This is a genomic window from Parablautia muri, assembly GCF_009917485.1.
Taxonomy (GTDB): domain Bacteria; phylum Bacillota; class Clostridia; order Lachnospirales; family Lachnospiraceae; genus Suilimivivens; species Suilimivivens muri.
In genome coordinates this window covers 1-57,671 of sequence record NZ_QZDT01000007.1, presented here as the reverse complement: position 1 = coordinate 57,671, position 57,671 = coordinate 1, and the positions used below count along the sequence as shown (strand labels likewise).

The window sequence follows — 57,671 nt, the reverse complement described above, 5'->3', positions numbered from 1 at the left end:
TCGGCCTGTTGTGCACCGGTATTTTCCGTTTCCTTCTGCTGGCTTTGTCCTTCTCCTTCTGCTGCTTCCTCCCCGGAATTATCTTCCCCAGCTTCCGCCGGCGCACCTTCTTCTGAAGAAAGTTCTTCTGTAAGCGGTTCGCTTATGGATGCTCCTTCCTGTCCTTCTTCTCCTTTTCCACAAGCTGACACACATGTCATTACTAAAATTACTGCTGCCAAAAAAATTCTTTTTTTCATAATGAAATCCCCTCATTCTTTTTTATTCCAAAATTATAACGTAACAGTCCGCCCTAACCGGACTGTTACGCTTTTTTATAAAACAATTTTGTTCCAATAAGCTGGCTTGCGAAGCGTAAGAGCATTTGTCAGCCCCAGAATGTATAAGTCCCCGGAGCGACCTCCATTTTCATATCTCCAATTTCGACCTCTGCCGGCACCGCCGTTTCAATTTCATAGCGTATTCCATCCGGCGTGCAAATCCACTTAGAAGCGATCTTCCCATTTCTTGTATCAATAGAAGCCTCCAGCCAATTTAACCTCTTATCGGCCATAGGCTTAATCAACACCCTTTCAAACCCCGGATATTCTTCCAAAGGACGGATGCCTGCTGCCTTTTCATATACCCAATCCGCCACCGAACCGTAAGCATAGTGATTAAAGGAATTCATATCCGCGCTCCAAAAATCACCATTTTCCATAATACCGTCCCAGTGCTCCCAAATGGTAGTGGCCCCCTGCTTTACAGAAAACAGCCAGGATGGATATTCCTTTCGAAGAAATAGGGTATAAGCAAGGTCCGAATGGCCATATTCACTTAATACATGCAGGATATAAGGTGTCCCCACAAACCCGGTTTTAATCTGACTGCCGTCTCTTTTAATCATTTCCGCAAGATCATCCGCTGTCTTTTGCAAATCCTTTGCCAGCCTGAAATGAACTGCAAGAATATGCTCTGTCTGCGTCAGATATTCCGGATAGGTCTTTCTAAACGTTTCCACAATATTTTGATAAAGCTGCTCATATTCTCCGGCATCCTTCCCCAAAACCTTTGCCGCCTTCACAAGCAGCTGTGTAGAATAGGCATAAAAGGCTGTTGCAATGAATTCCTCACGGCTTGAACCCTTATAGCTTCCGGAAGGAGCATCTAACCCCAGCCAGTCTCCAAAATGTTCCCCTCCGGCCCATAGGTAAGGAACCGTTGTGGCGCCTGTGATATAGTCCACCCATTTTTTCATACAGTCAAACTGGTCTTCCAAAATTTGCTTCTTTCCATAGGTTTGGTAAATCTGCCAGGGACAGATGACAGCCGCGTCTCCCCAGGCGGCGCTGGGATTTCCCGCATCCAGCAAATCCGGAATTACCTGCCCGATTCCGCCATCTTTACGCTGATGAGCCGCCATATCGTGAAGCCATTTGGTGAAAAATTTTTCCACATCATAATTATAGGTGGCTGTCTTTACAAATACCTGGGCGTCCCCTGTCCACCCTAACCGTTCATCACGCTGAGGGCAGTCAGTGGGAATATCCAAAAAGTTCCCTTTTTGCCCCCAGAAAATATTAGAAAACAACTGATTTACATCCGGGTCAGAACAGCTAAGATGCCCTGTCTTTTTGATATTAGAGCAGACTACAACTGCTTTAAACTGCTCCGGCCGCGCCTTTTTGGGAAACTCCTCCAATTTCAAATACCGAAAGCCAAAAAAGGTCAGCTTCGGATGATAGGTCTGCCCGCCCTCCTTACAAATATATTGGATTTCCGCCTTGGCGTCTCTATAATTATCCCGGTAAAAATTACCATTCTTATCCAGCACCTCTCCATGCAGAATCCGAATGCGCTCCCCAGCCTTTGCATCCACGCAAAATTCTACATATCCGGTGATTTCCTGTCCAAAGTCAACTATCCTTTCCCCAGCAGGCGTTTCAAAAACTGACTTCGCTCCTATCCGCTCTATCTCCCGGATTTCTTCCCCTTCCTGCATCATCAAAATATCCGTCTGCCAGTCCAGCCTAAGCGCATGGCTCCACAAGGTGGTATCAAACGTTGCATCATAATGCTCTCCGTCATATATCTCTGAAAACCTGACGGCACTTTCACCATATTCCCATGTTTCATCTGAAGCCAATACTTCTTTGCTGCCATCTGCATAGGTCAGATGAAGCTCTCCCCACAAACCACAGGGCTGTTCCATTCTCTTTTTCTTGTATTCTGCTTCCACAAAGCCCGGCATAGGCGAGCGCATCCAGCCCCTGCCCACGATTACGGTCAGAATATTTTCCTCCCGCACCAGTTCCGTAACGTCATACCGCTGCACCTGAAGCCGCATCTCGTAAGCTGTCCACCCAGGTGCTAACACATAACCGCTGACACGCTTCCCATTCACCTCTGCCTCGTACACCCCAAGAGCAGTTAAATAAAGCTCCACTTTCTTCAAAGGCTTTTTTATCTTCCATTCCTTTTTAAATACCGGGCAAACATCCCCCAGATCCTTTGCCGGCCGTATCCAGTTTGCTTTAAATTCCATCTTTAAATCCTCCATTCTGCTAACCCGCCACCCCTGGCATCTTTTGGGATAATCATAACATATTTCCATTATTAAGAAAATGAGGAAAAAATAATAGGTGTTTACTCAATGCTTAAAATTCTCCGAATCATTTCGCCATAGGATTTACGGGTATCTGCCTGATACACTGCCACATGTTCCAAATCTCCACTCCGTTCTGTAAAGGCCGGAAACAAAAAGCCACACGCCGGCTTCCCAGGCTCATATTCTCCCTCCAGGGGACAAATCGCACAAATCAAATATGAAAAAACTTCCTCAGATTCCCCTAATCTTTCCTTATCCAACGCTTTCGATGGCACATCATAACTGTCATGAAAAACAAGAACTGCATAGGCCGAATCCCCCTTATAATGTTCCATCACAATATCATAAAAGGTATCCATCAGCGCATCATTTTTCAGTCCACACTCCCGCATGGCCATCAAGAGCTGCCATATACCGCCCGGTTTCTTGGCCTGCTGGCCAAACCTGTACTTTTTCAGGTTCACATTTGTATTAGAAAAAGGAACCGCCTTTGCCAGCTCCAGATTCTTTTTCTTCTCTGACGATGACAGCTTAAGAAAATTTGTGTTAAAGCTCCCGTCAAACTCACCCTCCTCATCCACATAGCACCCTGCAATCCGCGTAAAGGATGTCCGAGACAAGGTCATTCTCCTTGTCAACTCCAGCATATCTTCCCTGTTAATCATTGTACATCTCCCTATTCTTTCTATCATCTCAGCATCTGTTAGATTGGATACTCCGAAAACTTTTATAAACTGTCTTTTATGTTGATAAATATAATCATAATATCACTTTTCATCTTTAAGATAAATCCTGAAATGAAATTATCAGGCGATATAAACGAAAATAGTGAAGCAGTGGCTTGAGCTTTCGGGTGACAATTAGTGTTTTGGCTTGATGTAGGAATGGAATGATATAAGCTTTTCTTTTATTAAATCATTTTTATTTAAGGATACTTTGTGAATTATGATAGTCCATCTACTATCTTTACGTTGGTAGATAGTTTTCCCCTGTCTTGCCCCCAATTGTTATCTGAATAACTGCTATGAAATCAGTTCTTTTTCCCATGCAGTTACTAATGGCAGACTGCGATATATAGCATTCTTCTTCATATTACACAAATGCAAATTTTTAAAGGAGATTTAACCGAAATTATTTTTATCGTTTATTGGAACTTTGTATGTATCGTCAGCATAAAAATAAGGCAGCATAACGCTGCCCTACTTTCATTCTTTCTTTATTTATTCCACACTGTTTTGTAAACCAAGTGTTACCTCTACCGTCTTTGACTGATACCCCATAGGACTTCCCTGCATAATCGTAAGCGTTACGGTGCTGCCAGCCTCACAATAATCAAGATAATCCCTGAGCGCCGTCATAGAAGTTATCTCCTCGTCATCAATTGCCGTAATAATATCGCCTCTCACTAAACCAGCCTCGTCTGCTCCGGAACCTTCCGTAACAGATGAAACGTATACTCCTCTGGGCGCATCATAAAGCTGTGAATATTCAGACGCCACATCAAGACCTGTGATTCCAAGATATCCCTTATTTTCCTCGTCTACCTTTCGTTTTGTTTCCCTGGTCATCAAACGTTCTATGATAGGCTCCGCATCAGAAATTGGAATAGCATATCCCATACCTTCTACTGCTTCTCCACCAATCTTATTGGAGGTAATGCCAATCACCTCGCCCTTCATATTAAGAAGCGCACCGCCTGAATTACCGGGATTAATTGCCGCATTTGTCTGAATAAAGGTATTAATCTCCGTATCTTCCTGCACATTTGTCTGAACCGTGGAAGCTGCAATAGGCCGGTCAAGCGCACTGACCACACCCGTTGTAACCGACTGCCCATATCCCAATGCATTTCCTATGGCAATCACCGGCTCTCCCAAATTAAGCGCATCCGAATTTCCCATCCTCGCAATGGAAATCTGTTCCATGGTATCACTGCTTATATCGCTGAGCAGTACTGCAATCACTGCCAAATCCTTATCTTCATCCATTCCCTTAATCTGGGCCTGTGCCTGACTGCCGTCCACGAACTGTACCGTCAGCTCCTCCGGAGATTCCACTACATGGTAATTGCTGACTAAAAGCAATTCCGTTTCATTTTGCCCTACAATAATGCCTGAACCTGATCCACTTCCTTCCTGACGGTATTCCTGTCCCCAGAAACTCATTCTTTCAATGTATCGCTTGTTTACGGAAACTACCGAAGGCATTACCTCCTGCACTACCTGGGTCACATCAGTCACTGTACTCTGCACCATCTGTGTCTCGTTTATCTCATAGGAGCCTTCCCCTTTCGCCGTATTATCTTCCTGGGACTGGGTTTCTGTCTTTTTTTCTTCCAAGGCCGCATCTGCCTCTTTACTCTGCTCAATCCCTGCCTTATCCTTCAGGAAATCTGTTGCCGTATCCACTGCCTGGAATCCAACACCTGCAAAAATACCAAAGGACAGGCCGCATAAAATCCCTACTGCTACCTTTTTTCCCACACCAAAGCTGCCTTTTTTCTCCCTCCGCGGCCTGTTATCGCCGCCTGGTCTGTATTCCTCACGATGAAACCCATCTGCAGAACTAAAGCTTCCACCCGAAGAATAATGATAAGTATTATTGCTCTGCTGTCTGTAATTTCCATCATTTTCATTTTGATTTCCATCATTGTAGCTGTTTGGATAATTGTTCTCGTACATAACACTTTACTCCTTTCCCCATAACAGTCGCTGTCTATCTGAATTTGCTATCATGGCTCTGATTTGCTGTACTGTTATCATTTATGCACTTAAGTATATATAGTAATTGTGTTCAAATTGTGACAAAAATTTGATAAAAATGTTATAATTAAAATTTCTCTATTTCCAATATTCCTTATGCATCGAAAAAGCTTTCACCAGGTTTATGGGAAGGCGCTTATATCTTTTTCCCATAAAATATCCTATATATTTGCAGCCGCTTTGCCAAAACAATTTTATGATAAGCCATGGTTTCCCCGTCCTTAACAGATACGGACAGGCTGTTTTCACCATCCGGGCCCCCTCCGACTCTGTTGCAACTCCTGAAAAGATTTGCGGGTACTGTGCATGGGATACGCCAAGGTCAAAGTACCTATGGAACTGCTCTAAACCGCTGTAATTATGGGAATGCTCCACCCTGGCATTCGCCTCATAAGCAATCAGATAGCCTGCATCAATCAGCCCCCTTGCATAAATCATATCTTCATTAAATATGGTATGGTCGGTAAATCCCCCAAGCTCCTCAAAAATATCCCTTCTATAGGCCGCACAGACATTGGAAGCAAAAAAAGCTTTGATTCCCATGTCCTTTAAATTCTCCGCGGACTTTATACGGGAGGTCTGGGGATAATTAAAGGAACGGGCATAACGCTCTAACACACTGCAGGCGCTGTCAGGAAGCTGCCTTGCATATGCCATCCCCAGTCTGGGATTTTCAAAGTGGGACATAAGATGCTCTACCATCTGCGCATCCTTCGGCACAGCATCGTCTGTCATCATGACAAAATAAGGCGCCTTCGATAGCGATGCCCCATAATTCCTCGTGCCTCCATGATCAAATTCTTCTTTCTTTATATGATATACCGAAACCTTTTTATACCTGTTCTGAAAGTCTCTCCCCTGTATAAACTTGTCAAAGTATTGTTTTTCCGTGTTAATTAAAATTATCCTCTGAACTGTCAGCGTCTGCTGCATAAGACCGTCTAAAAGCGCCAACAGCTTTTCTGTCGGTTTATAAACCGGAACAATCACATCCACTTCAAACATCTCAACCCTCCATGCCTCTCCCATCCCGCAAATTAGGGCGCAAGCAAAGGCGCCTACCGGTACTCCTTGTCCCATCTGCCTATCAAACGCCATAGGCTCTGCAAGATATCTTATTCATTATGAAAAGGGCCAGCTTTACGTTGGCCCTTTTTGCAATATCCTATTTTATATATTGGTTGGTATCAGCGGCAATCTTCTCGCTGTAAGATAATACTTCTTCCGAAGGTGAGTAATCTTCATCCTCAAACAGGAAATCATGAAGCCACTGTACATTATCTGAAAGAGAAACCGGCACAACGCAGCTGCCTTTAGAGCCAACTGTTCCTGTAGCGCGCATGCTCTCCTCAGGGAAACCGCCCTGAGCCACTACCTGATACTTGCTGGCCTCGCTTAACATATCCAAAATTTCATCCAAATCCAGGGAAGTATAAACTTCACTGAAGACATCATTGGCAATCTGGTTGATCGTTGCAGGTGAAGCGGTTTTTACCTTTTCTGCAATGGCTAAAAGTACTGTTCTCTGTCTCTGGGTACGCTGGAAATCATCACCCACATACCGGATTCTGCAATAAGCCGTTGCCTGAAGTCCGTTTAAGGTCTGCCTTCCTGCCGTAGTGACCGGAATATAATCCGTACCGGCATTCGCCTTATAGGTCTTCCCATCAAGACTGGTACCCACCATACTAATCTGATAGTTATTCAAATGGCTGATTTCCGACTCCAGCACATCGATTTCTACACCGCCTAAGGCGTCAATGGTATCTGCCAGACCTTCAAAGCCAACCGTTATGAAGTCGGTAATATTCATATCCAGGTTCATGTTCAGCATATTGATTGCCTGCATAGGACCGCCCTTTGCATAGGCACTGTTGCATTTATTATAAGAATCGTTGCTCAGGTTTAAATATGTGTCACGGTAGACACTAACCAGCTTGCAATCCCCTGTATCCAGGTTAATAGACGCGATCATAATGGTGTCGCTTCGCGTATTTTTGGTGAGCGCGCCTTTCGTGGAGTCAACGCCAAACAGCGCAATATTCCGATATCCCTTCATACTGCTCGTTGCCACACTTTCTTCTACCTGAGGATTAATTACAATATCCTCTTTAGGCAGGTCTACCTTTCCCACCTTCTCTATTTTCAGAACACTGTAAAGCACAACCACCATAACAAGCAGGACAAAAATCTCCACAATGAACAAAAGAATTTTGCTCCGTTTGCTCTTACTCTTCTTCTTTTTCTTGGAAGGATGTGGCTTTTTCTTTTTATGCTTTACGGGTGCTGGCTCCTCATATCTTACCTTACGTCTTACAGGTTCATCTTCTTCGTAACTTACCGGTTTTTTGTTAACAGGTTTTTTATTTGTGGGCTTTTTGTTAACAGGCTTTTTGTTAACAGGTCTCCTAGGTTCTGTTGTCATATCATCACTCTCTCCCTTATTTTTGTTTCTTTGGAATCTTTGGGCTTTATCATCCGTGATTCGCTCATAAAATATTATTTTGACACAAAAGCATCAAATTAGCAAGGTCTTAATCCCTTTTTTAATCTATCCTTAAGATTTGTAAATTTTCACTTTTATATACAGAAATTTCGTAAAGAAGAAAATAAACAATACTGCTGTCTTTCGCAGGCCTGGTTATATTAATATGCATTTTTATTGATAAATCCTTTAAAGATCGTAAGAAACATAATCTTAAAGTCTAAAGACATTGTCCAATTCTCAATATAAAACAAATCGTGCTCTATCCGCTTTCTAATAGAGGTATCTCCCCTGTACCCGTTAATCTGCGCCCAGCCTGTCAGCCCCGGCCTCACCTGATGCTTAATCATATAACGGGGAATCTCCTCTTTAAACTTTTCTACAAACTGGGGGCGCTCCGGCCTGGGGCCCACCAGCGACATTTCCCCTGCTAAAATATTAAACAGCTGAGGCAGCTCATCCAAACTGGTATGGCGCAAAAACCGCCCAATTTTTGTAACGCGGGGATCATCCTTCACGGTCCACGCCTTTTGCTCCAACTGGGCTTTTTGTATTTCCATGGTCCTGAATTTATACATTTTAAAGGATTTATTGTGAAGCCCTACTCTCTCCTGCTTAAAAATAATAGGTCCCCTGCTTGTAAGCTTCACTGCAAGAGCCACAAGCAGCATAATTGGTGAAAATAAAATAATTCCCGTCAAGGAACCCGCAATATCCACCGCACGTTTGCACACCCAATTCAAAGTATTGGTAAGGGGCACATAGCGAATGTTGATAACCGGCAGTCCCATCAAATCCTCTGTGTAAGGCTGGCTGGGAACCAGAGAATTGTAATCCGGAATAAATTTGGTATGGACACCTGATTTTTCACACAAATCCACAATATTTTCCAACCGGTCATAATCCTTAAGGGCAAGCGTAATGGCAATCTCATCTAATTTATTTTCCGGGAGAATATACTTAATATTTTCTATTCTGCCTACCACCTTAACGCCCTTATACACCGTACCGCTTGGAACTCTGTCATCCAGTATTCCTCTTACCACATAACCCCACTGGGGGTTTGCGTTGATTCTGGTGATATATTCCTCTGCTGCCCTTGAGTAACCCACCAACAGCATGTATTTTAAATTGTAACCCTTTCTCCTGAAATAAAGGAGCATATTCCGTATAAGAGTCCTGCATACAATGGTAAAGACAACGTTAATCGCAAAAAAGGCTCCCATCATAAACCGTGAGAAATCAGGCTGCTTAATCACGTACAGAACTACGATAAAGAAGACAATACCTACCGTATTGGCTTTTAATATGGCCTCAATCTCGTATTTTCTCCTGGTCGCACGTTTGGGAGCGTACATATTAAAAAAATAATATAAAACAATATATTCAGGCACAACAAAATAGAGGAAACTAAAATAGGTCCTCATATCCAGTGCGCCTGCACCCGGTTCCGTATCGGCAAAAACGGTGCAGAACTTTATATACCATGCAAGTAAGTAGGAAACCGCCACAACAGCAGCATCTACCAACAAGTGCAATCTGTTGAAATACTTTTGATTGTCCTTTATCATATCCTGCTACCTTCTTGCAGATATTCTACAATATTATTACAAAAAGTACAACTTAAAATTGGAACGCTTTCCGCAACATATTAAGCCATAGCTGTCCCTGTATCCAAATATAATTTTTTAGATTTCTCATGCAAAATCTGACCTTCTTTTCCCTGCCTGCCTTTGAAAAGGACAGCCGCACGCCCCTTAACGTGCCTTTCAGATAAATTCCGCCCATACCTTTTAACGAAAAAAAGAGGCATTTTATCAAATATCCAATGATAAGAAACGGCAAATTAAGAAGCAGCTGTAAGAAAGGCATATTTTTATAAATCAGGTAAACACTGTTTCTGGCGGATAGACTGACCTTAAACGGGTTGTGCCGTGAACCGCTGACTGCGCTCCCGGCATGAAACACCTGGGCTGTTGGAACATATATATTATCATAACCATAAATATTCGCCCGATACCCTAAATCTATATCCTCCAAATAGGCAAAATGATTTTCGTCAAAATAACCGATGTTATCAAACAATTTGCGCCTATATAGCGCCGCGCCGCCACAGGCGGAAAAAATACGGCCGGGCTTATGAAAGGCATCCCTGCTCTTATCCTTTCCTCTTGCAAACGCCCACCCCAAAGCACAGTAAAAATCTCCGGTTCCGTCCAGTCTCTCAGGCGCATAAAGGCTAATCATTTTGGCCGCTGCGGAAAAAGCCCTTGCATCTTCCTCCAAAGCCTTCTCCAATTCCACAACCATCCGTTCATCTGCCACAGTATCATTGTTAAGAAGCAATACATACTCTGTATCCGCAGCCTTAATCCCTGCATTAACCGCCGCGCTAAACCCTTTATTCTCCGTAAATATAATGAGCCTGACCTTCGGATATTTTTTCTTCACCAGTGCAAGGCCCCCATCCTCAGAATGGTTATCCACCACGATAATTTCAGGAATCACCACTCCTTTATATAAGGAAGCAAGACAATCATCTATATACTTTATTCCATTATAATTTGGTATAACAACCGTTGTCTTTATCATAACCCTGCCTAACCCTACATACTTTCCGTCATAGCCGGATCCCACACAATCCGATACCCCTGTTCCCTGACCTTTTCACAAAACCGTCTGCTCAAATCTGCAAAGTCAATACTCTCATTCAGACACCCTCTCCAATCAAATCTCCCTGTCCCAGGATGCTGCAAATAAGGCAGTCCCATCATCTCCTCCAAAATAATCTCCGCCTCCCGAGATGCCTTCATGCAGCGGATATCCACCATCTCCGCCTCCTGCTGCAAAACCGCCCTGTGCATGTAACCGCTGAACTCCTTATGGATCCCCTGATACAAAGCCTTCCCATCAGCAGTATAAATCCCGCCAATGATTCTGTTTTTCTTATCTAGCAGTCTGCCTCCTACCACGGCCACATCCGGCCTGTTCGAAATCAAATCAGGCTGGTAATCTACTCGATAAAACCCCAGATGTCTTAAGTGAGATACCACGCCTTTCAGCCCCCTGCTTCTTAAGAAATCCTCCAAAGCCCTTTTACCTGCATCATAGGCATACTGCTTACTGGCCGGATTCTCCGCCGTAGACTGGCTATGGGTCCTCCAATGGTACAATACCTTGGGAATATGGGCTACCGGCAAATCCACCTTTTTCGTAGGCCGCCTGCCTTTCCCAAGCAGCACGGCGATTACCCGAAGCGCCAAGTCATAATCCTGGGCTCCATCGCAGACACTGCGGAATCCAAGCTCCTGCAGCAACTGGCGCTTTATCACCATAAAATGACAAATATAATTATTTGTCAAAAGTAAATCCAGGTTCAAATCCGGCTTTTTATTTACTTCCAAGTAGGTTATCTGCTTTTCATCACACTTGTCTTCATCCGAGTATAACATCTGTAATGTAATATCTTTTGCTTCATACGCTACAATACATTTTGCCATTTCATAAAGTGCATCCGGTGTAAGCACATCATCATGGTCTAAAAGTCCGGCATAATCCCCGGTGGCATACATAAGCGCCTGGTTGGTATTGGCTGAAATTCCTGCATTTTGTTTAAGACGTCTGTACAAAATCCTCTTATCCTCATAAGTCTCCACTACCCGTTCCACCTGATTCGATTCACTGGCATCCGCCAAAATCAGCTCAAAGTTTCCATAGGTTTGGGCCAGAACAGAATCCAGCATGGCTCTTAAATGTTCTTCCTTCGTCTCAAAAGCCGGCACCAGGAGGCTGAACTTAATGGAAAATTTCTCTCCCTCCTGTATCTGCCTTTTCAGCGCCAAATCACTTATGGGCTCATAGGTATAATCATCCGCCATTTCCATTTGTAAACGTTCCTTCATGGCATAATAGGTTTGGCGTATTCCATTTTTTTTCACATAATGAATGGCTTTTTTTAAATTACTGCCCTTTATGATTTTACCCATTCCGTACCCCTTTACACTTTTATTTTTTCCCGAAAAATCGCCCTGCAAAAAAACAGGGCGATTCCAACGTCAACATTTATTTCCTTATCTGCTAAAAATCCGGCAATTATTTACAGATGTTCCCTTACAGATAAGATTTAAGTGCCTCTGTCAATTTTTCCACTTTATCCTGAGCATCTGCAAGGCTGGTCCCCTTTACGCCCATGTAGAACTTAATCTTAGGCTCTGTACCGGAAGGACGTGCACAGCACCAGGAATCGTTGGTAAGATCGAAATACAGCACGTTGGACTGAGGCAGTCCGGTAGGTTTTTCTTCCCCTGTTGCCAAATCCTTTGTCACGCCCCTGTCATAATCTCTGAATTCTTTCACCGTAAGCTCGCCAAAATTTTTAGGAGGATCGTTTCTTAATTTATCCATCATCTCCGCAATCTGCTTGGATCCGTCAATTCCCTTTAAGGTAATCGCATACTGGGTCTCCTTAAAGTATCCATATTTTTCATAGAGCTTTAACATCTGATCCCATACGGTGATGCCGTTTTTCTTGCACCATGCAGCCATCTCGCAAAGACACATTACTGCCACCACCGCATCTTTATCTCTTGCATGGGTGCCTGCCAGACAGCCGTAGCTTTCTTCCAGGCCAAATACATAGTTATTTGAGCCGTTTTGCTCAAACAGTTTGATCTGCTCGCCAATATATTTAAAGCCTGTCAATACTTCAATGAATTTAACATCATAGTCCTTTGCAATCGCCGCTGCCATGTTAGTCGTAACGATGGTGGTCACCAGCGCGGGATTTTCAGGCATGGTTCTTGTAGCAGTCCGCTCTCTTAATATGTATTCTGCAATCAGCATACCGGACATATTTCCTGTAAAAGGTACATATTCTCCGGTCTTTGTATCCAATGCATAAATACCGAGTCTGTCCGCATCCGGGTCAGTGGCAAGAACGATATCCGCATTCTTCTCCTTAGCCAGGGCAAGAGCCAGTGTAAATGCCTTGGGATCTTCCGGATTCGGATAATCCAATGTGGTAAAATCCGGGTCCGGCAACTCCTGCTCCGGCACTACATAAACATTCTTAAAGCCAAGCTCGGAAAGGATTCTCCTGACAGGCACATTTCCTGTTCCATGGAAAGGAGAATATACGATCTTTATATCATCCGCCACTTCCTTGATGATTTCAGGGTGGATGATCTGTTTCTTAAGCTCTGCCATGTACGCATCGTCAATTTCTTTTCCGATTACCTGATAAAGACCTGCGGCAATGGCCTCATCCTTGTCCATGGTCTTTACCTCATGGTAATCTGTCACCTTCTTAACTTCTTCGATGATTTCTTTATCCCTTGGGGCCGCAACCTGTGCGCCGTCCTCCCAGTATGCCTTATATCCGTTATACTCCGGCGGATTGTGGCTTGCCGTGATTACAATACCGGAAATGCAGTGAAGTGTGCGCAGTGCAAAAGAAAGCTCCGGTGTGGGGCGAAGGGCATCGAATACATAAGCCTTAATGCCGTTCGCTGCAAGGCAAAGGGCCGCCTCATCTGCGAACTCAGGGGACATTCTCCTGGAATCATAAGCGATCGCAACGCCTTTATCCTTTCCGCCCTGGGCAATAATATAGTTTGCAAGGCCCTGGGTTGCCTTCCTGACAGTATAAATATTCATGCGGTTGGTGCCGGCGCCAATAACACCTCTAAGTCCGCCTGTTCCAAATTCCAGTTCCTTATAGAAACGGTCTTCTATTTCTTTCTCATTTCCTGCAATTTTCTTAAGCTCCTCTTTGGTTTTCTCATCAAAATAATCATCTTTCAACCAAAAGTCATATTGTTCTTTGTAACTCATTTCAAACCCTCCTAATTATTTTTTACGGACGAACCGTTTCATGGGAAAAGCTGCCGGCCACGTGGTCCCCCACAGTCCTTACTTGGCCATAATCATCCCCACTTTTATACACTGCTTTTATTCTACCATAGTATCGCTATATTTTCAAAGCAAAGTCGCTTCTGTCCAGGGAAAAATTGGGATTGTAGTAAGGATCTCCCTTTGCAAGTACCTCTTTCCATTTTTTTCTGAACCGTTCCGACTCCTGGTTGTAGCGCTGTGCCCGTTCTCCACTGTCATCCGCCCCCCTGGACATAGACTCAAAATGATACAGTTCCGCAAAAGGCGTAAACACATTTAAATATCCTTTTTCCCGAAGCTTTAAGCAAAAATCTATATCATTTAAGGAAACCACAAAGGATTCATCCAATCCCCCCGTTTCCTCAAAAAGCGTCTTTGCCACCAAAAGACAAGCGCCTGTTACTGCGGAAACATTCTGAGCATAACACAGTCTGCCCATGTAGCCTAAATTATCCCTGTGCTGTCCATAGTGGCTGTGGCCTGCCGTTCTGTGGGCGCCAAGTCCTAATACCACCCCTGCATGCTGAATGGTCTTGTCTCCATAATAAAGCTTAGCCCCCACCACGCCCACATCTTTCCGCTGGGCATACATCAACATCTCCTCTATCCAGTTTACCGTAATGACCTGAGTATCATTATTTAAAAGCAAAAGATAATCTCCCTCTGCCTGCTTTGCCCCAAAATTGTTTACCGCCGAGTAATTAAAGGTTCCTTCATAATTTACCACCTTTATCTTATCATTTTCCTTAAGTTCCTCGTAATATGCAAAGGTTTCTTTCTCCACACTGTTATTTTCTATTACAATGATCTCAAAATTTTCATAGGTAGACTTCTCTAATATAGAAGAAACACAGCGCTTTAAGTCCGGCACATGGTCCTTATTGGCAATGAGAATGGAAATTTTCGGGTTTCCTATAATCTGATACCTGATTTTAAAAATCGTTTCAAAAGCTCTGGTTGAAGTAATTTGAAAATGTTCAAACCCATGTCTTCTTAAATGGTCCGCCACTGCCCCCTTTGCCGACTCTATGGCGTAAGGCTTCGCCTCAATATTAGATGCCACGCTTTCCGGATGGCTCCTCCAATAATATAGAAGCTTTGGAACATGCACCACATGCTTTGCCCGGTCGGTCAGCCGCAGAATCATATCATGATCCTGGCTGCCGTCAAACCGGGAGCGGAACAGCTCCGTACCGTCTAAAAGCTCTCTGGCAAACACACTAAAATGACAGATGTAATTGTTGGCCCGGAGATTATCAATGGCATAGCCCGGCTTAAAGTGCATGGTCAGCATCTTGTTGATATCGCCGCTTTTAAAGGTGGTTTCATCGCAATATATGTAATCTGCGTCATCTTCATTGATCACCTTCACATATTCGTACAGAGCATTAGGATGTAATATATCGTCATGGTCAAACAAACCGATAAATTCCCCGGTTGCCATCTCAAGGCACTGATTGGTATTGCCGGAAATCCCCTGGTTTCGTTCCAGTTTCCGGTAGCGGATCAAAGGACCGCAGTTTTTCATCTCCCGGACTCTGTCCTCGTATTCCTTTACTACCTTTTCCACATAACCATGCTTCTCATCTGAGCCGTCCGCTAAGCATAATTCCCAGTTTTCATAGGTCTGATTCAAGACAGACTCTATCATTTCCCTTAAATACTCCTCAGGTGTATTATATAACGGAACCAGGATGCTGATCTTCACCATCCTTGGAAAAATATGCTCCCTGCGTTTTTTTGCTTCTTCTTCGGAGGGAAAGCTCTTTGTCCCATAATTTTCCTTTGCCTTCCGTTCAATCTCCTTATACTTTATTTTTGCAAGGATACCTCGAAGGCTGCCGCAATTTTTTAGTCTATTCTTCTGACGTATCACAAAGTGCATACACCTGCGCAGCGGCGCCGACATTTTCCACAAAGGATTTTCTTTAATTCTGTTAAGCTTAAAGGTAAGTTCATCACATCTTGCCTCTAAATCGGCCACCCTGCCTGCAAGATCAGCATTACGAAGATGCTCCCTCTCATACTCGCTGCGGTAATCGGTTTCCTCCTCTGCGGCAGGAGAAAATGTTTTGACATCTGTTTGTGTATATTTTGTTTCATCTTCCATTTTCTGTCACCTCCAGCACCCAGTTACTCCAATTGACCAATTTCTGTGTGGAGCATGCATCTTCCGCCAGCATTCCAAGCTGGTACACGCCTTCTGGCAGCTCCCCCCAGCGCATCCTGGCCACAAATCCCGTCAACTCCACATTCACCTGATCCTTTAAATTATCTTGAATGTCTTTTCGATATCTGCTCTCAATGGTCAGCCCCCATATTTTTTGGCTCTCCCGGTTTTTCAACAGCAATTTCTTTTTGTAACATGCGTTATCCGAACCAATAATAAAAGAATAGCCCTGGAAATAATAGCCCATATCCTCCTGTCTGCCTTTTATTCTTCCTTTTTTAGGCAGTCCCCCATACCGCCATTTATATATATCCATGGCACATTCCATCCCCACCACCAGGCACTTATCCTCCCTGGCCCTGCGGACTATCCTATCCGAAGAAACAGGCTCTGACCATGGCATATCAAGCGTTACCTGATAATGGTATGCCGGAAGATATTCTGTCTGCAGCATATCCGTCATAAGCCCCGGGTTATAATAGGGATCCCTCCCGTAAAGTTCCTCATGCCGGTCATAAAGAATATCCCGCTCCCGTAGAAGGCGCTGCTGTTTTTCCGGAGAATCTCCATCCTTTCCCCTGCTTAAGGATTCATGATGAAAAAATGCCACATCATTTCTTACTATATTATAATAGCCCATCTCATGGATGGTATAGCAAAGGTCCACATCGTTAAAGGCTACCGCCAATTCCTCACAAAATCCGCCGGCTTTGTCAAAAACATCCTGCGCGACCATCAAGCATGCGCCTGTGACCCCCAGCATATTGTGGACACCTCTGTTCATGCCAAAATAATGAATCTTTTCATCGTGCAAAAACTGCAGTTTATGGGCAGGCCCCACTCGTAAATTTGTGATACCTGCATGCTGGATGATGTCAGAATCAGGATAGAGCAGCTTTGCGCCCACTGCTCCCGCATAAGAAAGGCTTGCTTTTTCAACCATTAAGTCCATCCAGTCCGGCTGGATAATTTCCATATCATCATTCAAAAATAACAAAAGCTTTCCTCTCGCATTCGCCGCGCCCAAATTACACATACTCGAAAAATTAAAAGGCATGGGATGATATACATAAGTACATCCCTCAAAACAAAGCGTTCCTTTTTTCCTTACCTGCCCCTTTTTTACTGCCTGCATTTGATTCAGTCCGGAAACCTTATCCAAAATCTTCGCTTTGTTCTCCTCCCCACTCCCATTATCCACCAAAATGATTTCAAAAGAATGTTTTGAGCATGTTTTTTGCAACAGCGAATCCATACAGTGAAATAGCACTTCGGGATTGTCCTTAGACGGAATAATAATAGACAATGTAACAGCCTGTCTTTTATGATGCTCAGCAGTCACGGTCTCTAAGCTATTTTCTATTTCCACAGCATCTTCATATGTTTCCTCTTTGTCTTCATTCTCACAAGACAGGGGAAGCCTTAAATCCCGAATCTGTTCATATCCATTCTTTGTACTATGAAATAACACATGTCTGATATGATATACCACAGCATTTGATATGGTATGTCCTTTAGAAAAAGCATGATGCTCCTTTAACATCTCATAAAAAAGCAGGTATAACAGCTTCCCGGCTTCAAACGCCGCTCCTTCAAAACTATTTCCCTGCTCTCCATCCAATATTCCCTTTTCCTTGCAGTGTCCGTATGTTTCTTTCAGCGCATTTGCCCGCACTGCAACAAGCCCGCCAAAGTAAAAGCAAGATAAAAAACGGTCGGGAGACCAATCCGGTTTAAACCAGGGATTTTCTCTCACACCATCGTTTTGTATATCCTCATCTCCATAAATCAGAACAATCTTTTCATTTTCGCTCAATATTTTATCTATTAACGGGTAAGAAATTTCATTACATTCTCCACGATAAAATTTAATCAAAATAACTTCCGCAATGTTATTCTCTAAGTGATATTCAATATCATGATAAAGTGCAGACGCATAAATGGATATTATGGTCTTTTTACTCTGAACCGGATTCCCTTTATCAAAAACTTCAATCCATTGGCATTCCCCATACTCATCTGCATTTTTTCCGTCATTTTTGTTTTTTTCTCTTTCATTTTTGGGGATTTCTGAATCACTTGTCAGAATTTTTATATCTATATTCTCAATATGTTGGTCATCTTTTGCTTTTTCTTCCTGTTTTTTAATCCAGCTATCATAAGTCAGATTTTTAGAAGCCGCCTCCTTTTCATAAAGCCTATGCTGTTTATTCACCAATATTTGTTTCAAGCTTTGTTTCAGAGAAGCCACTTTCATTTTCCTCCTTCTATCTTTCTCAGCTCATCTTCCATTTCTTATTAAAAGAATTTTTTAATAGCGCCCATTACGTCCAAAGCCATATCCGCTGGTACAGGCGTTATCTCCATTTTAACGGAAAGTACATTTTCACCTGTCACAGGAAGATCGGACACTCTCACCGTTATATTAGGATCCTGCGTATCAAAGACATAACAGCCTGTCTTTACAGCTTTACCATTCGTCTCCATATATTTTTTATGAAGGGGAATGGCCGTGCCGTTTAAACAAAACTCCATCATTTTTACCATACAGGAACGATCCGCCGGATCTATCCTTAAAGCCTTCACACTTCCATCAAAGGGAATTTCAACTGCTATTCTATAATCATCCAAATAAATATCCGGTATATAATGAGAATCCTCCTCCTGGAATCCTTCTCCGCGATCGTAATAAAGCTGGATTCTCTGGTTTAATATTTCCTTCTTATGCAGCTCCATAAGCGTCATGGGGCTCACACAGCAATTGCCTATATCAACCCGAAGCTCTCCCATGGATTTCCGCTTCCCTGTCACCTGCTTTTGGAACCGCTTTTCCTTCATCCGATATTCCTCGGCAGCCTGTTCGGCGATTCCCAGCCTGCCCATAAGTAATTCCAGATTCAGCTTATTTCGTTTTTCTTCTGCCAGTACATAACAGTACAATGCCCGAAAAGCAATCTCCACCGCTGGTACTTTTTCTTCCACTGTCCATTCATAATCAATGACGGTCCACTTATCACCATCCACTAATATGTTGGCGAAAATCAAGTCGTAATCTGTTATCGCCTTATCTTCTCCATAAGCCGTCAGTTCATAATATCTATCAAAAAGTCGATAAAATTCATCCATATCATTTTTTTCAAGACATTGGTCTAAAAGTTCCTCTAAGGAAGTTCCTTTCTCATAAGGAAATTCCACATAGCCTTTTTTCTCCATCAATTTACATGGATTAATCCACAGCCCACTGCCCTGATAACGTTCTTTTAGTAATTCATAGAATCGCTCCATTCCCTTTATATGCTCCCAGGCACTTTCATTTAAGGGGATTTTCCGTACAATCCTGCCCTTTGGTGTATCCACAATCTCTGTTCGCAGGGCATACTCCACAGCCCGGTCATTTGAATATTTTACATAAGAAGTATCTAATTTTTCTCCAATCACCGCCAAATAAGAATTAGAAAAAATATCAAATAAACCATCTTCCATAATACCGTCAAAAACATATTTTTCATTGAAAAGCACCAATCTGTCACGGTCAAAATTACGCATGTTATCCGTCAATTCTCCCTGGCTTGGCAATCTTTTATCTGAAAAAATCATAGTGGGGAATTTATAGTCCGGATAGGGATAATAAAAAGAATACTCCATAGCGCCACAGCTTTTAAAAATTTTTTCAAGACCCTGTCTGGTAAAGGTGCGGGCGCTTCCTCCTTCAGGATATCCCTCAAGGCCGCTAAAATAGGTTCCCAGATGGTCCTCCTTGCATCCGGCCCAGTATTTTAGGCCAAGTTTATTTTCAATCGCAATGATAATACGACCGTTGTCTTTCACATGCTTTTTGATAATTCTAAAGAAGTCTTCATAAGGTGTATCGGTATGAATATAGGACTGTCCATACTCAAAAGCGCCAATCATACAAATGTAATCATAATCCTCTGGCAGGGAAGGTTCAATATCGCTGAAATTCCCTACATGAATTTCGATATTATCCTTATCATGATTTCGATAGGCATTAATATGGCTTCTTTTGGCAGACAAGTCCACACAGGTCACACTCCCTGCCTTTTCCGCCAGCTTCTCCGTGATTGCGCCACAGCCTGAACCAATTTCGAGCACCTTATCCTTGCGCCCAATGGGAAGCCAATCCACAATATTTCCACGCAAAGGGGATAAATGATACAAAATCGGCCAGTTTTTCTTTCTCTCTATAATGGCAGGATACTCCACCCGGGATGCATCCTTTACAATTGCAAGTATTTCATCTTCAATCTTTCCATCACTGTACAAATCTTTCCCTGGATAATACTTATAGTTTAAAATTACATCCCCTATTTTTTCAGGAAGCCTGTTTAGCACTTCATCTTCCCTTAAATATATAGGTTCTGGCCTAACCTTTGCTTCACCCATGAAATACTTCCTTTCTATCTACATAGACTAAATATGATTGTGGCTGTCAACTAACCACAACCTTTGAATTCGTATCATAATACCCCACAGTATCTTTATCTGAAATGACCGTCAAGTCCATCACATCATAAAGCCTGTGATACACCTTAAAATCCTCATTTTCATATCCTGTAACGCCCAGAGAAAGGAGATAATCTCCCCCCTGCAAATCCAGCCTTTGGGTAAAAGTAATATGCTTCACACTGCCGGCCTGCACTGATTCCAAAAAGGCCTTCTCCACCATGGTGTTCGTCCCTGTAATTTCCACACCCTTGATATTCTTTATGGTAAAAGCAAAAATCGGTTCACTGATATCCTCCACAAAGCGCACTTTCATATGTATGCTGCACTCTCCGCCTTTTAAAATAGCACTGCACTTCCGACCCGCTTCATCTCTAATAAAATAGTCTTCAATAACAGCTGCTTTTGTTCCATATTCCAACAGCTCCGGATTTTTTACCGTATCGGAAACCTCTGTGACAAGATTCTTCCCATTAACTCCTCCCGCCTCAGATACCCCTTCTCCCTTTTTCGCCGCTGCTGCCTGGATATCCTTATCATCTAATAGCCCTTCATGCTCCTCACCTGGGATAGGATATTGCCCTACCAGCACCTGCTTATAGGCATCTATCATCTCTTTTGGGCTACCTTCGCCTAACTTTACCCCCTGATTTAACAAAACCACCCTGTCACAATACTTACTGATACTGCTCAGATCATGGCTGACAAATACAATGGTTTTTCCCATATTCTTAAATTCTTCAAATTTATGGTAACATTTGGCCTGAAAAAATACGTCCCCTACGGACAAAGCCTCATCCACAATCAATATCTCCGGATCAATGTTAATCGCCACCGCAAAGGCAAGCCTTACAAACATACCGCTTGAATAGGTCTTTACAGGCTGATAAACGTAATCTCCAATATCTGCAAAGCTTAAAATCTCATCCATTCTGGCATCAATTTCTTTTTGGGAAAATCCTATCATGGTGCCATTTAAATAAACATTCTCAATTCCATTATATTCCATGTTAAAGCCTGCCCCTAACTCAAGCAGTGCTGAAATTCGTCCATTTACCTTTACGGAACCATTTGTAGGATTGAGAACACCTGTTATTATTTTGAGAATCGTAGACTTTCCGGAACCGTTCGTGCCGATAATCCCCACGGTTTCCCCCTGGTGAATCGTTAAATCCACTCCCTTTAAGGCATAATGCTCCTTATAGCGCTTTTTCCTTGCCAGGCCCAGCGCCTCCTTAAGCCTGTCCGAAGGCTTATCATAAAGCTTATATGCTTTTTCCAGTTTTTTTACCCGTATGGCAACTTTCTTTTTTTCCATCTGTCTTTTCTCCTGCCTGGTCACTTTCCTCATTCTTTTTACACAGCGCATACGGCCGATTACTTACAGCACATCTGCGAAATGAACTTTTAGGCGCTTAAAAATCAATGACCCCACACAAAATAATGTAACTGTAAAAATCCAGAAATAAGTGGAGGAATAAAAATGTTCAAAAAACCACTCGTCACCATATATTGCGTTTCGATAACCATTTACAATATAAACCAAAGGATTCAGCTTAAAAAGGGTGATAATTTTAGGATTACTGAGCATATCAATGTTCCACAAAATTGGAGTTGCCCACATCCCTACCTGCAGGCCAATGTTAATAATCTGTGCCAAATCCCTGAAAAATACCACAACCGCGCAGGTACAATAGCTCATGGCAAGCACCAGCACAAATAAACAAAAACTGTAATACACAATTTGTATCATATAAATAGTTGGATAATACCCATAAAACATGGCAACAAGCAAAAGAATCGCCACAAAAAACGCATGTATAAAAGTAGCCGCAATCAGCTTAATAATTGGAAGAATACTAATATTAAATACCACCTTCTTCACCAGATAGCTATATTCCAAAAGCGCACTGGTTCCGTTTGTGATAGCCTCGGAAAAGTAAAACCAGGGCACAAGTCCTGCCGTGAGATACAAAACATAGGGCACTTCAACACCGCTGGCCACCAACTGACTTCGTGTCTGAAACACCTTATCAAATACAATCCAGTACATAACAACCGTTACTACCGGCTGCACCAGCGCCCACAGAAAACCCAAATAAGATCCGGCATAACGTTTCTTAAAATCATTTTTAGAGAGCTTCCAGATAAGTTCCCTGCTTTGAAATAATTCTTTCGGAATAATAAACATCCTGTCATAATACAGGCCAAAAATAATGCACGCAAGCGCAAGCAGCGCACAGGCGCAATATTTTTTCAAACTTTCCGTATGCTGATCAGGCGCTAAAGGATTGTAGTGCATAAGCACCATGACCGCTACCATAAGGCAAATCCCATAAAAGATTCCAATCCCTACCGGCTTGGGCAGCTTCCTTAAACGAAAGAGCTTTTTTTCTTTCACGCTAACCTCCATGTTACCTATTGCTGTTTTACATCAGCCTAGATTATTTCATCTGTTTTTTATCCATTCTTTTTACTTTCCGTGTATTCTTCGATTCCGCCCCATTTTTTATCTTTGTCCGACATGATAAGCTCTGTTCCTGGCGCTATGGGCCATTTGATACCTATCTTTGGATCATCGAATCTGATACCGCCTTCATCATTGGGATGATAAAAGTCCGTACATTTATAAGCAAATTCTGCGTAATCTGAAAGCACGAGAAAACCATGGGCAAAATTCTTAGGGACAAAAAACTGCTTTTTATTTTCTGCGGACAGAATGACCCCATGCCACTTTCCATAGGTTGCAGATCCCGGCCTTAAATCCACCGCCACGTCAAACACTTCCCCTGTTATCACCCTTACCAGCTTGTCCTGCGGAAAATGAATTTGAAAGTGCAGCCCTCTTAGAACATTCTTAATGGAAGAAGACTGGTTATCCTGCACAAATACCTGATCGATACCGGCCTCCTTATAATCGTTGTAATGATAGGTTTCCACGAAATACCCACGTTCGTCCCCATAAACCGCAGGGGTAATCACCTTCAATCCCTCAATTTCACATGTCTCTACTGTTATCTTACCCATTTATAGCTCTGCTCCTTTCGAAATTTTCTTCGCCAAATTCTTTCCTTGCAGCTTTTGTCCACAATCATTTATCTTCTGTTTATCTTCTATAATCCGTCTGCTACTTCCTTCATATATTGTCCATAATTGGTTTTCATAAGAGGCTCTGCCAGCTTAAGAAGCTGCTCCCTGTTAATAAACCCTCTCTTATATGCAATTTCCTCAATGCAGGAAATATATAAGCCCTGACGTTTTTGAAAGGCTGCCACAAAGTCCGCCGCATCAAGAAGAGAATCGTGATTCCCTGTATCAAGCCAGGCAAATCCACGCCCTAATGTCTCCACATACAGCTCTCCCATTCTCAGGTATTCATTGTTAATACTGGTGATTTCAATTTCTCCCCTGGCAGAGGGCTTTACATTAGCAGCAATTTCCACCACCCGGTTGTCATAAAAATATAATCCCGGCACAGCATAGTTGCTCTTAGGGTTTTCCGGTTTTTCTTCAATAGAGACAGCCTTTCCCATCTTATCAAACTCAACTACGCCATACTCTCTGGGGTCACGCACATAATAGCCAAATATAGTTGCGCCTTTTTCTCTGGCTGCCACCTCCCTAAGCACTCTCGAAAAGCTCTGACCATAAAAAATATTATCGCCAAGCACAAGGGCAACGCTATCCTTACCTATAAAATCCGCCCCAATAATAAAAGCATCCGCAAGTCCTCTGGGCTGCTTTTGCACAGCATAAGAAAACTCCATGCCCAATTGGCTTCCATCCTCCAAAAGCTCCTCAAAAACGGGCAAATCCCTGGGCGTAGAAATAATGAGCACCTCCCTGATTCCTGCCAGCATCAAAGTAGACAAAGGATAATAAATCATCGGTTTGTCATAAACCGGCATAATCTGTTTACTCACCGCTTTTGTCAACGGATAAAGCCTTGTTCCTGAACCTCCTGCCAGAATAATTCCCTTCATAATCGGATACCTCCAAAATCATCTTTCTTACTCAAACGCATAATCTAATCAAGTATACCACAAAATGGGAGTGAATGTAAATCACTCCCATTAACCTTACCAAAATCAGATATAAATCCGGTTTCTTAACGATTCCTGTACATATCCTCGTAATACTTTTGGTAATCTCCGCTGGTTACATTTTTCATCCAGTCTTCATGCGCAAAGAACCACTCAATTGTACGTTTAATACCTTCTTTAAACATGGTTTCCGGCTCCCAGCCAATCTCCGCCTTAATCTTATCAGGCGCAATGGCATATCTTCTGTCATGGCCCTTCCTGTCTTCCACATAAGTGATTAAATCTTCATTGATAAACTCTTTTCTTGGATCCCCCTCCGGCAGCATCTCCTGTAAGGTATCCAGAATAATGTGGATAATCTCAATGTTTTGCTTTTCATTATGTCCGCCCACATTATAAGTTTCAAAAAGCCTTCCTTTTTCCTGTACCATGTCAATCGCCTTCGCATGATCCTCCACATAAAGCCAGTCACGGACATTTTTTCCATCTCCGTAAACAGGCAGCTTCTTCCCGTGAAGTGCATTGTTGATGATAAGGGGAATCAGCTTTTCCGGGAACTGGTAAGGCCCATAGTTGTTGGAGCAGTTGGTAATGTTAGCAGGGAATTTGTAGGTGTCCATATACGCCTTAACCAACATGTCCGAGCTTGCTTTGCTGGCAGAATAAGGGCTATGGGGCGCATAAGGCGTTGTCTCATAAAAATACCCTCCGTCCTCCGTAAGGGAGCCATACACTTCGTCTGTGGATACGTGTAAGAACTTTTTGCCCCCTTTGAATGTGCCGTCCTCATTTTCCCATGCAGCCTTCGCACAGTTGAGCATAACAGCAGTTCCCAAAACATTCGTCTGTACGAATATTTCCGGTGTTTTGATGCTTCGGTCTACATGAGACTCCGCTGCAAAATGAACGACTCTGTCAATGTCATTTTCTGCAAAAATTTTGGAGATTGCTTCCTTATCACAAATATCTGCTTTTACAAAGGTGTAATTCTCCCGCCCTTCCAGCTCCTTTAAATTTTCGAGATTTCCCGCATAAGTAAGGGCATCCACATTGATTATTCTTATTTCATTGCCATATTTCTTAAACATGTAATGAATATAGTTAGACCCAATGAAACCCGCTCCTCCTGTTACCAAATAAGTTCTCATATTCCTTCTCCATTTCTTAAACTTAATATCATATATTTCTAATTAATATCCCATATAACTTATGTTCATATCAACATTGCCCTTAATACCTGTCACACTTCCTTTGGAAGAATACTGCCACATATCATATCTTGTTCTATTATAGCTGGGCGTTGCAGCATACTGGGCAAGCCAGATTTTGTAGCCGGTAAGACTGGGCGCGTCTATATGGCTGTTTAACCACGTTTTATTTGCATAAATCCCTGCTTTATATCCGGAATTTTGAATCGTCTGGCAAAAGGCTTTGCAAACGGCCGTTCTTGTCGCTGTGCTGATGCCATCAGCCCGTCCGTTGCTGGCCTCCACATCCAAAAACACGGGATAACTAAGACCATAGCCTTTAATCAATCCGAGAACCATAGAAGCTTCCTCTACTGCTTCTACCTCATTTACAGCCTGGGTAAAGAAATAAACCCCTACCTTAAGTCCTGCCTTAGAGGCCCCTTGGATGTTGCTTCTGAACATAGGATCCTCTATCAAAGCGCCTGTGGAAGATCCCCGGTACCCACAGCGGATAATGACATAAGAAACACCGCTGTTTTTTACCGCATTCCAATCTATATTTCCATTCCATTTGGATACGTCTATTCCCATATGGCCCGAACCTGTATTTAAGGAGCCATCACTGTTAAAATTATATTTCGCTCCCTGGATTATCTGCTCTCCGGTCACCTTATTGCCGTTCTTATCAAAGAAGTAAGTGGCGCCATCTATTACCTGCCATCCAGTATATTTATATTCACCGCCGGTTTGGCTGACCAAACGGTAAAATTCCTTTGTGGTGTAATAGTCCGCATACTTGGCTTCCCTGAAGCTGCCATCAGGATTTTTAATATAAAGGGTTTCTCCCTTGGTAGTCTTCAATACGCTTGTAGTATCACTTTTTGCATCATTAGGCGTTGCTGACGGCGAAGCGGTAGGCGATACGGAAGGCGATGCCGTAGGGCTTTCAGCAGGCGTTGCAGTGGGCAGCTCTGTAGGCGTTGGGCTTGGCGTTGTCTGCGGTATTGGCGTAGGCACTGCCGTTGGCACGATAGTGGGAGCTACCGTTGGTTCTGTTGTCGGTTCCTTGGTGGGTTCCGGCTCCACAGTTTCTTCCGGTTCTTTGGTAGGTTCCGGCTCCACAGTTTCTTCCGGTTCCTTGGTGGGTTCCGGCTCCACAGTTTCTTCCGGTTCCTTCGTTTCTTCCGGCGTAGGTGTTTCACCGCCTACTTCGGTATTCCCGCTTAGCAGTCTGAATCCGATTGACGCTACCTTTCCAGGATCTGCAATCTCTTTTGCATCTACCTTCTCATAGCTTTCTTCCTTTCGCTCTGTTCCCTCTATCAACGTCTTAGTAGATTCTACCCATTCCACTGTGTCCGTATTCGTAGACTCTACCACCGTTTCATTCACCTTGGTATCTTCCGCTGCCGCATTTACCTGTGCTTCTGTCTTCACCTCGTCAGACACGTCCACCTTTTTATACTCAATCGTATCCTTCACTGTCACAGACATCTGCTCGGAGGAAATAGAATAGGTGCTGTCCGATTCCGGGCCTACAATTTTGACCTTATATTTCCCTGCTTCTATACCGGTCTGGTAGATGACACCATCCTTATCCTCATCCTCAATCGTGTAAGTTCCGCCCGAAGGTTTCGTAATTTCAATTTTAAAGTTCAGATTAGGAATCAGCTTTCCTGTTTTTTTATGAATAAACTTAATTTTAAGGTCTTTCTGGATAGAAGTCAAATTCATGACAACCTCTGTTTTTCCCTCAGGCTCTTCTTTTTCTTCCTGTTCAACTTCTTCCGGCTCCTCTAACTCCATAGTGGCTGCCAAATATTTTGCAGTTTGGGCATCTGCAACCGCAACCAGACCGCTCTGCCCAATCATGGAAATATCTTCCATTCCCACTCCAATTTCAGCGAAGGCTTCTATCTGTGACTGATTGCTTTTCGCATTCAAAAAGAGGGTTCCTGTAATTGCAACAACTACAAATACCGCTACACCGGTGAGTGCAACAATATGATCCACCATTGACATATGTCTCAGCCTGTATATAACCTTTGCTGCCACTCCCTCTGGGACTTCGTCTTCCTCATAGTCGTAGTCCACATCATCTCCGTAATCTTCCTCATAGTCTAATTCATCATAATCCTCATCCTGATAATATCCATCTTCCTCATCTATCTCATAGTCTTCCTCATCATAACCATGGGCCATCTCGTAGTCTTCATCTTCTTCATAACCTTCGGCCTCGTCTTCTGTTCCGTAGTCTTCCTCGTTATATTCATCTTCTACTTCGTAATCTTCGTCTCCGTAATCTTCCTCCTCTATCTCATAACCTTCGTCTTCGTAATCTTCTTCATCTTCTATCTCATAACTTTCGTCTTCGTAATCTTCTCCATCCTCTATCTCATAACTTTCGTCTCCGTAATCTTCCTCATCCTCTATCTCATAACCTTCGTCTTCGTAATCTTCTTCATCTTCTATCTCGTAATCTTCGTCTTCGTAATCTTCTTCATCTTCTATCTCGTAATCTTCGTCTTCGTAGGCTTCCTCGTCCTCATAATCATCTTCCTCGTAATTTTCATCGTAGTCCATCCACTCTAATTCCGAATCAGCTTTATTTCTCCTGCCTCTTTTTCTGCCTCCTAACCCATGTAAAAATTTACCCATTTATGTAAACCCTCCACTTTAATATTTCTGTAATATCTTTCTTCATTCTTTTTCATTATCAGTTTCAATTTCTCGCTATTATAACATTTATCAAAAACCAGCACAATCATTTTGTATTTTTATCTATAAAAAAAACTTAATATTTAGATTTCTGACAGTTAACATAATTTTTTATCGTTTTCTGTCAACAAAATCTCAAGACAGGCTACCTATAAGTTATTGACTTTATCTGTAATACCGGTAAACTAAAAATGAGCTAACAATTATGCTTGTTTAAGAAAAGGGGAATTTATATGATGTACATGCATTTCTGCAAACCTTGTCACCGTATTTTTATGTTGAACGGGCATAAGATGATATGCCCAAAGTGCAGCAATCCATTAACGGAACTCCAAATTTCTTATCTGGACTATGTTGAGATGGATATGGAGGAGCGGGAAGCTTTTAAACGCGCCTGTGATGATGAAAATCAGTTAGGTAAATTTAAAGCTACATACCGTATGTATAAATACAGTAAATGGTATAAAGAACTTCAGGCACAAAACGAAGCCAATCTTCCGGTTACCACACTGTTAGCTGCTATGGTTCAACAAACCGCCAGCAACTATACTGTGCCTCATACACATTAATACAGGTGCCCGTATACGGGCTTGTCGGACAAAAATGCGATCACTGGACCAGGAAAGCTCCTGGTCCTTTGATTTTTATATATTTGCAATCTTAAAATTCCTCATCTATAATACACAAAAATTCCTCCTAAAATAATTGCCATTCCAAGGAGCTTTCTTTTTGTTATCTTTTCCTTAAAAAACAGATAGCTCAACAGCATCACAATCACATATCCAAGGGACTCTATCACCGGAATATTGGAAAAATCCAATCCTCTGTAAGAGAATACCGTCAGGAACATGGAAAGAAACATCATCCCATATCCGCCAATCACATAAAAGTTCAAATATTCCCGTATGGGGGAGTCATAGGTCTTGGCCGCACTCTTTTTTAAAAGAATCTGTGCAAAGGAAGCTACGCACACTGAAAACAGCAAAACCAGTATATGCATGTTCATTGTGATTTTTCCTCCTCCCCATTCAGGATAAAAATGCCAATCATCACCAGAAAAATGCCTGCCCCTTTCCACACTGTAATCTGCTCATGGAAAAGGAAAATGCTCCATCCCAAAGCCCAAAGTAAAGTCACTGCTTTATTGGCGTAAGCTACAGACAGCTCAAACTTTTTAATCACCTGCTGCCACAAAAGCGCATACACCCCAAGTATCATAACATCCACTCCATAGAGCAATATAAATTCCAGGCTAAACAGCTCTTTTCCTGATGCAAATTTTAAAACAACGCTGGATATACTGTATATAAAAAATACTGCTTGCAGCATGAGAATTTCTTTCCATCTGAATTTCTTTTTCATAATTTATCCCCGATACCCCCTGTATAGGCCTTCTAACTGCACAAATTGCATTTTACCATATCTGCCCGATATCGTATATTAAATTTTTATGAATTTATGGATTTTTCCATAAAATGATAGTAGAATAACAAAGAATTACTTCGTGCCTGCGTCCCAAATTTGCGGACTGCCGGCAGGAATGGCGATTAGTGTGAAAAATAAACTTTTCACACAACAAATTTGTGCTTTCGCCCAAATTTGAGGGCACTGGCAAGAATGGAGATTAGTATGAAAATAAATAGACACATAAAAATATCCCAAAATAAACATCTTCATCCTGAACGAAGTTCTCTTGATTTAGATGAAATTGAGGGCTTAGACGAAATACAGGTTTCCAATGAAGATGAGATTGAAGATTTGGATGAATCCCAAGATTCGGATCTTGCTGATCGCCTGGATAAAATAGAGAATTTAAATGAAACGGAAAGCTTAAATTTGGATCATGATACGCCTTTAGATGGCTCTGATGATTCGGACGAGCCGAAGGATTTAACCTACATGGAAAGCGAGGAAGATATAGAATTTCTTGATGATTTTGATCTGCCTCAAAAGAAAGCTTCCCGGAAGAAATCTAATCTTCACATAAACATGCATATTCTTTTGGTTTCTGCCATAGTACTGATTGCCATAATATCTGTTTACCGGCTAAACAAATGGAATAAAGGCAGCGCTTTGGATGATGATACACCAGATGTTGACCCTTCCCAATTTGATGTGGAAACGCTGGACATGATCATCCCCATGGATTCTTCTTTATTGGAAGGCAGGCAGGACGATGGTGTCACCACTATTTTATGTTTGGGCAATAATCCTTTTACAGATGACCATGGAGACACCAGTCTTGCCTCACAGATTGCCCAAAAGACAAATGCTGTGGTTTACGACTGTGCATTTCCGGATTCCTCCGTTGCCTGTAAATATCCTGTATATAATCCGGAATATACAAGAGACCATTTTAACTTTTATTATGTGGTGGAATGTCTGCGGAATAACGAATTTACAGCTATCGCCTCTATTGCCAATGATGAGCCTGATCCCCGATATGCGGATACTGTGGAAATCATGAAAACAGTAGATATGGACAAGGTGGATATCATTGTCATTATGTATGACAGCACAGACTATAATATGGGCACTGTTGCTGATAATCCGAATAACCCCTATGATGTTACCGCCTACACCGGCGGCCTGCGCACCACCATCAGCAACATCAAGAATACCTGGCCCCACATCCGCATCCTTGTAATGTCCCATACCTACGCTCAATATATGGATGACAACGGAGAGCTGTATAACGGCACCTTAAAAGATATCGGCAATGGCACCCTGCACCATTATCTGCTGATGGAAGCAGAAGCCGCTATGGACTGCGGCGTATCCTTTATTGATAACTACTTTGGAACCATCAATGAAGATAACTACGAAGAATATATGTCCAACTATATGCATTACAATGATGCCGGCCGTGAAAAGCTGGCTGAGCGGGTTGCAGATATTATCAACAACCATATGGGCATTGTAAGCTCCGGCAGCGCCCGATAGCCATTATCATTTTTTAGGACAGCTTTCCTATTTCCCTCCAAAAGTCCTGCCGCATAAGAGCGAATCGCCCCCCTGAACCCTCACGTTCACCATATAGGTCCATCCGGTCAGCAGCGTAAAGGAAGTAACACTGACTGCCTCTTTGGCAAATTTCGCTGCCTGATCCGGATTTTACCATAAATGTTTTTTATTTTCTCCTAGGTTCAGCCTTCAATGGGGGTTCCTAAGCAAATACCGATAATCTTCGCCTGCCTGCATAATACCTTCTATGCAGTTATCTTTCATTGTCATTTTCACCTTCTTCTGTCATCTGCAGACTTTCAATTTTTGCCAGGTATTCAGCTGGCGTATAGGCACTCACACTACTCCGCCTGAAATCCCGAACATTTCTTGTAATAATACAATCTGCATGTATACGTTCCGCAATTGCACAATGTACGGCATCCTCAAAATCATCCCATTTCATCTCGGCAGCATTTGTAATATCAGATACGCACAAGTCCGTTAACCCAAATATCAATTTCAGTTTCTGAAGGATTTCTTCAATTTTGTTAGGATTCAGCTCTTTTCTCATTACATAGATAAGATTGGCAATTGTCAGGGATGTCACATATCCTTCAGCCGATTCCGTTTCACACCATTTCCAAATCAAAGATGAATCATAAAAATATGGTTCTCTTTTTGCAACACATCCAACAGGATATTTGCATCAATCAGCAATCTCATATTTTTCGTCCAGTCTCTCTTTCCGCTCCTTATCAAGGTCATAATTATTCTTAAGGATTCCGGTAAGGGAATCTGTCAGATAAGACACCGCTGCATCTTTTGGAATAAATCTTTCAATTTCTTTTCCGTTTTTCGTTACAATAACTTCACTGCCGTTTATAACCATATTTAAGTATTTCCAAAATTATTCTGCATTTCTGCAGCCGTTGCCGTGGCACCAATCATAAGCTGTCCCTCCTTTATTTTAGCTAATTTTATTGTACTATTAATCAGCTAATTTGTTAAGATACTTTATTACTTGCGCGAAAGCAGCTCCTCAAAGTCAAAGCTTTCCACAATTTCCTGCATATGCAGAAGATATTCCTCTATCCCGGTCCCCTTTTCTCCTTCCTTGGCCACCAGGCACTCACCAGACGCAAAGCACTCTGCCATATAACGGTTATATCTGGGATGGTAATGGCTGTAATCCGCATAGTTATTTAAATCACAGATAATTTCTTCTCTGTCCGGGAAAAAATAAAGTTTCACATTTTCGTATTCATTCAGACGGTTTGCAATGTATCTGTACACCTCAATGGTGGCCTCCAAATGATTTTCCAAAAGCACATCGTTCCAGAACAAAATACTGTAGGGCGGAAAAAATATTACAAATTCCGTTTCCGGATTACCTTCTATATATGGACAGATATTGGCCGCCAGGTTTTTTTCCACTGATGCGAGGTAGGCATCCGGTAGAGTTTCCTGCGCAACTTTCCCGGGCGGGGTATAATTGTGCAATACCCACTCCTGGCTGTAATATTCCTCCGTCCACCAGCTTGCATAAACGTTTGACAGATCCGTAGGCTCCGGGTCGGCCATAGGCCGCAGAATATAGTTCAAAATCACATCCTTATTGAGCAAATATTTGATATCATTTAAATTGTGATCGTCATACAAATATTCCGGGATAGGATATTTTGTCTCATCCACGCCGCCGGTATACGTGATCACATCCACGCCCAAAAAGACGCTCCTGACCTTCTTTGTTTCCTTATTTCCGTCACCTTGGGAAACAGCGCCGGAAGGTTTCCTGAAAATAATTTCCATAATGTTGGACTGGTCCTTTGGGAAAGCCCCGCTGTAACTGAGCTTAATTGTATTTAAGTCCATCAGCTCCTTAAACCAGGTTGCCTGGAAATTAACTGTCATGGAGGACCCTAAGATTACGCTGTCATACTCCATATGGGCGGCCATTCCCGGATTTTGCGCTAATTGATTGTCCACCAGATAGGGAAACCCTTTTAAAGGGCTGTGATAATAAAAAAAAGGGTCCACATACACCACCAGCGCACCTGCTAAAAGCAAGGCGCAAAGGGCCATTGACAAGGTAAGGAAAACAGCCTTTTTAAAGGGATTTTGTTCTTTTTTCTTCTTCTGGTTTAAAAGATTTTCTTGATTGCTTTTCATATCCTTACTTCCCACCGCTCTTTATCCTGTTTCCATCCTTCCACAAAATAAGCACAGGTAAATTTACCAGTTCCCCAATTCCCTAAAAGTTAACATACAAAAAGGAACTTACACCGGAAAAAGACAGGATGCTCCACACAAGCAGGACCGCCATGATCCCACTGTTTATCACACTGGGCTTTGCCCTTCCTGCCACGTTCAAAGCGCTTTTTCCACAAAACACCAGCAAAAGCCCTCCCGCCACAAGCAAAACCATCAGGATATAATGCGCATTCTGCCACCGATCCAGTCTAAGAACCTTAATCACATACCAAAATTCATCCAGATTAAAGCAGCCCGCCAAATCCCAGCTGAATCTGCTCAATTGAAAGCTACCAATCCTCTTAATAAGCGCCGCAGCCTCCTTCACAGAAGACGCCCGAAAGAAAATCCATGCCACATTCACATAAAGAAATGTCAATAACACACGAAAGCCCCGCCCCAGGGGTTCCCAAAATCCTCTGTCTTCCGTCTCCTTTTTAGCCCTTTTTTCTGTCCTGTTACCGGCCCGGATGATGTCGCTGTCCTGCCATATACGTGTAAACACGTAACATACTCCGTGCATCAGCCCCCACACAATAAACTGCCAGCCCACTCCGTGCCAGATTCCGCTTACCAGAAACACCAGAAGACAGTTTAAATAGGTCCTCGCCCTTCCCTTCCGGTTTCCTCCAAGGGGAATATAAAGGTATTTCGTAAAAAACCTGGTAAGGGTGATATGCCACCTTTTCCAAAATTCTATGATATTATCCGCCTTATAAGGGGAGTCAAAATTAACAGGCAGCTCAAAGCCAAGCATACCCGCTATTCCCATAGCCATATCACAATATCCACTGAAATCAAAATAAAGCTGAAGGGTATAGGAAAGCATCACAATTATCCCATCCCCTGTATTTAACGCCTGCAGATTGGTATAGCCAAAATCAACCGCTTTTCCAAAAGTATCCGCAAGCAAAACCTTTTTAGACAGCCCCAAAATGAACAAATAAAAGCTCCTGTAGATCCTCTCCCAGGATACTGTTTTGTCCCTTTTTTCAAACTGGGGAAACATTTCTTTTGGCAGGGCAATAGGTCCTTGCATGATTTTAGGAAAAAAGCTTACATAAAGCCCATAGGAAAGAGGATCCGCTTTCTGCAGGTTTCCTCCGTATGATTCCACCAAAAAAGCTATCTGCGTAAAAGTAAAAAAGCTGATGCCCAATGGTAAAAAGCCGCCTCCTAAATATTTAAAGCAAATCAGCGCGCCCAAATTTAAAATAAGCCCTGCTGCCAGCGCCGCCTTTTTTCTTTCCTGCTTTCCCATAAGCCGGAACAGTCCGTAATTTACCGCCATGCTGCCAAGTAAAACCGGCATATGCGAAAGGCTCGTCCAACCATAAAAAACCAGGGACGCTGCCAGCAAAAATCCATTTGCCCCCTTTACTTGATAGGGCTCCCTTAAGGCGCTTTGCCCTATTCTTTTGATTAAACCATATCCCGCTAAAACAAGAGGAAAAAACAAAAACAGAAATTCGTAAGAATTAAAAAGCATTATTCCTCATCCTCATAATAAACCTGCCACTCATTCACAACCTGCGCAGTGACCGGATCTTCATAAATCAGATACCCATCGATTTCATCCAAAAGCAGCAATCCGCACGCCTCGGGGTCTTCCTTTGTGCGCCGCTCCTTTGACAAAATAATATACTGGCAATATTCTTCCCGGGTTGCCTTTAGCAGCTCCTCCATATCCACCACCTCCGGCTTTTCCATCGCCTCATAGACCGCATTGTAATAATCCCATGCGTTCACTAGCATTTCTCTGCCGTAAGGCATATTAATAGAAGTATTATATTGTCTGACAAAATGAATCAGCTCTCCGGGCATAACCGCCGACACCCGGCTCTCCTCATCCTCCGGCCCAATCAAATCACATATATTTACCACCGTATCCGGTATATGATAAAGATTCTCCGCCCTTGAAATATAGGTTCCCTGATACACGTAGCTGCCACATGCTGCTATCAAAGAAGCTCCAGCCACCAGTCCAATCCTCCTGTGCCGCTCAAAAAGTCGGCACATACCATAAACAAAAATAATGCCCAACGGAATCGTCCATAAAATACGATAATAAGTCTCCCCGTCCAGCCCTATCGCCACAAATCCTTTTCTGCTTACCGGAAATAGAAATAAAGCCACCACAATCATCGGTGCATACACCAACAAAATTCGGATACTCTTATTTTTTTCCGTCACAAGCAGATAAACCCATGCAACAACAGACAGCAAAAGCAGCAGCTTAAGACCGGTATATAATTTTAAGATGACGAAGCTTTCCATAAAGATTCCAAACATAAATTTTCTCCTCACCTATCGCTCATAGAATCCGTAATTACGAACCAATCATTTACAAGAATATTCCGATAATAAAAATCTAAGGAACAAATATCCCATGGGTCAATGCCAGATAAAGCAGCACATAAACGCCACCCGGAATGCAGCTAAATCCTGCTTTTATCAAAATGCCAATCCGTCTTTCCCTGATGGCTAACAAAAGCCCGAAACCTGCCGTCATCAGACAACTGAGCAAAATTGCCAGCGAGCTGCTTGCCCCTCCTGCCAAATTCAGGCAGGCCAGCAAAACCCAGAATCCTTTTTTCCTACGCCTACCATGCTCCGGCCTCTCAATCCATTTCCCCTGGTTATTCATTCCTTTGGGCGCTATGAGGCCTTCTTCTTCCGTTTCTTTAGAAGCAAACAGGCATAAGAAAATCCACAGCACAGCCGGTATCACAAAATTACCTGCAAAAGATTTTCCCTGCCAGGTTCTTGTAAGGAAAAAAGTCTCCACAGTGTAGATAGAAATATTTCCAAAAAGCTGCCAAAGGGCAATCAGCACCATGAACATAGGAAGCAGCCTTTTTTTCCCCTCCAAAAGCACCTTTCCGATTTGAAAATACAGCACATAAGTCAGCGGTATCAACACAAGAGGCACCACACTATGGGCAATTATTGTGGCATGAATTTTGCACATTCTGCCAAGATAAGCTTCCCACACAGGAAAAAGTGCCAGCGCATGCCGCACATCTAATGGCGCACTCCTTCCCGTATAAGGATTAACACGGTATAACGTGTCTACCTGCTGGGCAATCAGCGCCTGGACTCCATAATAAGCATCATCTCCATCAAAAGATGCCCTTGTAAAAGACATATACATCTGAAATCCTGCCAGCGTCAAAAAAAGCGCCAGCATAATCTTTTCTTCCAATGAAGATTCCATTAACGGACTAAAACCGTCAAAATTAAGCCCATATCCTCTTTTCTTCCCACAAAGGGCAATCCCTGCTCCTGTCAAAGACAGAACGAATATTACCGGCGTAAACCACTTTACAAAAGTGGTAAGTCCATGATAAACCGTAAAGAGGACTACCGGAATACCCACTATTTCCAGCGCAGCAAAGAAAAGAATATATCCTGCCGCAAATACTGCCCCCACATTTCTGAAACGTTTCTGAAACAAAGGCGTAAAATTAAGCCCCATACAAAAGGGCAGCACAACCAGCCATAAAATTAAACCAAGTATTTTAACTGCTATCATTTATTACCTCTTTTCCTCTTTACGCCGGAACAGATAATAAGTAAACGCCTGTCCATCCTGGTACCAGGGTTCCTCCCCCACCAGCTCATAGTTCTCCCATATTACCTCCGGGTAGGAATCCCTTGCCAGACAGTAATCCACCCATCCCTCTTTAAGGTATCTTTCCTGTTCCTTTAATACCTCATCCATTCCCACGGTCTGCGTCTGAAACCACCTGCAGGTGGGCACAATATCACAGACCGTATATAGCCCTGCATCCAGGCATCCTATATTGAGCAGAGTAGGATCAGGCGTCTGCTCCACAATCTCTTTAAATTTATATAAAAAAATGTCCTCTTTCTTTTCCTGCATATGAGGAATGTTCATAGAGTTTAACCAGATAATTCCCAGTCCCAGCGCTGTGACAAGCCCCCCTGCTATATGCACCATCACCGGATTGTCTGTTATCTTTTTCCTCTTATCGCCGCCTTTTTCTTTTTCAATATGGAAAACTTTTTCCATAATCCGCTCTGCTCCCTGCCCAAGAAGTCCAAACCCAAGGACCGTAAACACAGACAGCGGCAGCGCATAATATGGCAACTCTGAGCCTCCCACATAAATCCCCAAAAACAAAAAGAAACACAGTGCAAGTAAGTTAAAACGTTCCAGCCACTTCTTCCTTCTGCCGCACATTTCCCAAAGCACACCTGGGATCAGAAAAACAAAATAAATCATATTTTTCCTGACCACCCAATACAGCAGCTTACTTAAAGTATATATTCTCTCATACAAGCCAGGGCCTTCCCCGTTTAAGTTGCTGTACATAAACACATTAATATAAACATAGCCCCAATACCATTCATACAGCCCATGATTTATGCCAAAATAAATCACCCAGGGAATGAAAGGAACCGCCATACCTGAAAGAAAAATAACGCATCCCTTTACCGCCCCCCAAAAATCCCTCATTGCCAGAAAAGAAAAGGCCATGCACATCATCCATGCAAAGAAAAATCCAAGTGAAGTAAACTTAATGTTTGCAACTATCCCTGCCAGCAGGCCATTTATAAAAATGACCTTCCACTCCACCTTTTTGTTCGGATACCCGTTTTTAAAATAATGCAGCGAATCATACAACCCCCAAATCAAAAAGGGCAGGCAAACCTCCTCTGCGCTTCCTCCCCAATAAAAGCTAAAGGAGCTTACTGTTACGGCAAGAACCAGCGGACTAAGCAAAAGCGCTGTGTTTCTTTTTACATAGAGCTGCAAAATCCGGCAGATTCCAAATAAATCAAAAATTGCTAATATCACTTCCAGCAAGAACACACCAATAAAGGTCGTGTGCGATATAAGATATGCAAGCCCATATAAGAAATAAAGATACATACCCTTCTGGTCAAACACATCCCTGTAGGGCATCTTTCCATGAAAAAGCGCTTTTCCCACGGAAAAATAGCTGTTGGCATCATTCCAGTCATTGCATGGATAAAGGAAAGAGGAACGGGTAGCCAGCATCATCAGCAAAAATGCAGCTATCACCAGGAAAAGCGCATCTGCCATCCGTTTATTCCCTGTTAAAGCCATCCTTCTCCTCTCATCCGCCATACAAATCCTCCCTCCTGCCAGTTAAATTGATCAAACCGGTAAAGAGCCTGTCAAAATTTTACATTCCGTATTATACCGTATTTTTGTACAGTTCTCAAGTTACGATTCACGACCTAAGGGCTGTTCATCATAACATTCAAAATATCACAATGTTCCTGCAATTTTTTTCGTACATTGACGCTAAAATACCCGGCTGTTATAATTTTAATATAGGATATAACCTTCCCATTGATTATCAAATTTAGTCAAAACAGTCGCTAAAGAAAGGGGAAATTATCATGCTTGAACAGATAAAAATCCTGAGAGAACTTACCCTGCCTGCTATACTTCTGCGCATATTTCTTTCTATGATTTTCAGCGGAATTTTAGGATATGAGAGGGAAAAGAAGCACCGCCCGGCCGGCTTTAGAACTTATATCATTGTTTGTCTGGGTTCCACCCTGGCCATGATGACCGGGCTTTATATTTCCGCTCTCACAGGCTCCTCAGATCCGGCCCGGATTCCGGCACAAGCCATCAGTGGCATTGGGTTTTTAGGCGCCGGAACCATACTTGTCACAAGACAGAACCGGGTCAGGGGCCTTACAACTGCTGCCGGTCTTTGGGCCGTTGCCTGTCTTGGCCTTTCTCTGGGAGCCGGGTTTTACACCGGCGCTCTGATCTTCTTTACGGCTATCTGGGCTTCTATCTGGATTCTCCGCTCCGTTGACAACCGGCTGATTGACCGTTCAAAAACAGTTCATTTATTTGTTGAATTTTCCAAAACAGAATATTTAAGCAAATTTCTTTCTCTGGCCAGGGAGCGAAACTGTATCGTAAATAACCTGGAAATTTCCCGTGCGGAAAATGATAATAAAGATACCTCTATTTCCGTAACCATGACCATGCATTTTCATGAGGCAGTGAATTATGCACAGATCATTGAATCTTACGGTTCTCTTGAAGGCGTTGTATTTATAAAAAAATACGATTAACCCAAATGATATTTTCCGTTACATGCCAGAAATAGTTCCCCAAACCTGATATGCCAGGCCTTTATTTATTTAAGGCTTCTTCCTGAAGCTTATCAAAGGCCTCCATACATTCGTCCACCGTTGCACCGTTTAAAAGTTCACGCACAATCAGGCAGGTGTTTCCCCATTGCTCTACCTTCATGCCGGCGTTAGATCCCAGCACGTATATATTTTCATTTATCTTATCATTCAGAGGCTTCAGCGCATCAATACACTCTACCTCTATGTTTTGGGAAGGGGAGATAACTTTGTTGGTCTCAGTATATAGTTTAAGCGCCTCATCAGAAAGAATCGTGTCCAGAACAGCGATTGTATCCTCTAGGTGTTCAGCATCTTTGCCAATTGCGTATCCTGTCATAGATACAACCGGCATTTGTCCAAGCTTACTGGGAAATCCAATGACCTGAAGGTTAAAATCAGTTTTACCGTAAGCAATGTCTGAATTTGCAGCGCCCCAATAGGCCATCACAATAGGCGTCTTCTGGTCCAGGAAGTCTGCGCCCTCTCCCTCTATTGCTTCGTAGGTATAGGCGGTTTCGGCATCTATATATCCTTTGTCAATCAGCTCCTTCAAATATTCAAATCCGGGACGCATGTAATCGCTGTATTTGGCCTCGCCTTCATTGAGCGCCTCAATCAGGGCCTCCGTATCGCCTCCGTTGTACAGCTCCGCATATGCCTGTGCAAAGACAAAATTTTCCAGCCACCAGCGGTTTGCACCAATAGGGGTTTCAATGCCGTTTTCCTTGAATACCCTGCAGCATTCCATAAATTCCTCAGGCGTATTTGGAAGTGCAAGCTCATATTGGTCGAACATATCTTTGTTTAAAAACAGGCCGTGGGCGACTACCTCCTGAGGGATCGCCACCAGTTTACCGTCCACTGTATTGGCAGTTTTTACCGCTTCCCGCAGATTTTTTGCGCTCTCGAGCACAGATAGATCTAAGAGTTCTCCTTCAGCGCCTAATATTTGAATTGTATCAGGGTTTAGCAGGTATAAATCATCCATATTATTGCGTACCCGGTCAAGCGTTACCTCATCATATGTCCTTTCCTGATAATTCTCTGCAGTGTATGTCCTGTAGCGGACCGTCAGCTCAAGCTTCTCCTCCGCCATTTCAACCGTTAAATCAAAAGCAGTTCTTGCAATATTACTCACATTGGGCTTTGATTTTTCCATAGGCCCGAACAAATTGATAATCCTCTCATCCGCATCTTCGGCGGAAACAAGATTTTCATGGGTATTCGTCTTACCGCAGGCTGTCAATGGCAGTATCATGATTCCAATCAAGCAGGTCGCCCACAGCTTATGGAGGCTTCCCTTTCTATTCATTTTCATTCTCATTCTCCTTTCACATCTATGAAACTTGCACCAGCAGACTACGTTTCCATCTGACCGAAGGGAAATCTGCCCCTGGCCGAAAGCGATTTGGGATAGGCAGATTTCGTAAGCAGCAAGGCCGAAGGCTGAGCTGTTACATTAAGATATATCGCGGATTGTTTTCTTTAATGTATCCATATGAATCGGTTTTGCCACATGGGCGTTCATTCCGGCGTTTAAAGCATCTCTTACATCTTCTGCAAAAGCGTTTGCCGTCATGGCAATGATTGGTATACCATTTGCATCAGGACGCTTGAGCAGGCGTATTTTTTTGGATGCTTCATAGCCGTTCATAACCGGCATCTGAACATCCATCAAAATAGCGTCAAATTCTCCTACAGCAGACCGTTCAAACCGTTCTAATACCAATTGCCCGTTTTCTGCTATTTCGCAGGATGCGCCTTCCATATCTAAAAGCTCCGAGAGAATTTCCGCATTGATGTCATTGTCTTCCGCTACAAGGAAATGCAGCCCCTTAAGCCCAGCATCTCCTTCGCCCTCTAATTCCGTTTTGTCATTATCCCTGGCGGCCGGCTGCATACCAAGAAGCGCCTCCTTGAATGCAGATACAAAAAATGGTTTCCCAAGGTATCCAACATTTTCCATAGAAGAAGACTTTGTATGCACATCATCGCCATCATCGGACGTAAGGAACAGAATCGGAACAGTTTCCGGTATGAACTCCCGGAATTTCTCAGCCATCGCGGCTCCATCCATATCCGCCATTGTATATTCCAATAGGACCACCTGGTAACCTTCTCCGCTGTCAAAGGCATGCTGCACCATGCCCAAAGCCTCCTGCCCGCTTAAGGCGGTATCCACAGTTATGCCGGTATCCTTCATAAGCATCTTGATACTCTTGCAGATATCGGCATCCTCGTCCACTGCCAGAATCCGGTTGATTCCACTGTCCGTCCAGAACTGTCTGTCCGACTGCTCGCTGGGTATGCGAAGTTCTAAATCAACTCTAAAAAGACTGCCCTTATCAACCTCGCTGAAAACTTCAATTGTCCCGCCCATAAGCTCTACAAGATTCTTTGTAATTGCCATACCCAGCCCGGCGCCCTGAACCTTGTTCGTAGTGCTGTTCTCCGCCCTGGTAAAGGCATCGAAAATGGTCTCTAAAAATTCCGGCGTCATGCCGTATCCATCGTCCTCTACCTCTATCCGGATATGCTCATATTGGGCGGAACGCTGCTTCTGCCCGATAATGCGGAACCAGATATTCCCTTTTCCCGGCGTATATTTTACCGAATTCGAGAGAAGGTTAATCAATATCTGATTAATTCTAGTCTCATCCCCTATCAGATATTCATGCTGAACGTCTGTCACTGTGACAAAAAAATTCTGAGCCTTTTCTTTTGCCATTGGGCGGATAATCGCGTCTACAGAGGATACCAGGTCGTTCAAAGTGAACTCTCCGGTGGTAAGAACCATTTTTCCGCTCTCAATTTTAGAGACCTCCAGAACATCATTAATCAGACTAAGCAAATGCTGGCCGGACGATGTAATCTTTCTCGTGTACTCCCTTACCTTCACCGGATTATCTGCGTCCTTGGAAAGCAAGGTGGTAAATCCCAAAATGGCATTCATAGGCGTGCGGATATCGTGGGACATATTGGAGAGGAACATGGTTTTGGAATTACTTGCAATCTGTGCCGCATTCAGCGCTTCTGCTAACTGCTTGTTATGAATCTCCCTCTCCGCTTCCTGTTCCTTTCGTATTGCCTCCTGTTCTTTCTGGTTAAAAAAGTAAAGCGTGCAGCACAGGAAGAAGGCAATCAGCATAACCAGCACTACGATAAGAATATTCTGGTTTACGGAGCGTCCTTCCTGTTGAATGGCTTCAATCGGCACATATCCGATCAGGTAAAATGCCCCATCGTTTACCGCCCACATATAAATCAGGGCGTTTTTATTTCTGATATCATGGTAAAACATGATATTTTCTCCTGCACGGATGGTTTTCGCAACCTTTTCCTGAAGTTTTTCCTCCATAATATTGTTGGCGCGATAAAAATCCGTCAGGTTCAGATGCCCCGCATCCCGCTCGCCCATCCCCGTAGGCTTTAATACCAGTCTCTCGCTCTTGCTGTCCATAATATACAGCATCGCTTTTCCGTCATAAAGAGCGTTCGGAAGTATCGCTTCAAAAGAGTCAATGGCGTACTCAATATAGAGCGCGGCTATCTCTTTTTCATTTTTTATAACAGGACATTTCATGGTATATGCCCATGTTCCCATATCGTTTAAATAGGATTGGGTCAGCGATAGGGTGCCGGCTTTTTTCCCCAGGGAAAAATCCAGCGTGTTTTCCGAAAATACCTCTCCCGTACTGGAAATACCCTCTGTTTCGCCCTCCATGATCAAAGATACTTTCGTTATCGTCTGGTTTTTATTGTAAGAGCGGATGAATTCATAAGGGTCCTGGACAACAGCAATTTCCTGGGCAATCAGATCCTGAAATTCCGCTTCTTTCACTAAAACAGCCTCTATCGTTCCCTTCACCAGGGCAAGGCTGTCGCTAAGATTATTAATTGCCGAGTCGGACATCTCTTGGGAAGTCTTTCTCGCCACAGAGAATACCACCACTCCTAAAATACAAAAAACTAATATAATCGAAATCAGCAAAGAGCCTTTTTGGCTGATTTTGGGCTTATTTTTCATAGTGAACTCCGTTCCCGAAGTCTTGGTTGAAGATTTCGCCATTTTTATTTTTATGTTCTTACTATATTGTATCAAACTTTGCTTTTCCGGGCTACCTATTTTCTTAAGGTGTTTTAAAATTCCTGCAGCGATACAGCAAAACCCTTACGCTGCACCGCCAAACTTGCTAACTATCATTTTCCGCCAATTGCAAAAGCAGACAGAAATCTCAAAAATTCCTGCCTGCAACTATCTTTTCCGTCCGTGACAGCACCATGTCAATGCCGCATTCTGTCCCCATTGTTTCTATCTATACATATACTATACTTATACCAAATCGTACTTCACAACATCCATCCGAACTTCCCCATCTGCACAGAAAGAAATCCCATCCGCCTCTCTCTCCGTATACATGGTTGCCGTCATAACCTGTTCGCCGTCATTTACAAATATTTCTACGCTATACTGGTCTAAAATCAATCTCAGCTTCAAGCGTCCGTTTTCATGGTTCACCTTACTTCTGCGCTGGTGGATAACGGCCCTTCTGGATCCGGAAAATTTCCTGTCAATTTTAAGAACGCTCTCCTTGGGCCTGAAGCTTACGGATGTCTGATACTGGGCATTTTGCGCAAAACGAACGGAAAATTTATGGTAAACATTTTTCTCATCCTCCGGCCATATGCTAAGCTCAATATCCGCCTTGCGCCCTTTCATTCCTTCCAAATTAACGGTATCGGAAACCAAAACCGATTGATATTCCACCTTTCCGCTCCTCATATCATAAAGCTCCCGGATCGGTTTCTGATAAAGCCGGCCATTTTTGATAAATATTTCTCTGGGCAGGCTCATCTGACCAAACCATAAGTTTTCCTGTACATGGCCACCACAGGTATCCCAGTTCTGCATCCAGCCAATCATGACCCTTCGCCCATCCGGGGTTAAAATCGTCTGGGGCGCATAAAAATCAATGCCATAATCTATGGACTGGTTATGCTGCTCTGTAAAAGTGTCGGTTTCCTCGTCAAAATCCCCTATCAGGCACAGCGTTCCATTTCCGTTATGATATTCGAATCCCTGGGGAAGCATGTCCTGAGGACTGGTAAGCAGCACAGCTTTCCCATCCAGCATGAAGAAATCCGGGCATTCCCACATTTTTCCGAACCGGTTGTTGTTAGAAGCCAAAATTTTTTGAAAGCTCCAATGAAATCCGTCTTCACTGGTATAAAGTAAAATCTGTCCGCTGCCATCCGCCGGGCGGCTGCCAATCACACAGCAATACGTTCCGTCCTCTTTCTTCCACATCTTAGGGTCCCGGAAATCAAAACGGCTGCTGCCCGGTGGAAGATCCTTTTCATCCAAAACCGGATTGTTCTCGTATTTTTCATAGTCAAGTCCATCGCCCACTGCAAGGCACTGGGTCTGCACCTCGCTAAAGCCTCCGTTTTTCTGCCTTTCTTTGACAACTCCCGTATACATCAGCAACTGCCTGCCATCCGGCAGTTCAACGGCGCTTCCCGAAAAACAGCCGTCCCTGTCATAAAACTCATCCGGTGCAAGAGCCGCCGGCAGATACCTCCAGTGGAGCAAATCCTTACTCACCGCATGTCCCCAATGCATGGGTCCCCAGTGAGAATCATATGGATGATACTGATAAAACATATGGTATTCCCCTTTGTAATAAGAAAATCCATTGGGGTCGTTCAGCCATCCTGTGCGTGTGGATAAATGAAAATCCGGCCGGTCTTCCTTTTTAATAAATTTTTCCGAAGCCTCCTCATAAGTACGCGCTTCGCGCAACGTTTGACTTGTCATAATAATCCTCCATTCTTACGGCAGTTTGCAAATTGAGTATGTACTTCCTGTATCCCTTCAGCACAATCTTTAGCCCTTTTCTGCACCTGCACAGCCATTATCCTTAAATCCAGACTATGCCTAAATGATACCAGACATTTTTATATACACAGTCTACAAGAAAAGCAATCAGATTGCAAGTTAAACCATTGCCTGTTACAATCTTTGTAAAAATTTATCCGAAGTCCAAACTGTTACTTATTTTTCAGTTTTTCTGCCAATTTTGACAAAAATTAAAAATTCTCAAAAGAAAAATTGTATCTTTTTCCATTTTTTTTGTTAAAAAACTATCATTTATCAGCATTATGATGTATAATTTCTTCATAAGGCATTAAATTAGGAGGATAATGTTATGGCAAAAGAAATGATTGCAATGCTTCTTGCCGGCGGACAAGGCTCCCGTCTTTATGCTTTGACAGAAAAGCTTGCAAAACCAGCAGTACCATTTGGCGGTAAATACCGTATCATCGATTTTCCGCTGTCAAATTGTGTCAATTCAGGAATTGATACTGTAGGTATTTTGACCCAGTATCAGCCTCTGGTACTGAATGAGTACATAGGAAACGGCCAGCCCTGGGACTTAGACCGTCTCTACGGCGGCGTACATGTCCTGCCTCCCTACCAGAAGGCAAACGGTTCGGACTGGTATAAAGGCACGGCAAACGCAATTTATCAGAACATCTCGTTTATTGAACGCTACGACCCGAAATATGTTATCATTCTTTCCGGTGACCAAATCTGCAAACAGGACTACAGTGATTTCCTTAAATTCCATAAGGAAAAGGATGCTGAGTTCAGCGTAGCCGTTATGGAAGTTCCCTGGGAGGAGGCTCCCCGCTTCGGCCTGATGGTGGCGGATGAAAACGACAAGATCACCGAATTCCAGGAAAAGCCCAAGAATCCTAAATCCAATCTGGCTTCCATGGGTATTTATATCTTCAATTGGGATATCTTAAAACAGTACCTGGAAGAAGATGAAGCAGACCCTAAGTCTGAAAATGACTTTGGTAATAATATCATCCCCAATCTTTTAAGAGACAGACGCAGGATGTACGCTTACCACTTCAACGGATACTGGAAGGATGTGGGAACCATTTCTTCCCTGTGGGAAGCTAATATGGAGGTTCTTGACCCTGAGCACAGCGGAATCAACCTGTTTGATGAAGACTGGAAAATATACAGCCGTAACAGCGGTATGACCGGTCATAAGATTAACACAGGGGCTGTTGTGGAAAACTCCATGATCACGGACGGATGCCGCATCAAGGGCAGCGTTAAGCACTCCATCCTGTTCGCAGGCGTCAAAGTGGAAGAAGATGCCGTTATTGAGGACGCTGTTATCATGGGCGGTTCGGTTATTAAGCATGGCGCTGTTGTAAAGCACTGTATTATAGCTGAAAATGTAACCATCGGCGAGAATGCCGTTGTCGGAGCAATGCCTTCCGGTGAGGAAAACGGTGTTGCAACCATTGGCGCGGGTATCACAATCGGCGCAAACGCTGTTATAGGCCCCGATGCCATGATCAATAAAAATGTAGAAGGTGGTGAAGATCAATGATAAATTCAAATACGAGTGCACTTGGTGTCATTTTTCCCAACAGCTATGACACATTGATTCCGGAACTGGTTAATGTGCGATTGATGGCCTCCATCCCTTTTGCCAGCCGTTACCGCTTGATTGACTTCATTTTATCCAGTATGGCAAACTGTGGCATTGACAACATTTCCGTCATGGTAAACAACAATTATCATTCCCTGATGGATCACCTTGATTCCGGCCGCGAGTGGGATCTTGTCCGCAAAAACGGCGGCTTAAACATCTTCCCTCCTTACGCCGAAAAGGAATCCAGACGTTTTACCGGCCGGGTAGGCGCCCTTGCCAGTATTTTAAATTTCTTAAAAGATCAAAAAGAAAAATATGTTATCATGGCGGATACAAATACCGTAGTTAACTTTGATTTTAATGCCATGATTCAGGCTCATATACAAAGCGGCGCAGATATCACTGCAGCCTATAACACCCAGGAGCTTCCGGAAAGTCTCCAAAAGGCCCCTGCCACCGATCAGAGCTTTTATTATACTTTTGATATCGAAGAAGGCCGTATCACAAGGCTTTATGTGAATTCCAAAAAAGAAGGCATTCAAAACTTCTCTATGAATATTTACCTTCTTGAACGTGAGCTGCTCATCGACTTGGTCAACACTGCTTTTGTTCATGGGAAAGAATATTTTGAGCGCGATGTTTTACTTCCCCAGCTCAACAAACTGAATGTACAAGCCTATAAATATGACAAATATGTTGCACGTATCTGTGATGTAAAAAGTTACTTTGATGAAAACATGAGACTTTTAGATGACTATAATCTGGATTCCCTTTTCTCAGGTAACCCAATCTATACCAAGATCCGTGACGACAACCCTACCCGTTACATTCAGGATTCCAAAATCCAAAACGTAATGGTAGCCGATGGCTGCATCATTGAGGGCGAAGTTGAAAACAGCGTTATATTCCGTGGCGTAAAGATAGCAAAGGGCGCAAAGGTGAAAAATTGTCTCTTAATGCAGGATACCGTGGTGGAAGCAGGCGCTGAGATCGAATACCTTATCACAGATAAGAATGTTAAAATCACTGCCGGAAAAGAAATGCGAGGGACAAATACCCATCCTGTTTATATTTCCAAATATCAGGAAGTTTGATTTCATATTTTTATTGCCTTCCATTTTCAGTATGTTTCTTTTTTATAGAGAGAATGGCCCGCTTAGCGGGCCATTCTCTCTTATCTTTTCTTAATTCTTTTGGCAGATATTATCATTGATATTGCATTACAGATAATGAATCGTAAAATGCGCTATCCCTTTCCGGTCCAAATCCATGATAATAAAGGATGGTCTGCGCCCCTCCTGGCGCGGATAGGTAAGACTCCCCGGATTGACAGCAATCAAACCTCCTTCCATCTCCACCACCGGCTTATGGGTATGCCCGTACATTACAATATCAACCCCGCGCATCCTCGCCTCCTGCCTGATAGTCTCATTCCCCATTGACACATAATAATTATGTCCATGGGTAAGCCAAACCTTATAATGGCCTATTTGAAACTCTTTTTCTCTTGGAAGGTCAGAGAAAAAGTCATTGTTTCCTGTAACCATCTGTACCGGACATCCGGCGCACTCAGCAATCAAATATTCGCTGCCCTCAATGTCACCGCAGTGGATCACCATATCCACCGGCGATACTCTTTCAAGCACCTTTATGTAATTATCATTTCTCCGATGCGTGTCGCTGACAATCAGCACCTTCATATACATTTCTCCATATTTTTGCTCAAAAGTTATTTATCATGTTCCACAAGACACTCCCGCATTGCCCGCAGCGCTTTTCCCCTGTGGCTGATTGCATTTTTCTCTGCCGGAGTCAATTCCGCAGCGCTTTTTTGGCAGGAAGGTACCACAAAAATGGGATCATACCCAAAACCATTTTCTCCTTTTTCCTCATAGCCGATTTTTCCCTCTATGGCTGCTGTCCGTATCAAGCTCTCTCCGTCCGGCAGGACGCAGGCAATCGCACACACAAATCGTGCCGAACGTTGCTCATCCGGCACACCCTTAAGTCTCTGTATGAGATTGGCATTTTTTACATGATACGAGGTGTCCTCCCCCATATACCTGGCCGAATAGATTCCCGGCTCCTTATTCAGATAATCTATCTCAAGACCTGAATCATCCGCCAGCACAATAGCGCCTTTTACTTTGGCGGCAACAGCCTTTGCCTTGATAAGAGCATTTTCTTCAAAGCTCCTTCCATTTTCTTCTATCTCCGCATCCACTCCGGCTTCCTTGCTGGAAACGATTTCCACCAATTCTCCTTTTATCGTAAGGCCGGATAAAATTTCCCTGATTTCTTTCATCTTTCCGGCATTACCCGTGGCAAAAACAATCTTTTGCATATTCATTCCCTCATTTCAGACTATCTCTTTCTTCTAATCTTCTTCATAGACCGCCATAATCGCATTACAAATGCCATCCGCAATTTTCTCCTGGTATTCTTCCCTTCCCAACAAGATTGCCTCTTGCTTATTGGTAAGACATCCTACCTTCACCGCCGCCGCAGGTATGGTTATGCTCCGAATTGCATAATCCTCCTCCTGTGCCTTGCTAAGGCCCAGGGCCTTTCCCTTTATGCTAGTGACCACTTCCCGCTCCAGTATATCCGCCAGCTCCACACTGCCAAAGCCTGGAATAAAGTAATCCTCATTGTAAATCGTTGTGGCGCCGTAAACACTGCTATCCGTATTGGCATCCACCTGTATCCGTATATACATATCCGCTTTGGTTCCATTGGCCAGTCTGACCCTGTCCTCCTCCCCGGGGTTCGAATCATCCATTCTGGTATAATACACCTTCACGTCTGTTTCATCCAGCCTTTCTTTTACTTTTTTGGCAATTTGAAGCGAGATTTCCTTCTCCGAAAGCCCATTCTCCTCATTTCCTGTATTGGAACCTCCACAGGAGGGATCAATTACCACAATTTTATCATACATTTCCCTGGGTCTTAAAAAGCTTACGTACAAATCATGATTCTCCAAAATTGTGCGATACTCAAAAACGTCTGTCAGAGAAAAGCGAAGCTTTACACCTCTTTCGTTGGCCTCGATGTTTTCCTCACAAACTCCCTTTTCCACCATATCCAAATTTCCGGAAATCACATTGGAGGCATAAAAACCACTGTCTACACCGCCAACCAGTATACACAGTTCCCGGTTCATATAATAATTTTCTACTACAATATCTTCCGCTTTACATTCTGCCGGCAAAGGAATCCTCATAAAACTACTGTTACTCTTCCCGGTTCCAAAAATCAACTCCTGCTTCTTACCCTCAGCTTCCTTTCCTCCCTCCTCCTCTGGCTTTGCAGTTTCCTGGGCTTCTTCCTTGGGTGGTTCCTCCGCATTTTCATCTGTTTGATTTTCTTCCGACAGTTCTGCTGCTTTCCCTTCCGTCTCACCTTCCGTGATTCGGCCCGTCAGTATGCTGTCTTCATCCGGCTCCCCTTCCGCTTCAGCGCCTGCCCCTGCTCCATTTTCTTTCGAATCAGCCAAATCGCTCCCAATCACTTCATCCTGGGCCACATCTGAAATTGTAATTGCTTTGTCATAAGACAAATAATAAATCAATCCCATGGCTGCCATAGAATAAAGTACACTTCCGATGGCTGCCTTTTTCATTAAACTTAGCCGCATTTTTGTCTCCATTGGTCAAACGAACATGCGAGCATGTTCATTTGGCCCTCAAATCAAGGTGGAAAGATTTTCTTTCAACCTTACTCCTGCAAATTTCTTCTAGGTGGCTTTGGGCCTGGGAACTGATAAAAATAAGTTTTCAGCATCCCATTGTATATCTTTCTGTTCCTGGCTGCCTTAAGCCCTATCGCATTCTCCGCCTGCTCAAAGGCAGTGATCAGATACATAGACCAGGAGTCCAACGCCCTAAACCTTTCGCCAATCGTTCTATAAAGCCCGGGCAATTTACTTTTTTCCTCTATCCGCTCCCCATAAGGAGGATTGCTGATAAGAAACCCATATTTTTTACTGTGGCTTAAATCCCCCACATCCCGTCTTTGGAAATGAATCAAATGCTCCACCCCGGCAAGCTTGGCGTTCTCTCTTGCAATGGATACCATGGTATCATCCACATCATACCCCTGAATGTCTGTGTAAGCATCCTTCACAATTTCCTCTCTCGCTTCATCCAGTGCATCGTACCATTCTTTCAATGGGATCAAATGGGGCCAGTTCTGCGCCGTAAAGCTTCTATTCATTCCCGGCGCCATATTAGCTGCCATCAGAGCCGCTTCAATAGGAAAGGTACCGCTGCCGCAAAAGGGATCCACCAAAATCCGGTCTCCCTTCCAGGGCGTCAGCATAATCAGTGCCGCCGCAAGATTTTCCGCAATAGGAGCCTTAGCTGTCAGTTTACGGTATCCCCTTTTGTGTAAGGATTCTCCGGTGGTATCTATGGCCGCCGTAACCTCATCCTTCATCAAAAATACCCGAAGGGGAAAAGGTGCGCCGCTTTCTGCAAACCATTCGATATGATAAACCTCCTTCATCCGTTCCACCATGGCTTTTTTCACCACAGACTGGATATCGGAGGGACTAAAAAGCTTACTCTTGACACTGGCTGCCTTCGTCACCCAGAACTTTCCGTCCGCCGGAATGTATTCCTCCCAGGAAAGGCCCTTTACTCCCTGAAAAAGCTCCTCGTAGCTTTCCGCCTGGAAGCTTCCCACCTTAATGAGAATCCTCTCCGCAGTGCGCAGAAAAATATTTGCCCGGCAAACCGCCTCTCCGTCACCCACAAAGGTGATTCTTCCGTCCTCTACCCTGGTTACATCGTATCCCAAATCTATAATCTCACGCTTCAGCACAGCTTCCAATCCAAAATGACAGGGGGCTATCAGTTCATATCGTTTCATATGTTTCTCCCTTTACTGGTTTCACAAACGGTAAATATCTGGGATATTATAACACAACACCTCTTTTTTGTCATCACACGAAAAACGATTGAACACACACTAAAAACGAACAATAAAGTATAACCCCTTACCAGCCGGCACTGGAAGGGGTTATACTTTATTGTTCGTTTCCATCTATTCACATCAGTTAAATTTCCTTTTTTTCATGACCACACATATTCCCAAAGCCACGGCTGTAATCCCTGCCCAACCGCTCATGGTAACCATCCATCCGGCTTTTTCCACCATAATTCCAATCGTAAAAGTAGACAATGCACTGCCTAAGTATGCCACGGAATTTAACATCCCCGAAACCGCCGCCACACGTCCCTGCTTCTCAAAATGAAGTGGTATCATGTTCACATACAGTGTGTTCACGGCCATCATAGAAGCCGTAATCACTGCAAACAAAATGACCGCCAAAAACACCTGGTATTTCCCAAAAATTAAAAGCAAAACCAGTGAAGCAAGCGCACTTCCAAAAAAGATAATAGAGGTTCTTATTTCTTCATCCGGATGTTTCCTGCCCGCATACTTAGCCATATATGCTCCGGTTAAATTAATGAACGGCAGAACCATAGTAACCAGTACGGAAAAAGAAGATGTCACATCAAAGCAATCATAAATGTAGGTAGGTACCCACTGGGTAATTCCATCCTTCAAAACACCATGTATCATAACCGGAAGAAGGATACCCACCAGCCCGCTTCCCAACACCAACGCCGGAAGGGATATTTGCTTTGAAAAAGTCTGATTGTCCGGAAAATGATTCTGCAGAGAATCCTCCGCTCCCTCTGCCTTCAGGGAACGCTCCACCACGCCATATCCAACGCTCCATCCCAGCGCAATCACAATCATAATACCTGCTGCCAGAAAAAACGCCGCCTGCCAGGAAATCCATTTCATGGCGCAGGCTGAGAGAAGGTACGAAGCCAGCGTACCTGCCGCCATACTTGAGACAATATCCACACTACATTTTCTCTTTCCTTCTTCCGTATACTTTTCCGCAAAAATCCGGATAATAGGCGGCCAAATCATAGACTGCATGTAACCGTTCACCCCCCACAGCACGGCCATAGCAGGAAAAGCGCCGACACTCCCCATCAGTAAATTGGAAAACCCGGAGCAAAGCAGTCCGAAAAAAATCATATTCTGCGGCTTTAGCCTATCCCCCAATATTCCATTACTTATCTGCCCAATCCCATAAGCAAAAAAGTATACCATACTGATACTTCCCGCCTGGGAAAAGCTCAAAAGTCCTTCCTCAATCATGGAAGACATAACCGAGGAATAATTCAATCTCCCAATATAAGAAGCAAAGTAAACACACCAGCATAAAAGGAACAAAAAATTCCCCATTTTCTTATCTACCAGTTTCATTCTATCCATTTCGTCTAAAACTCCAGCAACATTCCGTCATATGCAATGATAAATCCATCTTCCTTCGTCTCAGCCTCCAGCTCCTCGTGGAGCAGATTCCCATTATGGGAAAAATGAGTCAAAACCACCGGTGTGCTCTGGCTGATACATCCCATTTTCCCAAGCCGATCCACCACACTGCGGACCGCCCTAAGTCCCATATGCCCACAATCCATAACCGGGTCATTTCCCAGCGTGCAGTCTAAGCTCACACAATCCAACTTCACCCCTTCTAAGGCTTCCCACGTATCCTCCGGAAAAATCCCCGTATCATTGGCAAATAGCAGTTTCTTCCCCAGCCTGTCCTTAATCAGATAAATCACACATTCCTCCTTCGGGTCATGTACCGCACGAAGGGGTGTAATCTCATACCCTGGAATTTGAAAAGAACCAAATGCATGGATTTCCTCAAACCCCACACAATCGCGCATATTAGCCGAATCATCCTCCACCTCCAAGGTGCGCAGAAACATCCAATGACACTTCTCATTCCCATACACCGTCATCTTCCTCTGATCCCCAAAATATGCATAGGGAAACGCCCGCAAAATCAAATCCGTAGCATAAAAATGATCCGTATGAGAATGGGTCAATATCACATGTTGTATTTCTGAAAAATCCAAATCATATTTCATCATATGATAAAAAGTATCCGGCCCAAAATCTACCATTAAATTCCCATCAATCAGCGCCTGGGGCCGGCTGCGGTAATTTTTTCCTTTCGCCTTCCGTGCCCTCTTACAATTCTCACAGCTGCAAAACAAAGCCGGCCATCCCTCCGCCGCCGCAGTTCCAAGATAATGCACTTTCATATATCTCCTCCTTCTACGCAGTTTTTATGTACTCATACCAGACAGGCTTATGAAAACCGCGTAAACACAAGCCCATGCTCCCCTACTTCTCATTCTGTCATTTTCAGAGACCGGCCTATACACAGCTTGGAATATTTATTTTTCCAGGCCTTTCGCCAACGCCTGACCTTACGCTTAGCTTACCCTTTCACAGCGCCATTTACAAGCCCTCCCATAATCTGTTTTTGAAGAAAAACATACAGCACCATAATCGGCAGCATAGCAAGCAAGAGCCCCGCAAAGATAAGGGAATAATTCACTGTAGTCTGTGATTTAAAATTATAAACAAATAATGTAAGCGTATAATTATCCGGCGTCTTATTCAAGGCAAGCAACGGCAGGAAAAAGTCATTCCAGAACCATAACCCATCCATAATCAGCACTGTCGCCGTCATAGGCTTAAGCAAAGGAAAAATAATTTTCCAATAGGTAAAAAACGTCCCTGCGCCATCCATATAAGCGGATTCCTCCAGCTCCCCCGGCACCCCATGGATAAATGCCACATACAAAAACACACCTTCACAAACTGCGCTGGCAACATAGACTACTGCAATACCAGGCACATTCAGCATATTAAAATTTGACATAACCTGTACAAGAGGCATCATCTTTACCTGAAAAGGAACAAATATCCCGATTAACAGAAAATAATACAGATACTTATAATACCGTTTCTTATCCATGTTCCTGGCAATGGCATAAGAAACCAACGGCACCACCAAAATTACACCAAAACAGGAAACGACCGTAACAAAAACAGTATTCACCACAGAATTTAAAAACCCGGACTTTTGAATTACTTCCCTAAAATTTCCCAGATAAAAAGAAGACGGGAAGGCAAAAATACTTTTGGTCAGTTCCTCGGTGGGCTTAAATGCTGTAATAATTGCAAGATACATTGGAAAAATAATCAACACGCAGCCGCAGATTAAAAATAGATATGTAAAAATACTGGGTTTTTTCTTCATGGCCATCCTCCTTAATAGACTTTCTTCTTGTTGCTAATACTGGTCTGGATAAAAGAAATCGCGCAGATTACAATCGTAAGTATCATTGCCTCCGCTATGGCATAGGAAAATTTAACCTCCTTAAATCCATGATTGTATATAAGAATTGCCAGGCTTTCCGTAGCGCCTCCAGGCCCTCCGTTTGTCAGCGCAACAATGATATCGTAAACTGTCAACCCGCTTTTTACCTGTAAAATAAGTACCACCGAAAGTACCGGCAGAAGGAATGGCATGGTAATATACTTAAATTTCTGCCATCGATTGGCCCCATCTAACACTGCCGCCTCATAAAGATCCTCCGGTGCGGCCTGAAGCCCTGCTAACAGCATCACCGTAGCCATAGCCACCGCCAGCCATACATGAACGATAAGAACACCGTAGATTGCAGTGGACTTACTGGCCAAAATATTAGAAGATATTGCGGTAATATTGAAAGCCTTCCCAATTACAGGAACCACACGGTAGAAAATTTCGTTAAAAATCAAACCTACCACCAACATTCCCAAAACAGCAGGGAAGAAAAAGATTCCTCTGAATAACGACATACAGCGCAGCTTACTGTTATTAAAAATCAATGCCAGAATCAGGCTCAGCCCTACAATCAAAATCACTGCCATCAAAGTAAATTTCACATTAAACTTTACGGCATTTTGAAAGCGGCTATTGGTAAACGCCGTAATATAATTAGAAAATCCTACAAATTTATAGTCTTTTGACAACCCGTTCCAATCCGTAAAGCTATACATAATGCCAATCACAATTGGATAAATAAAAAATACACAATATAAAACCGTAGCCGGTACCGTAAACAAAAACATCGACAAGGACCGCTCCGTCATCCTTTTCTTTTTTTCTTTTTTCATGCAGGATACCCCCTGTTATCTCCTTTTATAAAAGGTTCCCGTAAGGAAACCTTACGGGAACCATCCTCATTATTGGTTAGAATAATCTTTATTGATTGTAATAATCCTTACATATCCTGTCTGTTTCTGTAATCAGAGCATCAATGTCTCCATCACTGAGCAGGTTCTGTACATAAATTGTCCACTCCGTTCTCCATCCGGAAGGCCAGAAATTAACCAACGTAAGGAAAGTGTCATCCCCGGTGATTTTTTTGCTCATATCCTGGAGCGCTGTGATTTTATAATCCACGCCTTCAATACAGGTTGGCGTTCCCTCATTGTCCGCCATAATCTGATAAATTTCAGGCCTTGACATGAACTCAATAAACGCTTCGCAAATTTCAGGATGTTCGGTTTCCACATAATACCCCAAAGCAATATCTACGTTAATCGGCAGGCTGTATCCGCCATCCGGCTTAGGGATAGGAATCAATGTACAATTTAAATCTGCATTTCCTGCAAGAATATCCGCCATATAGAAGGTACCGCCAATGTACATAGGATATACCCCATTACAGAAATCAGCTGTTCCCTGATCACGGCCAATTCCAAGAATATCATCCGGCGCATACTTCGCCAGCTCCAAAAGCGCTTCGGAGAAGATACGTACCTGGTTTTTATCTGCATCCGCAAAAGAACCTTCTCCTTTTCCTACCGCCTCACATACTGTTGCAAAATCCTTGTCCACAATCCCGATTAATCTTTCCGCAAACTGTGCAAGACTTCCTTTTCCATCAAAAATAAGCGGTTTCTCCATTCCCTTTGCCACAAAGGCATCCAGACATGCTATCAGCTCGTCCCATGTTTCCGGCAGCTCCAAGCCAGCCTCCTCAAACATATCAAGATTACAGTAAATACCATAGGAGCTAAGTCCATAGGGCATTGCATAAAGCTTGCCGTCATCATAGGTGGAATACGCAATGGCGCTTTCTGATGCTCTGGAAAGAAAATCCTTTCCGCTTAAATCAGCCAGCAGTCCATCCTGCATAATCACACGGTAACTGTATTCCGCCGGATAAATAGACATAATATCGGGCATATCATTGGTAGAGACTCTGGTAAAAAATACGGTTTCCGCATCGGACGGAGATACCACCTCTATCTCTACATTCGGATATTCCTCCTGGAACTTGGGAATAATCACTTCATTATAAAGACTCTCTGCTTCCACTTTCTGATTAAAAAACTCCAGTACAATTTTCTCAGAGTCGGAAGATGCTGATGTGTCGGTTCCTTCACCTGCACCTGCATCCTGGCTGCTTTCCGTTCCGCCCTGACTGCTTCCTCCCCCTGATGTATCCCCACCGTTTTCTTTACCGGAATTTCCACATCCAGCCAGTGCCGATGCCGTCAGTGCTGCTGCCAGCATCACGCTAATCCATTTTTTCTTCATTTTTATAATCCGCCTTTCTGCGAAAGGCACCAATGCGTCATGAAACATTGGCTGACTTTCGCTTTTCT

45 protein-coding genes (1 of these 45 running past the window's edge) are annotated in these 57,671 nt (G+C 43.2%); 5 read left to right on the top strand and 40 right to left on the bottom strand.

Annotated elements, in window-relative coordinates; all coding sequences use genetic code 11:
* The 19 genes from D5281_RS06635 to D5281_RS06545 all read right to left on the bottom strand — a co-directional run.
* A protein-coding gene (locus D5281_RS06635) for a lysozyme inhibitor LprI family protein (protein ID WP_160559384.1) crosses the window boundary here: on the bottom strand, positions 1 to 239 show its 5' portion. 913 nt of this gene lie to the left of the window's left edge; only the first 239 of its 1,152 coding nucleotides appear in the window; the start codon lies at positions 237 to 239; the stop codon falls past the left edge of the window.
* Between the two features lie 128 nt (positions 240 to 367).
* Positions 368 to 2,524, bottom strand: a complete 2,157-nt coding sequence (locus tag D5281_RS06630; RefSeq protein ID WP_160559383.1) for an alpha-L-rhamnosidase — start codon at positions 2,522 to 2,524, stop codon at positions 368 to 370.
* 101 nt (positions 2,525 to 2,625) lie between these two features.
* Positions 2,626 to 3,252 carry a DUF4317 family protein gene (locus D5281_RS06625; protein ID WP_160559382.1) on the bottom strand — a complete coding sequence of 209 codons (627 nt, stop codon included), beginning with the start codon at positions 3,250 to 3,252 and terminating at the stop codon, positions 2,626 to 2,628.
* Between the two features lie 555 nt (positions 3,253 to 3,807).
* Positions 3,808 to 5,268 (bottom strand): S1C family serine protease, encoded by a 1,461-nt coding sequence (locus D5281_RS06620; RefSeq protein ID WP_160559381.1) that lies wholly within the window; start codon positions 5,266 to 5,268, stop codon positions 3,808 to 3,810.
* A gap of 159 nt (positions 5,269 to 5,427) precedes the next feature.
* On the bottom strand, positions 5,428 to 6,447 hold the full coding sequence (locus tag D5281_RS06615) for a glycosyltransferase family 2 protein (RefSeq protein WP_277935213.1): 1,020 nt from the start codon (positions 6,445 to 6,447) through the stop codon (positions 5,428 to 5,430).
* A gap of 67 nt (positions 6,448 to 6,514) precedes the next feature.
* A complete protein-coding gene (locus D5281_RS06610) occupies positions 6,515 to 7,774 on the bottom strand; it encodes an LCP family protein (protein ID WP_160559380.1) in 1,260 nt (419 codons plus the stop codon).
* 221 nt (positions 7,775 to 7,995) lie between these two features.
* Complete coding sequence (locus tag D5281_RS06605; protein WP_160559379.1) at positions 7,996 to 9,405, bottom strand: undecaprenyl-phosphate glucose phosphotransferase; 1,410 nt, start codon at positions 9,403 to 9,405, stop codon at positions 7,996 to 7,998.
* Between the two features lie 52 nt (positions 9,406 to 9,457).
* Entirely contained in the window at positions 9,458 to 10,471 is a 1,014-nt protein-coding gene (locus D5281_RS06600) for a glycosyltransferase family 2 protein (RefSeq protein WP_330584869.1), read from the bottom strand.
* Positions 10,441 to 11,820, bottom strand: coding sequence for a glycosyltransferase (locus tag D5281_RS06595; protein ID WP_160559378.1), 1,380 nt, complete (start codon positions 11,818 to 11,820; stop codon positions 10,441 to 10,443). The genes D5281_RS06600 and D5281_RS06595 overlap by 31 nt, the downstream gene beginning before the upstream one ends.
* A 124-nt stretch (positions 11,821 to 11,944) precedes the next feature.
* On the bottom strand, positions 11,945 to 13,666 hold the full coding sequence (locus tag D5281_RS06590; protein WP_160559377.1) for a phospho-sugar mutase: 1,722 nt from the start codon (positions 13,664 to 13,666) through the stop codon (positions 11,945 to 11,947).
* Positions 13,667 to 13,802: 136 nt separating this feature from the next.
* Positions 13,803 to 15,836: a glycosyltransferase family 2 protein gene (locus tag D5281_RS06585; protein WP_160559376.1), complete on the bottom strand. Its 2,034-nt coding sequence runs from the start codon at positions 15,834 to 15,836 to the stop codon at positions 13,803 to 13,805.
* Complete coding sequence (locus D5281_RS06580) at positions 15,826 to 18,147, bottom strand: glycosyltransferase family 2 protein (RefSeq protein WP_160559375.1); 2,322 nt, start codon at positions 18,145 to 18,147, stop codon at positions 15,826 to 15,828. The genes D5281_RS06585 and D5281_RS06580 overlap by 11 nt, the downstream gene beginning before the upstream one ends.
* A gap of 47 nt (positions 18,148 to 18,194) precedes the next feature.
* Positions 18,195 to 20,300 (bottom strand): class I SAM-dependent methyltransferase, encoded by a 2,106-nt coding sequence (locus D5281_RS06575; RefSeq protein WP_160559374.1) that lies wholly within the window; start codon positions 20,298 to 20,300, stop codon positions 18,195 to 18,197.
* 46 nt (positions 20,301 to 20,346) lie between these two features.
* Positions 20,347 to 21,678, bottom strand: a complete 1,332-nt coding sequence (locus D5281_RS06570) for an ABC transporter ATP-binding protein (protein ID WP_160559373.1) — start codon at positions 21,676 to 21,678, stop codon at positions 20,347 to 20,349.
* Between the two features lie 63 nt (positions 21,679 to 21,741).
* Entirely contained in the window at positions 21,742 to 22,761 is a 1,020-nt protein-coding gene (locus D5281_RS06565; RefSeq protein WP_330584868.1) for an ABC transporter permease, read from the bottom strand.
* 59 nt (positions 22,762 to 22,820) lie between these two features.
* Positions 22,821 to 23,387, bottom strand: coding sequence for a dTDP-4-dehydrorhamnose 3,5-epimerase (rfbC, locus tag D5281_RS06560; protein ID WP_160559371.1), 567 nt, complete (start codon positions 23,385 to 23,387; stop codon positions 22,821 to 22,823).
* Between the two features lie 86 nt (positions 23,388 to 23,473).
* Positions 23,474 to 24,343 carry a glucose-1-phosphate thymidylyltransferase RfbA gene (gene rfbA / locus D5281_RS06555; protein ID WP_160559370.1) on the bottom strand — a complete coding sequence of 290 codons (870 nt, stop codon included), beginning with the start codon at positions 24,341 to 24,343 and terminating at the stop codon, positions 23,474 to 23,476.
* A gap of 125 nt (positions 24,344 to 24,468) precedes the next feature.
* Positions 24,469 to 25,551 carry a dTDP-glucose 4,6-dehydratase gene (rfbB, locus tag D5281_RS06550; RefSeq protein ID WP_160559369.1) on the bottom strand — a complete coding sequence of 361 codons (1,083 nt, stop codon included), beginning with the start codon at positions 25,549 to 25,551 and terminating at the stop codon, positions 24,469 to 24,471.
* A gap of 42 nt (positions 25,552 to 25,593) precedes the next feature.
* On the bottom strand, positions 25,594 to 28,251 hold the full coding sequence (locus D5281_RS06545) for a GH25 family lysozyme (protein WP_160559368.1): 2,658 nt from the start codon (positions 28,249 to 28,251) through the stop codon (positions 25,594 to 25,596).
* 293 nt (positions 28,252 to 28,544) lie between these two features.
* Between D5281_RS06545 and D5281_RS06540 the strand changes: the two genes are divergently transcribed.
* The gene (locus D5281_RS06540) at positions 28,545 to 28,880 is read left to right on the top strand and encodes a hypothetical protein (RefSeq protein WP_160559367.1); all 336 of its coding nucleotides are present in this window, start codon (positions 28,545 to 28,547) and stop codon (positions 28,878 to 28,880) included.
* A gap of 101 nt (positions 28,881 to 28,981) precedes the next feature.
* Here D5281_RS06540 and D5281_RS06535 read toward each other — a convergent pair whose 3' ends face one another.
* Together D5281_RS06535 and D5281_RS06530 are read right to left on the bottom strand one after the other, a co-directional pair.
* Positions 28,982 to 29,317 (bottom strand): EamA family transporter, encoded by a 336-nt coding sequence (locus D5281_RS06535; protein ID WP_160559366.1) that lies wholly within the window; start codon positions 29,315 to 29,317, stop codon positions 28,982 to 28,984.
* A complete protein-coding gene (locus D5281_RS06530; protein ID WP_160559365.1) occupies positions 29,314 to 29,673 on the bottom strand; it encodes a transporter in 360 nt (119 codons plus the stop codon). Before D5281_RS06530 ends, D5281_RS06535 begins: the two co-directional genes overlap by 4 nt.
* A gap of 267 nt (positions 29,674 to 29,940) precedes the next feature.
* On the opposite strand from D5281_RS06530, the gene D5281_RS06525 reads away from it, so the two are divergent.
* Complete coding sequence (locus D5281_RS06525) at positions 29,941 to 31,254, top strand: hypothetical protein (protein WP_160559364.1); 1,314 nt, start codon at positions 29,941 to 29,943, stop codon at positions 31,252 to 31,254.
* Between the two features lie 274 nt (positions 31,255 to 31,528).
* Here the strand turns inward: D5281_RS06525 and D5281_RS06520 are convergent, their stop codons facing one another.
* The 7 genes from D5281_RS06520 to D5281_RS06490 all read right to left on the bottom strand — a co-directional run bounded on the left by D5281_RS06520 (position 31,529) and on the right by D5281_RS06490 (position 38,626).
* Positions 31,529 to 31,906, bottom strand: coding sequence for a type II toxin-antitoxin system VapC family toxin (locus D5281_RS06520; RefSeq protein ID WP_277935212.1), 378 nt, complete (start codon positions 31,904 to 31,906; stop codon positions 31,529 to 31,531).
* Between the two features lie 57 nt (positions 31,907 to 31,963).
* Positions 31,964 to 32,146 carry a hypothetical protein gene (locus D5281_RS06515; protein ID WP_330584867.1) on the bottom strand — a complete coding sequence of 61 codons (183 nt, stop codon included), beginning with the start codon at positions 32,144 to 32,146 and terminating at the stop codon, positions 31,964 to 31,966.
* Between the two features lie 128 nt (positions 32,147 to 32,274).
* Positions 32,275 to 33,426: a hypothetical protein gene (locus tag D5281_RS06510; protein WP_160559363.1), complete on the bottom strand. Its 1,152-nt coding sequence runs from the start codon at positions 33,424 to 33,426 to the stop codon at positions 32,275 to 32,277.
* Between the two features lie 82 nt (positions 33,427 to 33,508).
* Positions 33,509 to 34,996, bottom strand: coding sequence for an MBOAT family O-acyltransferase (locus D5281_RS06505; RefSeq protein WP_160559362.1), 1,488 nt, complete (start codon positions 34,994 to 34,996; stop codon positions 33,509 to 33,511).
* Positions 34,996 to 35,799, bottom strand: a complete 804-nt coding sequence (locus tag D5281_RS06500) for a hypothetical protein (RefSeq protein ID WP_160559361.1) — start codon at positions 35,797 to 35,799, stop codon at positions 34,996 to 34,998. The genes D5281_RS06505 and D5281_RS06500 overlap by 1 nt, the downstream gene beginning before the upstream one ends.
* A 79-nt stretch (positions 35,800 to 35,878) precedes the next feature.
* Positions 35,879 to 37,042: a DUF6077 domain-containing protein gene (locus D5281_RS06495; protein WP_160559360.1), complete on the bottom strand. Its 1,164-nt coding sequence runs from the start codon at positions 37,040 to 37,042 to the stop codon at positions 35,879 to 35,881.
* A gap of 3 nt (positions 37,043 to 37,045) precedes the next feature.
* Positions 37,046 to 38,626, bottom strand: coding sequence for a hypothetical protein (locus D5281_RS06490; protein WP_160559359.1), 1,581 nt, complete (start codon positions 38,624 to 38,626; stop codon positions 37,046 to 37,048).
* A gap of 278 nt (positions 38,627 to 38,904) precedes the next feature.
* Between D5281_RS06490 and D5281_RS06485 the strand changes: the two genes are divergently transcribed.
* Positions 38,905 to 39,600 carry an MgtC/SapB family protein gene (locus tag D5281_RS06485; RefSeq protein ID WP_160559358.1) on the top strand — a complete coding sequence of 232 codons (696 nt, stop codon included), beginning with the start codon at positions 38,905 to 38,907 and terminating at the stop codon, positions 39,598 to 39,600.
* A gap of 61 nt (positions 39,601 to 39,661) precedes the next feature.
* Here the strand turns inward: D5281_RS06485 and D5281_RS06480 are convergent, their stop codons facing one another.
* The 3 genes from D5281_RS06480 to D5281_RS06470 form a co-directional block, all read right to left on the bottom strand.
* Complete coding sequence (locus tag D5281_RS06480; protein WP_160559357.1) at positions 39,662 to 40,978, bottom strand: ABC transporter substrate-binding protein; 1,317 nt, start codon at positions 40,976 to 40,978, stop codon at positions 39,662 to 39,664.
* Between the two features lie 141 nt (positions 40,979 to 41,119).
* Positions 41,120 to 43,687, bottom strand: a complete 2,568-nt coding sequence (locus D5281_RS06475) for a hybrid sensor histidine kinase/response regulator (RefSeq protein ID WP_160559356.1) — start codon at positions 43,685 to 43,687, stop codon at positions 41,120 to 41,122.
* Positions 43,688 to 43,993: 306 nt separating this feature from the next.
* Entirely contained in the window at positions 43,994 to 45,478 is a 1,485-nt protein-coding gene (locus tag D5281_RS06470; protein WP_160559355.1) for a glycoside hydrolase family 32 protein, read from the bottom strand.
* A gap of 391 nt (positions 45,479 to 45,869) precedes the next feature.
* Between D5281_RS06470 and D5281_RS06465 the strand changes: the two genes are divergently transcribed.
* Positions 45,870 to 47,075, top strand: a complete 1,206-nt coding sequence (locus D5281_RS06465) for a glucose-1-phosphate adenylyltransferase (protein ID WP_160559354.1) — start codon at positions 45,870 to 45,872, stop codon at positions 47,073 to 47,075.
* The gene (gene glgD / locus D5281_RS06460) at positions 47,072 to 48,214 is read left to right on the top strand and encodes a glucose-1-phosphate adenylyltransferase subunit GlgD (RefSeq protein ID WP_160559353.1); all 1,143 of its coding nucleotides are present in this window, start codon (positions 47,072 to 47,074) and stop codon (positions 48,212 to 48,214) included. Before D5281_RS06465 ends, glgD begins: the two co-directional genes overlap by 4 nt.
* Before the next feature lie 126 nt (positions 48,215 to 48,340).
* Here glgD and D5281_RS06455 read toward each other — a convergent pair whose 3' ends face one another.
* From D5281_RS06455 to D5281_RS06415, 9 genes are all read right to left on the bottom strand, one after another.
* On the bottom strand, positions 48,341 to 48,820 hold the full coding sequence (locus tag D5281_RS06455; RefSeq protein WP_160559352.1) for a metallophosphoesterase family protein: 480 nt from the start codon (positions 48,818 to 48,820) through the stop codon (positions 48,341 to 48,343).
* Between the two features lie 29 nt (positions 48,821 to 48,849).
* Positions 48,850 to 49,464, bottom strand: a complete 615-nt coding sequence (gene rdgB / locus D5281_RS06450; RefSeq protein WP_160559351.1) for an RdgB/HAM1 family non-canonical purine NTP pyrophosphatase — start codon at positions 49,462 to 49,464, stop codon at positions 48,850 to 48,852.
* Positions 49,465 to 49,497: 33 nt separating this feature from the next.
* Positions 49,498 to 50,757: an N-acetylmuramoyl-L-alanine amidase family protein gene (locus D5281_RS06445; RefSeq protein WP_160559350.1), complete on the bottom strand. Its 1,260-nt coding sequence runs from the start codon at positions 50,755 to 50,757 to the stop codon at positions 49,498 to 49,500.
* 80 nt (positions 50,758 to 50,837) lie between these two features.
* Positions 50,838 to 51,992 (bottom strand): THUMP domain-containing class I SAM-dependent RNA methyltransferase, encoded by a 1,155-nt coding sequence (locus tag D5281_RS06440; protein ID WP_160559349.1) that lies wholly within the window; start codon positions 51,990 to 51,992, stop codon positions 50,838 to 50,840.
* A 183-nt stretch (positions 51,993 to 52,175) separates the two neighbouring features.
* Positions 52,176 to 53,420 (bottom strand): MFS transporter, encoded by a 1,245-nt coding sequence (locus tag D5281_RS06435; protein WP_160559348.1) that lies wholly within the window; start codon positions 53,418 to 53,420, stop codon positions 52,176 to 52,178.
* Between the two features lie 5 nt (positions 53,421 to 53,425).
* Complete coding sequence (locus D5281_RS06430) at positions 53,426 to 54,262, bottom strand: MBL fold metallo-hydrolase (protein ID WP_160559347.1); 837 nt, start codon at positions 54,260 to 54,262, stop codon at positions 53,426 to 53,428.
* A gap of 179 nt (positions 54,263 to 54,441) precedes the next feature.
* Positions 54,442 to 55,269: a carbohydrate ABC transporter permease gene (locus D5281_RS06425; RefSeq protein WP_277935211.1), complete on the bottom strand. Its 828-nt coding sequence runs from the start codon at positions 55,267 to 55,269 to the stop codon at positions 54,442 to 54,444.
* An 11-nt stretch (positions 55,270 to 55,280) separates the two neighbouring features.
* A complete protein-coding gene (locus D5281_RS06420) occupies positions 55,281 to 56,171 on the bottom strand; it encodes a carbohydrate ABC transporter permease (RefSeq protein WP_160559345.1) in 891 nt (296 codons plus the stop codon).
* An 88-nt stretch (positions 56,172 to 56,259) separates the two neighbouring features.
* A partial coding sequence (locus D5281_RS06415) for an ABC transporter substrate-binding protein (protein ID WP_277935210.1) occupies positions 56,260 to 57,671 on the bottom strand: 1,412 nt, incomplete at its 5' end.

Excerpts from the sequence above, each read along its gene's own strand:
- D5281_RS06630 (WP_160559383.1), bottom strand. The coding sequence starts at position 2,524 with ATGGAATTTAAAGCAAACTGGATACGGCCGGCAAAGGATCTGGGGGAT.
- D5281_RS06625 (WP_160559382.1), bottom strand. The coding sequence starts at position 3,252 with ATGATTAACAGGGAAGATATGCTGGAGTTGACAAGGAGAATGACCTTG.
- D5281_RS06620 (WP_160559381.1), bottom strand. The coding sequence starts at position 5,268 with ATGTACGAGAACAATTATCCAAACAGCTACAATGATGGAAATCAAAAT.
- D5281_RS06615 (WP_277935213.1), bottom strand. The coding sequence starts at position 6,447 with ATGGCGTTTGATAGGCAGATGGGACAAGGAGTACCGGTAGGCGCCTTT.
- D5281_RS06610 (WP_160559380.1), bottom strand. The coding sequence starts at position 7,774 with ATGACAACAGAACCTAGGAGACCTGTTAACAAAAAGCCTGTTAACAAA.
- D5281_RS06605 (WP_160559379.1), bottom strand. The coding sequence starts at position 9,405 with ATGATAAAGGACAATCAAAAGTATTTCAACAGATTGCACTTGTTGGTA.
- D5281_RS06595 (WP_160559378.1), bottom strand. The coding sequence starts at position 11,820 with ATGGGTAAAATCATAAAGGGCAGTAATTTAAAAAAAGCCATTCATTAT.
- D5281_RS06590 (WP_160559377.1), bottom strand. The coding sequence starts at position 13,666 with ATGAGTTACAAAGAACAATATGACTTTTGGTTGAAAGATGATTATTTT.
- D5281_RS06585 (WP_160559376.1), bottom strand. The coding sequence starts at position 15,836 with ATGGAAGATGAAACAAAATATACACAAACAGATGTCAAAACATTTTCT.
- D5281_RS06575 (WP_160559374.1), bottom strand. The coding sequence starts at position 20,300 with ATGGGTGAAGCAAAGGTTAGGCCAGAACCTATATATTTAAGGGAAGAT.
- D5281_RS06570 (WP_160559373.1), bottom strand. The coding sequence starts at position 21,678 with ATGGAAAAAAAGAAAGTTGCCATACGGGTAAAAAAACTGGAAAAAGCA.
- rfbC (WP_160559371.1), bottom strand. The coding sequence starts at position 23,387 with ATGGGTAAGATAACAGTAGAGACATGTGAAATTGAGGGATTGAAGGTG.
- rfbA (WP_160559370.1), bottom strand. The coding sequence starts at position 24,343 with ATGAAGGGAATTATTCTGGCAGGAGGTTCAGGAACAAGGCTTTATCCG.
- rfbB (WP_160559369.1), bottom strand. The coding sequence starts at position 25,551 with ATGAGAACTTATTTGGTAACAGGAGGAGCGGGTTTCATTGGGTCTAAC.
- D5281_RS06545 (WP_160559368.1), bottom strand. The coding sequence starts at position 28,251 with ATGGGTAAATTTTTACATGGGTTAGGAGGCAGAAAAAGAGGCAGGAGA.
- D5281_RS06540 (WP_160559367.1), top strand. The coding sequence starts at position 28,545 with ATGATGTACATGCATTTCTGCAAACCTTGTCACCGTATTTTTATGTTG.
- D5281_RS06535 (WP_160559366.1), bottom strand. The coding sequence starts at position 29,317 with ATGAACATGCATATACTGGTTTTGCTGTTTTCAGTGTGCGTAGCTTCC.
- D5281_RS06530 (WP_160559365.1), bottom strand. The coding sequence starts at position 29,673 with ATGAAAAAGAAATTCAGATGGAAAGAAATTCTCATGCTGCAAGCAGTA.
- D5281_RS06525 (WP_160559364.1), top strand. The coding sequence starts at position 29,941 with ATGAAAATAAATAGACACATAAAAATATCCCAAAATAAACATCTTCAT.
- D5281_RS06515 (WP_330584867.1), bottom strand. The coding sequence starts at position 32,146 with ATGGTTATAAACGGCAGTGAAGTTATTGTAACGAAAAACGGAAAAGAA.
- D5281_RS06510 (WP_160559363.1), bottom strand. The coding sequence starts at position 33,426 with ATGAAAAGCAATCAAGAAAATCTTTTAAACCAGAAGAAGAAAAAAGAA.
- D5281_RS06505 (WP_160559362.1), bottom strand. The coding sequence starts at position 34,996 with ATGCTTTTTAATTCTTACGAATTTCTGTTTTTGTTTTTTCCTCTTGTT.
- D5281_RS06500 (WP_160559361.1), bottom strand. The coding sequence starts at position 35,799 with ATGTTTGGAATCTTTATGGAAAGCTTCGTCATCTTAAAATTATATACC.
- D5281_RS06495 (WP_160559360.1), bottom strand. The coding sequence starts at position 37,042 with ATGATAGCAGTTAAAATACTTGGTTTAATTTTATGGCTGGTTGTGCTG.
- D5281_RS06490 (WP_160559359.1), bottom strand. The coding sequence starts at position 38,626 with ATGGCGGATGAGAGGAGAAGGATGGCTTTAACAGGGAATAAACGGATG.
- D5281_RS06485 (WP_160559358.1), top strand. The coding sequence starts at position 38,905 with ATGCTTGAACAGATAAAAATCCTGAGAGAACTTACCCTGCCTGCTATA.
- D5281_RS06480 (WP_160559357.1), bottom strand. The coding sequence starts at position 40,978 with ATGAAAATGAATAGAAAGGGAAGCCTCCATAAGCTGTGGGCGACCTGC.
- D5281_RS06475 (WP_160559356.1), bottom strand. The coding sequence starts at position 43,687 with ATGAAAAATAAGCCCAAAATCAGCCAAAAAGGCTCTTTGCTGATTTCG.
- D5281_RS06470 (WP_160559355.1), bottom strand. The coding sequence starts at position 45,478 with ATGACAAGTCAAACGTTGCGCGAAGCGCGTACTTATGAGGAGGCTTCG.
- D5281_RS06465 (WP_160559354.1), top strand. The coding sequence starts at position 45,870 with ATGGCAAAAGAAATGATTGCAATGCTTCTTGCCGGCGGACAAGGCTCC.
- glgD (WP_160559353.1), top strand. The coding sequence starts at position 47,072 with ATGATAAATTCAAATACGAGTGCACTTGGTGTCATTTTTCCCAACAGC.
- D5281_RS06455 (WP_160559352.1), bottom strand. The coding sequence starts at position 48,820 with ATGAAGGTGCTGATTGTCAGCGACACGCATCGGAGAAATGATAATTAC.
- rdgB (WP_160559351.1), bottom strand. The coding sequence starts at position 49,464 with ATGCAAAAGATTGTTTTTGCCACGGGTAATGCCGGAAAGATGAAAGAA.
- D5281_RS06445 (WP_160559350.1), bottom strand. The coding sequence starts at position 50,757 with ATGCGGCTAAGTTTAATGAAAAAGGCAGCCATCGGAAGTGTACTTTAT.
- D5281_RS06440 (WP_160559349.1), bottom strand. The coding sequence starts at position 51,992 with ATGAAACGATATGAACTGATAGCCCCCTGTCATTTTGGATTGGAAGCT.
- D5281_RS06435 (WP_160559348.1), bottom strand. The coding sequence starts at position 53,420 with ATGGATAGAATGAAACTGGTAGATAAGAAAATGGGGAATTTTTTGTTC.
- D5281_RS06430 (WP_160559347.1), bottom strand. The coding sequence starts at position 54,262 with ATGAAAGTGCATTATCTTGGAACTGCGGCGGCGGAGGGATGGCCGGCT.
- D5281_RS06425 (WP_277935211.1), bottom strand. The coding sequence starts at position 55,269 with ATGAAGAAAAAACCCAGTATTTTTACATATCTATTTTTAATCTGCGGC.
- D5281_RS06420 (WP_160559345.1), bottom strand. The coding sequence starts at position 56,171 with ATGAAAAAAGAAAAAAAGAAAAGGATGACGGAGCGGTCCTTGTCGATG.